The 46,185-nt window shown below is 54.1% G+C and carries 44 protein-coding genes, 2 tRNA genes and 1 pseudogene; 35 read left to right on the plus strand and 12 right to left on the minus strand.

Going from position 1 to position 46,185, the window contains the following annotated elements:
* The first annotated feature begins 9 nt into the window (after positions 1 to 9).
* Together HII27_RS23600 and HII27_RS23605 are read left to right on the plus strand one after the other, a co-directional pair.
* A tRNA-Gln gene (locus HII27_RS23600) sits at positions 10 to 84 on the plus strand.
* A gap of 37 nt (positions 85 to 121) precedes the next feature.
* A tRNA-Gln gene (locus HII27_RS23605) sits at positions 122 to 196 on the plus strand.
* Positions 197 to 304: 108 nt separating this feature from the next.
* On the opposite strand, the gene ubiF is transcribed toward HII27_RS23605, so the two are convergent.
* Positions 305 to 1,480, minus strand: a complete 1,176-nt coding sequence (gene ubiF / locus HII27_RS23610) for a 3-demethoxyubiquinol 3-hydroxylase (protein WP_185669849.1) — start codon at positions 1,478 to 1,480, stop codon at positions 305 to 307.
* Positions 1,481 to 1,629: 149 nt separating this feature from the next.
* On the opposite strand from ubiF, the gene miaB reads away from it, so the two are divergent.
* The 10 genes from miaB to rihA all read left to right on the plus strand — a co-directional run bounded on the left by miaB (position 1,630) and on the right by rihA (position 12,046).
* Positions 1,630 to 3,054 (plus strand): tRNA (N6-isopentenyl adenosine(37)-C2)-methylthiotransferase MiaB, encoded by a 1,425-nt coding sequence (miaB, locus tag HII27_RS23615; protein ID WP_185669816.1) that lies wholly within the window; start codon positions 1,630 to 1,632, stop codon positions 3,052 to 3,054.
* A gap of 153 nt (positions 3,055 to 3,207) precedes the next feature.
* Positions 3,208 to 4,254 carry a PhoH family protein gene (locus HII27_RS23620; protein WP_185669817.1) on the plus strand — a complete coding sequence of 349 codons (1,047 nt, stop codon included), beginning with the start codon at positions 3,208 to 3,210 and terminating at the stop codon, positions 4,252 to 4,254.
* Complete coding sequence (gene ybeY / locus HII27_RS23625) at positions 4,251 to 4,718, plus strand: rRNA maturation RNase YbeY (RefSeq protein ID WP_185669818.1); 468 nt, start codon at positions 4,251 to 4,253, stop codon at positions 4,716 to 4,718. The genes HII27_RS23620 and ybeY overlap by 4 nt, the downstream gene beginning before the upstream one ends.
* Before the next feature lie 120 nt (positions 4,719 to 4,838).
* Positions 4,839 to 5,717, plus strand: a complete 879-nt coding sequence (gene corC / locus HII27_RS23630; RefSeq protein WP_185669850.1) for a CNNM family magnesium/cobalt transport protein CorC — start codon at positions 4,839 to 4,841, stop codon at positions 5,715 to 5,717.
* Positions 5,718 to 5,722: 5 nt separating this feature from the next.
* Positions 5,723 to 7,261 carry an apolipoprotein N-acyltransferase gene (gene lnt, locus HII27_RS23635; RefSeq protein ID WP_185669819.1) on the plus strand — a complete coding sequence of 513 codons (1,539 nt, stop codon included), beginning with the start codon at positions 5,723 to 5,725 and terminating at the stop codon, positions 7,259 to 7,261.
* Between the two features lie 438 nt (positions 7,262 to 7,699).
* Complete coding sequence (locus HII27_RS23640) at positions 7,700 to 8,620, plus strand: amino acid ABC transporter substrate-binding protein (RefSeq protein WP_185669820.1); 921 nt, start codon at positions 7,700 to 7,702, stop codon at positions 8,618 to 8,620.
* 166 nt (positions 8,621 to 8,786) lie between these two features.
* On the plus strand, positions 8,787 to 9,527 hold the full coding sequence (locus tag HII27_RS23645) for an amino acid ABC transporter permease (RefSeq protein WP_035894314.1): 741 nt from the start codon (positions 8,787 to 8,789) through the stop codon (positions 9,525 to 9,527).
* A complete protein-coding gene (gltK, locus tag HII27_RS23650) occupies positions 9,527 to 10,201 on the plus strand; it encodes a glutamate/aspartate ABC transporter permease GltK (RefSeq protein WP_185669821.1) in 675 nt (224 codons plus the stop codon). The genes HII27_RS23645 and gltK overlap by 1 nt, the downstream gene beginning before the upstream one ends.
* Entirely contained in the window at positions 10,201 to 10,926 is a 726-nt protein-coding gene (gene gltL / locus HII27_RS23655; protein ID WP_185669822.1) for a glutamate/aspartate ABC transporter ATP-binding protein GltL, read from the plus strand. The genes gltK and gltL overlap by 1 nt, the downstream gene beginning before the upstream one ends.
* A gap of 184 nt (positions 10,927 to 11,110) precedes the next feature.
* Positions 11,111 to 12,046 carry a pyrimidine-specific ribonucleoside hydrolase RihA gene (gene rihA, locus HII27_RS23660; RefSeq protein ID WP_185669823.1) on the plus strand — a complete coding sequence of 312 codons (936 nt, stop codon included), beginning with the start codon at positions 11,111 to 11,113 and terminating at the stop codon, positions 12,044 to 12,046.
* An 81-nt stretch (positions 12,047 to 12,127) separates the two neighbouring features.
* Here the strand turns inward: rihA and HII27_RS23665 are convergent, their stop codons facing one another.
* Positions 12,128 to 12,610, minus strand: a complete 483-nt coding sequence (locus HII27_RS23665) for a zinc ribbon-containing protein (RefSeq protein ID WP_185669824.1) — start codon at positions 12,608 to 12,610, stop codon at positions 12,128 to 12,130.
* A gap of 225 nt (positions 12,611 to 12,835) precedes the next feature.
* Here HII27_RS23665 and leuS point away from each other — a divergent pair, with 225 nt between their 5' ends.
* The 15 genes from leuS to lipA all read left to right on the plus strand — a co-directional run bounded on the left by leuS (position 12,836) and on the right by lipA (position 28,415).
* The gene (gene leuS, locus HII27_RS23670) at positions 12,836 to 15,418 is read left to right on the plus strand and encodes a leucine--tRNA ligase (RefSeq protein WP_185669825.1); all 2,583 of its coding nucleotides are present in this window, start codon (positions 12,836 to 12,838) and stop codon (positions 15,416 to 15,418) included.
* 14 nt (positions 15,419 to 15,432) lie between these two features.
* Complete coding sequence (lptE, locus tag HII27_RS23675) at positions 15,433 to 16,005, plus strand: LPS assembly lipoprotein LptE (RefSeq protein ID WP_185669826.1); 573 nt, start codon at positions 15,433 to 15,435, stop codon at positions 16,003 to 16,005.
* Complete coding sequence (gene holA / locus HII27_RS23680) at positions 16,005 to 17,036, plus strand: DNA polymerase III subunit delta (protein WP_185669827.1); 1,032 nt, start codon at positions 16,005 to 16,007, stop codon at positions 17,034 to 17,036. The genes lptE and holA overlap by 1 nt, the downstream gene beginning before the upstream one ends.
* Positions 17,029 to 17,688 (plus strand): nicotinate-nucleotide adenylyltransferase, encoded by a 660-nt coding sequence (gene nadD / locus HII27_RS23685; RefSeq protein WP_185669828.1) that lies wholly within the window; start codon positions 17,029 to 17,031, stop codon positions 17,686 to 17,688. Before holA ends, nadD begins: the two co-directional genes overlap by 8 nt.
* A gap of 23 nt (positions 17,689 to 17,711) precedes the next feature.
* Positions 17,712 to 18,323 (plus strand): adenosylcobalamin/alpha-ribazole phosphatase, encoded by a 612-nt coding sequence (locus HII27_RS23690; protein WP_185669829.1) that lies wholly within the window; start codon positions 17,712 to 17,714, stop codon positions 18,321 to 18,323.
* A 260-nt stretch (positions 18,324 to 18,583) separates the two neighbouring features.
* Positions 18,584 to 18,901 (plus strand): ribosome silencing factor, encoded by a 318-nt coding sequence (gene rsfS, locus HII27_RS23695; RefSeq protein WP_185669830.1) that lies wholly within the window; start codon positions 18,584 to 18,586, stop codon positions 18,899 to 18,901.
* Between the two features lie 3 nt (positions 18,902 to 18,904).
* Positions 18,905 to 19,372 (plus strand): 23S rRNA (pseudouridine(1915)-N(3))-methyltransferase RlmH, encoded by a 468-nt coding sequence (rlmH, locus tag HII27_RS23700; protein WP_035894327.1) that lies wholly within the window; start codon positions 18,905 to 18,907, stop codon positions 19,370 to 19,372.
* Between the two features lie 26 nt (positions 19,373 to 19,398).
* Complete coding sequence (mrdA, locus tag HII27_RS23705; protein ID WP_185669831.1) at positions 19,399 to 21,300, plus strand: peptidoglycan DD-transpeptidase MrdA; 1,902 nt, start codon at positions 19,399 to 19,401, stop codon at positions 21,298 to 21,300.
* 2 nt (positions 21,301 to 21,302) lie between these two features.
* The gene (mrdB, locus tag HII27_RS23710) at positions 21,303 to 22,415 is read left to right on the plus strand and encodes a peptidoglycan glycosyltransferase MrdB (protein WP_185669832.1); all 1,113 of its coding nucleotides are present in this window, start codon (positions 21,303 to 21,305) and stop codon (positions 22,413 to 22,415) included.
* A gap of 10 nt (positions 22,416 to 22,425) precedes the next feature.
* Entirely contained in the window at positions 22,426 to 23,538 is a 1,113-nt protein-coding gene (gene rlpA, locus HII27_RS23715; protein WP_185669833.1) for an endolytic peptidoglycan transglycosylase RlpA, read from the plus strand.
* A 138-nt stretch (positions 23,539 to 23,676) separates the two neighbouring features.
* Positions 23,677 to 24,876: a D-alanyl-D-alanine carboxypeptidase DacA gene (gene dacA / locus HII27_RS23720; RefSeq protein WP_123650106.1), complete on the plus strand. Its 1,200-nt coding sequence runs from the start codon at positions 23,677 to 23,679 to the stop codon at positions 24,874 to 24,876.
* Between the two features lie 105 nt (positions 24,877 to 24,981).
* Positions 24,982 to 25,245: a DUF493 family protein YbeD gene (ybeD, locus tag HII27_RS23725; protein ID WP_035894333.1), complete on the plus strand. Its 264-nt coding sequence runs from the start codon at positions 24,982 to 24,984 to the stop codon at positions 25,243 to 25,245.
* 98 nt (positions 25,246 to 25,343) lie between these two features.
* A complete protein-coding gene (gene lipB / locus HII27_RS23730) occupies positions 25,344 to 25,985 on the plus strand; it encodes a lipoyl(octanoyl) transferase LipB (RefSeq protein WP_185669834.1) in 642 nt (213 codons plus the stop codon).
* 307 nt (positions 25,986 to 26,292) lie between these two features.
* A complete protein-coding gene (locus tag HII27_RS23735; RefSeq protein WP_317983867.1) occupies positions 26,293 to 27,249 on the plus strand; it encodes a YbeF family transcriptional regulator in 957 nt (318 codons plus the stop codon).
* Between the two features lie 200 nt (positions 27,250 to 27,449).
* Positions 27,450 to 28,415 carry a lipoyl synthase gene (lipA, locus tag HII27_RS23740; protein ID WP_185669836.1) on the plus strand — a complete coding sequence of 322 codons (966 nt, stop codon included), beginning with the start codon at positions 27,450 to 27,452 and terminating at the stop codon, positions 28,413 to 28,415.
* A gap of 212 nt (positions 28,416 to 28,627) precedes the next feature.
* On the opposite strand, the gene tatE is transcribed toward lipA, so the two are convergent.
* Positions 28,628 to 28,828 carry a twin-arginine translocase subunit TatE gene (tatE, locus tag HII27_RS23745; RefSeq protein WP_061283475.1) on the minus strand — a complete coding sequence of 67 codons (201 nt, stop codon included), beginning with the start codon at positions 28,826 to 28,828 and terminating at the stop codon, positions 28,628 to 28,630.
* Positions 28,829 to 28,954: 126 nt separating this feature from the next.
* Entirely contained in the window at positions 28,955 to 29,743 is a 789-nt protein-coding gene (locus tag HII27_RS23750) for a deaminated glutathione amidase (protein WP_185669837.1), read from the minus strand.
* A gap of 117 nt (positions 29,744 to 29,860) precedes the next feature.
* Here HII27_RS23750 and crcB point away from each other — a divergent pair, with 117 nt between their 5' ends.
* The gene (crcB, locus tag HII27_RS23755) at positions 29,861 to 30,238 is read left to right on the plus strand and encodes a fluoride efflux transporter CrcB (protein WP_185669838.1); all 378 of its coding nucleotides are present in this window, start codon (positions 29,861 to 29,863) and stop codon (positions 30,236 to 30,238) included.
* Positions 30,239 to 30,299: 61 nt separating this feature from the next.
* Here the strand turns inward: crcB and cspE are convergent, their stop codons facing one another.
* Entirely contained in the window at positions 30,300 to 30,509 is a 210-nt protein-coding gene (gene cspE, locus HII27_RS23760; RefSeq protein WP_000034825.1) for a transcription antiterminator/RNA stability regulator CspE, read from the minus strand.
* Between the two features lie 160 nt (positions 30,510 to 30,669).
* A complete protein-coding gene (gene pagP / locus HII27_RS23765) occupies positions 30,670 to 31,245 on the minus strand; it encodes a lipid IV(A) palmitoyltransferase PagP (RefSeq protein WP_370631741.1) in 576 nt (191 codons plus the stop codon).
* Between the two features lie 676 nt (positions 31,246 to 31,921).
* Between pagP and dcuC the strand changes: the two genes are divergently transcribed.
* Both dcuC and rna read left to right on the plus strand, forming a co-directional pair.
* Complete coding sequence (dcuC, locus tag HII27_RS23770) at positions 31,922 to 33,292, plus strand: anaerobic C4-dicarboxylate transporter DcuC (protein WP_185669839.1); 1,371 nt, start codon at positions 31,922 to 31,924, stop codon at positions 33,290 to 33,292.
* Positions 33,293 to 33,385: 93 nt separating this feature from the next.
* A complete protein-coding gene (rna, locus tag HII27_RS23775; protein WP_185669840.1) occupies positions 33,386 to 34,186 on the plus strand; it encodes a ribonuclease I in 801 nt (266 codons plus the stop codon).
* A gap of 39 nt (positions 34,187 to 34,225) precedes the next feature.
* Here rna and HII27_RS23780 read toward each other — a convergent pair whose 3' ends face one another.
* Positions 34,226 to 35,056: an alpha/beta fold hydrolase gene (locus HII27_RS23780; RefSeq protein ID WP_185669841.1), complete on the minus strand. Its 831-nt coding sequence runs from the start codon at positions 35,054 to 35,056 to the stop codon at positions 34,226 to 34,228.
* 234 nt (positions 35,057 to 35,290) lie between these two features.
* Between HII27_RS23780 and rnk the strand changes: the two genes are divergently transcribed.
* Together rnk and uspG are read left to right on the plus strand one after the other, a co-directional pair.
* Complete coding sequence (rnk, locus tag HII27_RS23785; protein WP_185669842.1) at positions 35,291 to 35,701, plus strand: nucleoside diphosphate kinase regulator; 411 nt, start codon at positions 35,291 to 35,293, stop codon at positions 35,699 to 35,701.
* Between the two features lie 183 nt (positions 35,702 to 35,884).
* Positions 35,885 to 36,313, plus strand: a complete 429-nt coding sequence (gene uspG / locus HII27_RS23790; protein ID WP_185669843.1) for a universal stress protein UspG — start codon at positions 35,885 to 35,887, stop codon at positions 36,311 to 36,313.
* Positions 36,314 to 36,418: 105 nt separating this feature from the next.
* Here uspG and ahpF read toward each other — a convergent pair whose 3' ends face one another.
* Both ahpF and ahpC read right to left on the minus strand, forming a co-directional pair.
* Positions 36,419 to 37,984: an alkyl hydroperoxide reductase subunit F gene (gene ahpF / locus HII27_RS23795; RefSeq protein ID WP_185669844.1), complete on the minus strand. Its 1,566-nt coding sequence runs from the start codon at positions 37,982 to 37,984 to the stop codon at positions 36,419 to 36,421.
* A 247-nt stretch (positions 37,985 to 38,231) separates the two neighbouring features.
* Positions 38,232 to 38,795 (minus strand): alkyl hydroperoxide reductase subunit C, encoded by a 564-nt coding sequence (gene ahpC / locus HII27_RS23800; protein WP_035895873.1) that lies wholly within the window; start codon positions 38,793 to 38,795, stop codon positions 38,232 to 38,234.
* 660 nt (positions 38,796 to 39,455) lie between these two features.
* Between ahpC and citR the strand changes: the two genes are divergently transcribed.
* The 3 genes and pseudogenes from citR to HII27_RS23815 all read left to right on the plus strand — a co-directional run bounded on the left by citR (position 39,456) and on the right by HII27_RS23815 (position 42,326).
* Positions 39,456 to 40,358: a DNA-binding transcriptional repressor CitR gene (gene citR, locus HII27_RS23805; protein ID WP_185669845.1), complete on the plus strand. Its 903-nt coding sequence runs from the start codon at positions 39,456 to 39,458 to the stop codon at positions 40,356 to 40,358.
* A 133-nt stretch (positions 40,359 to 40,491) separates the two neighbouring features.
* Positions 40,492 to 41,715 (plus strand): annotated as a pseudogene (locus HII27_RS23810) (phosphoadenosine phosphosulfate reductase).
* Positions 41,700 to 42,326: an IbrB-like domain-containing protein gene (locus tag HII27_RS23815; protein WP_185669846.1), complete on the plus strand. Its 627-nt coding sequence runs from the start codon at positions 41,700 to 41,702 to the stop codon at positions 42,324 to 42,326. The pseudogene HII27_RS23810 and the gene HII27_RS23815 overlap by 16 nt, the downstream one beginning before the upstream one ends.
* Here HII27_RS23815 and HII27_RS23820 read toward each other — a convergent pair whose 3' ends face one another.
* The 3 genes from HII27_RS23820 to cstA form a co-directional block, all read right to left on the minus strand.
* The gene (locus HII27_RS23820) at positions 42,327 to 43,487 is read right to left on the minus strand and encodes a pyridoxal phosphate-dependent aminotransferase (protein WP_185669847.1); all 1,161 of its coding nucleotides are present in this window, start codon (positions 43,485 to 43,487) and stop codon (positions 42,327 to 42,329) included.
* Positions 43,488 to 43,579: 92 nt separating this feature from the next.
* Positions 43,580 to 43,777 carry a YbdD/YjiX family protein gene (locus HII27_RS23825; protein WP_035895883.1) on the minus strand — a complete coding sequence of 66 codons (198 nt, stop codon included), beginning with the start codon at positions 43,775 to 43,777 and terminating at the stop codon, positions 43,580 to 43,582.
* Positions 43,778 to 43,855: 78 nt separating this feature from the next.
* Positions 43,856 to 45,961, minus strand: a complete 2,106-nt coding sequence (gene cstA, locus HII27_RS23830) for a pyruvate/proton symporter CstA (RefSeq protein WP_185669848.1) — start codon at positions 45,959 to 45,961, stop codon at positions 43,856 to 43,858.
* Positions 45,962 to 46,185 lie beyond the last annotated feature (224 nt).

Here is a 46,185-nt window from a genome sequence, read left to right on the forward strand (position 1 = left end):
AAAAATTGTTGGGGTATCGCCAAGCGGTAAGGCTCTGGTTTCTGATACCAGCATTCCGAGGTTCGAATCCTCGTACCCCAGCCATTTTCAAAAAGTCGTTCACTTTTGTGGACGCACCCGTTGGGGTATCGCCAAGCGGTAAGGCTCTGGTTTCTGATACCAGCATTCCGAGGTTCGAATCCTCGTACCCCAGCCATTTTCAAAAAGCTCGCTTCGGCGAGCTTTTTTTGTTTTTATCCCTTTATATCCCCGGGGTCACTGCGTTCGCCCGGGCTACTACTTCAATGTCGCCCGAGCGAGCAAACTATAATCCCAGCGCGTACTTCAGCGCCTGACGCTTCAACACGCCCGCGCGCTGCGCCGCCATCAGCCCCAGGTTGCGTAAAATCCGCAGCGGGCCGAGATCGTTGCTAAAACCGGCGTAGAACAGATCCATCCCACTTTGCATCAGCAAGTTATCCACTCGACGGCGCGCCTGGTAGCGCTCTAGCACCGGTAGGCTAGACCAGTCTTCGCCGATGCTACGCGCGTTTGCCAACACATCCAGCAGCGCATCGACGTCGCGATAGCCAAGGTTTACCCCCTGCCCCGCCAGCGGATGAATGGTGTGTGCGGCATCGCCTATCAGCACCAACCCCGGCTGCACATACTGCTGCGCGTGACGGCGAGTCAGTGGAAATGCCCCGGCGGCAACCGGCGTGATAGTTCCTAAACGTTCCGGAAAATGGCGCGTGATTTCCCGCTGTAGTTGCGGCATCGGCAGCGACTGTAGCTGACGGATCCGCGCCGGGGTGTCGTACCACACCAGCGAAGCCCACTTATCGAACAGCGGTAAGAAAGCGCGCGGCCCGGTTGGCGTAAACTGTTGCCAGGTGCTGTCACCCGGTTCATTGTCACACTGTACGGTAATCAGCATGCAGGACTGCGGATACTGCCAGCCGTTAGTGCCAATTCCCGCCTGCTGACGCACCTGCGAAAGCGCGCCATCAGCGCCCACCACCAGGCGAACCGAAACCTGACGGTCATCATCAAGCTGTAAAACGTGGCTATCTCCATCAGCCCGCATCGCATTGAGCGACGTACCGTGCAGCAACGTCACCTGCGGATGCGCTTCCAGCGCCTGCCAAAGCGCCAACTGCAGAACGTTGTTCTCGACCATATAGCCAAGGTTAGGCAGCTTCAGCTCGCTGGCATCAAAAACAACGTGTGCGGTTTGCCACTCCCAGGTCTCCAGTCGACGCCAGGGATGTGCCCGCATTGCCAGCACAGCGTCCCAGACGCCGAGGCCACGTAACAGCTGCACCGACGCGGCGCTGATGGCTGAAATCCGGACATCAGGCTGTGAGGCCGGGTCAAAGTCCGGCGGCGGACTCTTTTCCAGCACCGCCACGGAAAACCCTTGTTGCGCCAACCCTAATGCCAGCGCACCACCGACCATCCCGCCGCCAACCACCGCAACGTCTTTATGTAGAATTGTCATCATTTATTATCCTTAAAGCCGAATACCTTCAGTTTACCGGACTTTCGCCCTCTGAGGCCAATAACCGTCAAGCTGGTCACAACCGCACCAAAGCATTACAATACGCGCCCTGCAATGTGGGCTATTCATAATTGAGCAAGAGCAAGTCGATGACAAAAAAACTCCATATTAAAACCTGGGGCTGTCAGATGAACGAATACGATTCATCAAAGATGGCCGATCTGCTGGATGCCACTCATGGGTATCAACTGACTGAAAACGCAGCAGAAGCCGACGTCCTGCTGCTGAATACCTGCTCAATCCGTGAGAAAGCCCAGGAGAAAGTCTTCCACCTTTTAGGCCGCTGGAAATTACTTAAAGCAAAAAATCCTAAGCTGATTATTGGTGTTGGCGGCTGCGTCGCCTCACAGGAAGGCAAACTTATCCGCCAACGTGCACACTACGTGGATATCGTTTTTGGCCCGCAGACCCTGCACCGCCTGCCAGAAATGATCGATGCCGTGCGTAATAACCGCCGCCCGGTGGTTGACGTCAGCTTCCCGGAAATCGAGAAGTTTGACCGCCTGCCGGAGCCGCGCGCCGACGGCCCGACCGCGTTTGTCTCGATCATGGAAGGCTGCAATAAATACTGCACCTACTGCGTGGTGCCGTACACCCGTGGTGAAGAGGTCAGCCGTCCGTACGACGATATTCTGTTTGAGATTGCCCAATTGGCCGCTCAGGGCGTGCGCGAAGTCAACCTGCTGGGGCAGAACGTCAACGCCTGGCGCGGTGAGAACTTCGACGGTACTACCGGCAGCTTTGCCGAGCTGCTGCGTCTGGTGGCGGCAATTGACGGCATCGACCGTATCCGTTTCACCACCAGCCATCCGATCGAATTTACCGACGATATTATCGATGTCTACCGCGATACCCCGGAGCTGGTGAGCTTCCTGCATCTGCCGATTCAGAGCGGCGCTGACCGTGTGCTGAACATGATGGGGCGTACCCATACCGCGCTGGAGTACAAATCCACCATCCGTAAGCTGCGTGAAGCGCGCCCGGATATTCAGATTAGCTCCGACTTTATCGTCGGCTTCCCGGGCGAAACCGACCAGGACTTTGAGCAGACCATGAAGCTGATTGGCGACGTGAACTTTGACGTCAGCTTTAGCTTTATCTTCTCCGCGCGTCCGGGAACGCCAGCGGCCGATATGGTCGACGACGTGCCGGAAGAGGTGAAAAAACAGCGCCTCTACATTCTGCAGGAACGCATCAACCAACAGGCAATGGCCTGGAGCCGTCGTATGCTCGGCACCGTGCAGCGCATTCTGGTAGAAGGCACTTCCCGTAAGAGCATTATGGAGCTGACCGGACGCACCGAGAACAACCGCGTGGTCAACTTTGAAGGTACGCCGGATATGGTCGGTAAATTCGTCGATGTGGAGATCGTTGACGTCTACACTAACTCACTGCGCGGCAAGCTGGTGCGCACCGAGGACGAAATGGGCCTGCGTATCGTTGAATCACCGGAGTCGGTGATTGCGCGTACTCGCAAAGAGAGCGACGCTGGCGTTGGGATTTATCAGCCATAATCGCCCTGGCCCGTCTCCCCTGACGGGCCTTGTATTTCCTGCCGTCATCCCCATATTTACTGCAATGCTTGCGCCTTTTTACTGCGGCGTGAATAATTCCTTTATCAGCCGGTCACGTCTTACTACCGGCAACTCATGCATAAGAGGAACAGTTTGAACATAGACACTCGCGAAATTACCCTGGAGCCAGCCGACAATGCCCGTCTGCTGAGCCTGTGTGGCCCGTTTGATGACAATATCAAACAGCTGGAGCGACGACTGGGCATCGAGATCAACCGCCGCGATAACCATTTCAAACTGACGGGACGCGCTATCTGCGTGACCGCCGCTGCCGACATTCTACGCAGCCTGTACGTTGATACCGCGCCAATGCGCGGCCAGCTTCAGGATATTGAGCCGGAACAGATTCACCTGGCGATTAAAGAAGCGCGCGTGCTGGAACAGAGCGCGGAGAGCGTGCCGGATTACGGCAAAGCCATCAATATCAAAACCAAACGCGGGGTGATTAAACCGCGTACGCCGAACCAGGCGCAGTATATCGCCCATATTCTCGACCACGACATCACCTTCGGCGTAGGCCCTGCCGGTACCGGTAAAACCTACCTTGCCGTCGCCGCCGCCGTTGATGCGCTGGAGCGCCAGGAGATTCGCCGTATTCTGCTGACCCGCCCTGCGGTCGAAGCGGGCGAAAAACTCGGCTTCCTGCCGGGCGATTTAAGCCAGAAGGTTGACCCGTATCTGCGCCCGCTGTACGACGCGCTGTTCGAGATGCTGGGCTTCGAGAAAGTCGAAAAGCTGATGGAGCGTAACGTCATCGAAGTTGCGCCGCTGGCCTACATGCGCGGCCGTACGCTGAACGATGCCTTTATCATCCTTGATGAGAGCCAGAACACCACCATCGAACAGATGAAAATGTTCCTGACCCGTATCGGCTTCAACTCCAAGGCGGTGATTACCGGCGACGTCACCCAGATTGACCTGCCGCGCAGCACCAAATCTGGCCTGCGCCACGCTATTGAAGTGCTGGCTGAAGTCGATGAAATTAGCTTTAACTTCTTCCACAGCGAAGACGTGGTGCGCCACCCGGTGGTTGCCCGCATCGTTAACGCTTACGAGGCGTGGGAAGAAGCCGATCAAAAACGTAAAGCCGAGCAGGCCGCGGAACGTAAACGCGAAGCTCAGGCGCAGGAGCAGAAATGAGTCAGGTGATCCTCGATCTCCAGTTGGCCTGTGAAAACAACACCGGTCTGCCAGAAGAAAGTCAGTTTCAGGCATGGCTGGATGCCGTCATCCCACAGTTTCAGGAAGAATCAGAAGTTACGATTCGCCTGGTGGATGAGGCTGAAAGCCACGAACTGAACCTCACCTACCGCGGCAAGGATAAGCCAACCAACGTGCTGTCATTCCCGTTTGAAGCACCGCCGGGAATGGAAATGCCGCTGCTGGGCGATTTGATCATCTGCCGCCAGGTCGTTGAGCAGGAAGCCGTTGAGCAAGGCAAGCCGCTGGAAGCCCACTGGGCGCATATGGTGGTGCACGGTAGCCTGCATCTGCTGGGCTATGACCATATCGAAGATGAGGAAGCGGAAGAGATGGAAAGCCTCGAGACAGAGATAATGCTTGCTCTGGGCTATGAGGATCCGTACATTTCCGAGAAAGAATAAACGGTAGGGCTTCGGCCCTGCCTTTTTATACTTGAAGTAAGACGAGTACACATGCCGTCCGGCGCTGAATTTACGCGTGACGAGCGACAGTTAAATCAACATGAGAACCCAAACGACGCCATGAGCGACGACAATTCACACAGTAGTGACACAGTAAACAGCAAAAAGGGATTCTTCTCCCTCTTACTCAGCCAGCTTTTCCACGGTGAACCAAAAAACCGTGACGATCTCCTGGCGCTGATCCGTGATTCCGGGCAGAACGAGCTTATCGATGAAGATACGCGCGATATGCTTGAAGGGGTAATGGATATCGCAGACCAACGCGTCCGCGACATCATGATCCCGCGCTCCCAAATGATTACCCTGAAACGCAACCAGACCCTGGACGAATGTCTTGATGTGATCATCGAGTCCGCCCACTCGCGCTTCCCGGTGATCAGTGAGGATAAAGATCACATCGAAGGGATCCTGATGGCGAAAGATCTGCTGCCGTTTATGCGCAGCGACTCCGAAGCCTTCAGCATGGATAAAGTGTTACGCACCGCGGTTGTCGTGCCGGAAAGCAAACGGGTTGACCGTATGCTGAAGGAGTTCCGCTCCCAGCGCTACCATATGGCCATCGTTATCGATGAGTTTGGCGGCGTATCGGGTCTGGTGACGATTGAAGACATTCTCGAACTGATTGTCGGCGAAATTGAAGATGAGTATGACGAAGAGGACGATATCGACTTCCGTCAGCTCAGCCGCCACACCTGGACGGTACGCGCGCTGGCCTCTATTGAGGACTTCAACGACGCGTTCGGCACCCACTTCAGCGATGACGAAGTGGACACCATTGGCGGTCTGGTAATGCAGGCCTTTGGCCACCTGCCTGCCCGTGGGGAAACCATCGACATCGATGGTTACCAGTTTAAGGTCGCTATGGCGGACAGCCGTCGTATTATTCAGGTTCACGTTAAAATCCCGGACGATTCCCCACAACCGAAACTGGATGAATAACCTTCATGGCATTTGCCTCACTGCTTGAACGCCAGCGCATTCGTCTGCTGCTGGCGCTACTTTTCGGAGCCAGCGGTACGCTGGCTTTTTCTCCCTATGACTTCTGGCCAGCAGCGATTGTTTCGCTGATAGGGCTGCAGGTGCTGACGCTTAACCGTCGTCCCGTGCAGGCCGCCGCCATTGGTTATTTCTGGGGCTTTGGCCTGTTTGGTACCGGCATTAACTGGGTCTACGTCAGCATCGCGCAGTTTGGCGGTATGCCGGGCCCGGTCAACGTCTTCCTCGTCGTGCTGCTGGCCGCCTATCTCTCGCTCTATACCGGCTTGTTTGCCGGCATTCTGTCGCGCTTGTGGCCGAAAACCAACTGGGTTCGCGTCGCTATTGCCGCGCCGGTTGTCTGGCAAATCACCGAGTTCCTGCGCGGCTGGGTGCTGACCGGCTTCCCGTGGCTGCAGTTTGGCTACAGCCAGATTGACGGCCCGCTGAAAGGGCTGGCGCCGCTGATGGGCGTTGAGGCCATCAACTTCCTGCTGATGGCGGTAAGCGGGCTGTTAGTGCTGGCATTGGTGACCCGCAACTGGCGTCCTCTGGTCGTTGGCGTCATTCTCTTCGCCCTGCCGTTCCCACTGCGTTACATCCAGTGGTATACCCTGCAAACCGACAAAACCACTCAGGTTTCACTGGTGCAGGGCAATATTCCACAGGCCATGAAGTGGGATGAAGGCCAGTTGATTAATACGCTGAAAATCTACCTTGATGCCACCGAGCAGGTGATGGGCAAATCGCAGCTGATTATCTGGCCGGAGTCGGCGATTCCGGATCTGGAAATCAACCAGCAGCGCTTCCTGAGCATGATGGATGATTTACTGCGCGCCAAAGACAGCACGCTTATTACCGGTATTGTCGACCAGCGACTCAATAAGCAGAACCGCTACGACACTTACAACACCATCATCACGCTGGGTAAAGACAGCCCGTACAGCTACGAGTCGACCAACCGTTACAACAAAAATCACCTGGTGCCATTTGGTGAGTTTGTCCCGCTGGAGTCGATTCTGCGCCCGCTCGCGCCGTTCTTTGACCTGCCGATGTCGTCATTCAGCCGTGGGCCGTACGTCCAGCCGCAGCTGCAGGCGCATAACCTGAAGCTAACCGCTGCTATCTGCTACGAGATTATTCTCGGCCAGCAGGTGCGCGACAACTTCCGCCCGGACACCAACTTCCTGCTGACTATCTCTAACGATGCGTGGTTTGGTAAGTCTATCGGCCCGTGGCAGCACCTCCAGATGGCACGCATGCGCGCGCTGGAGCTGGCGCGTCCGCTGCTGCGTAGCACCAACAACGGCATTACCGCCGTGATTGGCCCACGCGGTGAAATTCAGGCGATGATCCCGCAGTTCACGCGTCAGGTACTGACCACCAAAGTGACGCCAACCACCGGGTTAACGCCGTATGCACGTACCGGCGACTGGACCGTGTGGCTGATTACCGCACTGTTTGGTTTTGGTGCGCTGGTGATGAGCCTGCGTCAGCGTCGCAAGTAAAACTCTGCACTACCGAATGTAGGCCGGATAAGGCGGTACGCCGCCATCCGGCAACCGTGCCGTATGGCGCCTGATGGCGCTGTGCTTATCAGGCCTACAGGTCCTTTTCCACTCGTAAACCTCCCTCACAAAGCCCATTCTGGCACGCCAATTGCTTAATATAATCAAGAGGCTGCACACCACCGACTGGCGCAACTAAGTTGCACCACAACAACACATCGGTAGCACCAAAATCGTGCAAACTGCGATTTTTGCCTCAAATCGGTGCGGCGCGCTTCGCAAAAATAAACAATAAGGCAGCAAAATCTTTACATTAAGCCAAACTAAATGCTAACAAACACACATAACGCTGCACGCTAAAGACGCAGCGAGAACAACACAACAATCACAATGGGTATCAATGCATCTTTGCCGATGCAGAGGATAAAGGAGTTGGATATGCAATTACGTAAACTGGCCGCCGCCATGCTGGTCATGGGTGTGACCGCTGGCCTGGCGCATGCAGAAGACGCACAGCCTGCCGCCGATGCCGCGCAGCAATCGACGCTGGATAAAATTGCTAAAAACGGCGTTATCGTCGTTGGCCACCGCGAATCATCTGTGCCGTTCTCCTACTACGACAACCAGCAGAAAGTGGTCGGTTACTCTCAGGACTACTCCAACGCCATCGTTGACGCTATCAAGAAAAAGCTCAACAACCCGAAACTGGACGTGAAGCTGATTCCAATCACTTCCCAGAACCGTATTCCACTGCTGCAAAACGGCACCTTCGACTTTGAGTGTGGCTCTACCACCAACAACGTCGAACGCCAGAAACAGGCTGCATTCTCCGACACCATCTTCGTGGTCGGTACGCGTCTGCTGGTGAAAAAAGGCGGCCCGATTAAAGACTTCCCGGATCTGAAAGACAAAGCGGTGGTTGTGACCTCCGGTACTACCTCTGAAATTCTGCTGCACAAGCTGAACGACGAGCAAAAAATGAATATGCGCATCATCAGCGCCAAAGACCACGGTGACTCCTTCCGTACCCTGGAAAGCGGTCGTGCGGTGGCGTTTATGATGGATGATGCCCTGCTGGCTGGTGAACGTGCGAAAGCCAAGAAACCAGACAATTGGGAGATCGTCGGCAAGCCGCAGTCTCAGGAAGCTTACGGCTGTATGCTGCGTAAAAACGACCCGGACTTCAAAAAGCTGATGGATGACACCATCGCTCAGGCACAGACTTCAGGCGAAGCGGCGAAATGGTTTGATAAGTGGTTCAAAAACCCAATTCCACCGAAAAACCTGAACATGAACTTTGAGCTGTCAGAAGAGATGAAAACGCTGTTCAAAACGCCAAACGACAAAGCACTTAACTAATTAAAAAAATGGGGCGGATAAATCTGCCCTCTCGATTGTAGTTCAGCACGGACAGACTATACGTCAGGTGGTCGTTCCCCACCTGGCCTGAATACCGCAAAACGCTGTTCCACAATCTTCGAGGGTAGCAGGTCGTACTGCTACCCTTTTTTTTCTGGAGTTCATTATGTCAATAGACTGGAACTGGGGTATCTTTTTACAACAGGCCCCATTCGGCAACACCACCTATCTCGGCTGGCTGTGGAGCGGCTTTCAGGTCACCGTCGCACTCTCGATTACCGCCTGGATTATCGCTTTCCTCGTCGGCTCGCTGTTCGGCATCCTGCGTACCGTTCCTAACCGCTTTTTATCCTCACTCGGCACCTGCTACGTCGAGCTGTTCCGTAACGTCCCGCTGATTGTGCAGTTCTTTACCTGGTACCTCGTGGTGCCGGAATTACTGCCGGAAAATCTCGGCATGTGGTTTAAGTCGGAGTTGGATCCGAACATCCAGTTCTTCCTCTCTTCGATGATCTGTCTGGGTCTGTTCACCGCCGCCCGCGTCTGCGAGCAGGTGCGCGCCGCCATTCAGTCGCTGCCGCGCGGGCAGAAGAACGCCGGTCTGGCGATGGGCCTGACGCTACCGCAAACCTACCGCTACGTGCTGCTGCCGAACGCCTATCGCGTAATTGTGCCGCCAATGACCTCCGAGATGATGAACCTGGTGAAGAACTCGGCCATCGCCTCCACGATTGGTCTGGTCGATATGGCCGCGCAGGCAGGCAAGTTGCTGGACTACTCCGCGCACGCCTGGGAATCCTTTACGGCGATCACCCTCGCCTACGTCTTCATTAACGCCGTGATTATGCTGGTAATGGCGCTGGTGGAACGCAAAATCCGCCTGCCAGGCAATCTGGGAGGTAAATAATGTACGATTTTGACTGGAGTTCGATTGTTCCGTCGATGCCTTACCTGCTGGCAGGTCTGGTTATCACCCTCAAAATTACCGTCACGGCGATTATCATCGGTATCGTCTGGGGTACGCTGCTGGCGGTGATGCGCCTGTCGGCGTTTAAACCTGTTGCCTGGTTTGCTAAAGCCTACGTCAATATTTTCCGCTCCGTGCCGCTGGTGATGGTGCTGCTGTGGTTCTACCTGATTGTGCCGGGCTTCCTGCAAAACGTGCTTGGGCTGTCACCAAAAAGCGATATCCGCCTGATCTCGGCGATGGTGGCGTTCTCGATGTTTGAAGCCGCCTACTACTCCGAGATTATCCGTGCAGGTATTCAGAGCATCTCGCGCGGGCAGTCCAGCGCCGCACTGGCGCTGGGGATGACCCACTGGCAATCAATGAAGCTCATCATTCTGCCGCAGGCTTTCCGCGCCATGGTGCCGCTGCTGCTAACCCAGGGGATTGTCCTGTTCCAGGATACCTCGCTGGTGTACGTCCTGAGCCTCGCGGACTTCTTCCGTACCGCTTCCACGATTGGTGAGCGTGACGGGACTCAGGTGGAAATGATTCTGTTTGCTGGTTTTGTCTATTTTGTGATTAGCCTTAGCGCCTCGCTGCTGGTCAGCTACTTGAAGAAAAGGACCGTATAATGATTACCCTGAAAAACGTCTCTAAATGGTATGGTCACTTTCAGGTGCTGACCGATTGCTCCACGGAAGTGAAAAAAGGCGAAGTGGTGGTGGTGTGCGGGCCGTCCGGCTCCGGCAAATCCACGCTGATTAAAACCGTTAACGGTCTTGAGCCAGTACAGCAGGGAGAAATCCTGGTCAACGGCACTAAGGTCAACGACAAAAAAACCGACCTCGCGAAGCTGCGTTCTCACGTCGGCATGGTGTTCCAGCACTTCGAGCTGTTCCCGCACCTGTCGATCATCGAGAACTTGACGCTGGCGCAGGTTAAGGTTCTGAAACGCGATAAAGCCGCGGCCCGCGAAAAAGGCTTAAAGCTGCTCGAGCGAGTAGGGCTTTCCGCGCACGCCAACAAGTTCCCGGCGCAGCTCTCCGGCGGCCAGCAGCAGCGTGTGGCAATCGCCCGTGCGCTCTGTATGGATCCGGTCGCAATGCTGTTTGATGAACCAACATCGGCGCTCGATCCTGAGATGATCAACGAAGTGCTGGACGTGATGGTCGAGCTGGCCCATGAAGGGATGACCATGATGGTGGTGACTCACGAAATGGGCTTTGCGCGCAAGGTGGCCAACAGAGTTATCTTTATGGACGAGGGCAAGATCGTTGAAGATGCCGACAAAGAGGCCTTCTTCGCTAACCCGAAATCTGACCGCGCGAAAGATTTCCTCGCCAAAATCCTGCACTAATCCCAACCTCATGTTGCCCGGCCGAGCGAAGCGACGCCGGGTCGGGCACTGAGCTATCCCGGCGTCGCTTCGCTCGGCCGGGCTACCCTTTTGCGCGTCTCATCACGCTTTCGCGTTTCTGCTCTCGTTCATTCCACATGCAGGATTTACCCTTGTCACAAAATAATGCTGACAAGGAACCGCTATGGCACTGCCAATTATTCTTGATTGCGACCCGGGTCATGATGACGCGATCGCTATTGTTCTCGCCCTCGCCTCACCTGAGCTGGAGGTGAAAGCTATCACCTCTTCCGCCGGTAACCAGACGCCGGACAAAACCCTGCGTAACGTCCTGCGCATGTTGACGCTGCTCCAGCGTCCGGATATTCCAGTCGCTCGCGGCGCGATAAAGCCGTTGATGCGTGAGCTGATTATTGCCGACAACGTTCACGGCGAGAGCGGGCTTGATGGCCCGGCGTTGCCGGAGCCGTCCTTTGCACCGCAGCCTTGCACCGCCGTTGAGCTGATGGCCAAAACCCTACGTGAAAGCCCGCAGCCGGTCACTATCGTATCAACAGGCCCGCAAACCAACGTCGCGCTGCTGCTCAACGGCCACCCGGAGCTGCACGCAAAAATCGCCCGCATCGTTATCATGGGCGGTGCGATGACGCTCGGCAACTGGACGCCTGCCGCCGAGTTCAACATCTTTGTTGATCCGGAAGCCGCGGAAATCGTCTTCCAGTCGGGAATTCCGGTCGTCATGGCTGGACTTGATGTGACGCATAAAGCGCAAATCCACGCTGCCGATACCGAACGTTTTCGCGCGATTGGCAACCCGATTTCAACCATTGTTGCCGAGCTACTCGACTTCTTTATGGAATACCACAAGGATGAAAAGTGGGGCTTTGTTGGCGCGCCGCTGCACGACCCGTGTACCATCGCCTGGCTGCTGAAGCCGGAGATCTTCACTACCGTTGAGCGCTGGGTTGGTGTTGAGACGCAGGGGAAATACACGCAGGGTATGACGGTGGTGGATTACTACTTCCTGACGGGGAATAAACCGAACGCGACGGTCATGGTGGACGTAGACCGAGAGGCATTTGTTGATCTGTTGGCTGAACGGTTAGCGTTTTACCATTGAGCCTGCCCCGGCGGCGCTGCGCTTGGCCGGGCTACAATCCTCATGTAGCCCGGGCGAACGGAGTGCCCCCGGGAATGCCCATTACGGCTCGAACGGCCGACGCTGGAACTGGTCATGCCCGCACTTCGGGCAGCGCGGCAGCACGTCCGGCGTATACACCGCCAGATGGTAGTGACACTTCTCACACACCAGGTTACCCAACCCCACCACTTCCCCACTGTGATACACCCCGTGATGGTTCAGGTCCTGGAACACTTCGCGCCATTCCAGCTGCGTTTTGTCGGTAATATCCACCAACTCCTGCCAGATACTTTCCTTAATCACCCGCAAAAACACGCTGTCGGAATCATCTTCCTGGCTTTCGCTGTAGCTCATCGCGAACTCTTCGAGGTCACGACGAACGGCGCGCAGCAGTTCATCTATTTCAGTACGCGTTAACTCGCTGGTTTGTGCGACCTTCGCCCGCGCCTGCGCGACCAGGGCATCGATATCGCGTTCACCATTGCGCAGACGTTCAGTTAGCGAGCCCACTAATTCACGGTAAATTTGAGCAACCTTGTTCATTGTTTCCTCTCCCAGCCAGTTAACCTCTTCTAATAATAGCCGTTATTTGATTTCTGCTTTGCCAGCTTCACCACAGAGTTGATAAATGACGCTCGGAGCTTTTCGCCGCCTTAACGTGCGAAAGGCTGTTTTGACGTGAACGTTTGGGCTATGCTATGCGGATCTGAAATACCACATCTATAGGCTACATTTGTAGCTGTATTGAAAACAGGATCACTGGCTGCCATGCAAGAGCAATACCGCCCGGAAGAGATAGAATCGAAAGTCCAGCTTCACTGGGATGAGAAGCGCACATTTGAAGTTACTGAAGACGAGAGCAAAGAGAAGTATTACTGCCTGTCGATGCTTCCCTATCCTTCTGGTCGACTACACATGGGCCACGTCCGTAACTACACCATCGGCGACGTTATTGCTCGCTATCAGCGCATGCTGGGCAAAAACGTTCTGCAGCCAATCGGCTGGGATGCGTTCGGCCTGCCGGCTGAAGGTGCTGCGGTAAAAAATAACACTGCGCCTGCGCCATGGACCTACGACAACATCGCGTACATGAAAAACCAGCTCAAAATGCTGGGCTTTGGCTATGACTGGAGCCGCGAACTGGCCACCTGCACCCCAGAATACTATCGCTGGGAGCAGAAGTTCTTCACCGAGCTGTATAAAAAAGGCCTGGTGTACAAGAAGACCTCTGCGGTGAACTGGTGTCCGAATGACCAGACCGTACTGGCGAACGAACAGGTTATCGACGGCTGCTGCTGGCGCTGCGATACCAAAGTTGAGCGTAAAGAGATCCCACAGTGGTTTATCAAAATCACCGCTTACGCTGACGAACTGCTGCGCGATCTGGATAACCTGGATCACTGGCCTGACACCGTGAAAACGATGCAGCGCAACTGGATCGGCCGTTCCGAAGGGGTTGAAATCTCCTTTGACGTTAACGACTACGCCAACAAGCTGACCGTTTACACCACCCGTCCAGATACCTTTATGGGCTGCACCTACCTGGCCGTTGCTGCGGGTCACCCGCTGGCACAGCAGGCTGCGGCGAACAACCCAGCCCTGGCAGCTTTCGTCGACGAATGCCGCAACACCAAAGTGGCTGAAGCCGATATGGCGACCATGGAGAAAAAAGGCGTCGACACCGGCTTTAAAGCCATTCACCCACTGACCGGTGAAGCGATCCCGGTATGGGCGGCAAACTTCGTCCTGATGGAGTACGGTACTGGCGCAGTGATGGCCGTTCCGGGCCACGATCAGCGCGACTATGAATTTGCGACTAAATACGGCCTGAACATCAAGCCGGTTATCCTTGCCGCAGACGGCAGCAAGCCGGATCTCTCCGAGCAGGCGCTGACCGAAAAAGGCACCCTGTTTAACTCCGGCGAGTTCGACGGCCTGAGCTTTGAAGACGGCTTCAACGCTATTGCTGACAAACTGACGGCGATGGGCGTGGGCGAGCGTAAAGTGAACTACCGTCTGCGCGACTGGGGCGTATCCCGTCAGCGCTACTGGGGTGCGCCAATCCCAATGGTGACGCTGGAAGATGGCACCGTGCTGCCAACCCCAGAAGATCAGCTGCCGGTTATCCTGCCGGAAGATGTGGTCATGGACGGCATCACCAGCCCGATCAAAGCCGACCCAGAGTGGGCAAAAACCACCGTTAACGGTATGCCTGCGCTGCGTGAAACCGACACCTTCGACACCTTCATGGAATCTTCATGGTACTACGCGCGTTACACCTGCCCGCAGTATCAGGAAGGCATGCTGGACTCTAAAGCGGCGAACTACTGGCTGCCGGTTGATATCTACATTGGCGGTATCGAACACGCCATCATGCACCTGCTCTACTTCCGCTTCTTCCACAAACTGATGCGTGATGCGGGCATGGTCAACTCTGACGAACCGGCTAAACAGCTGCTGTGTCAGGGCATGGTGCTGGCGGATGCCTTCTACTACGTGGGCGCAAACGGCGAACGTAACTGGGTTTCCCCAGTTGACGCTATCGTTGAGCGCGACGAGAAAGGCCGTATCGTGAAAGCGAAGGACGCGGCGGGTCATGAACTGGTGTATACCGGCATGAGCAAAATGTCCAAGTCCAAAAACAACGGCATCGACCCGCAGGTGATGGTTGAGCGCTACGGTGCGGATACCGTGCGTCTGTTCATGATGTTTGCTTCTCCAGCGGATATGACCCTGGAATGGCAAGAATCCGGCGTTGAAGGGGCGAACCGCTTCCTGAAACGCGTCTGGAAACTGGTCTACGAACACACCGCTCAGGGCCCGGTTGCGGCGCTGAACGTCGATGCGTTAACGGAAGATCAGCAGGCACTGCGCCGTGACGTTCATAAAACTATTGCTAAAGTTACCGATGATATCGGTCGTCGTCAGACCTTCAACACCGCCATCGCGGCGATCATGGAGCTGATGAACAAACTGGCGAAAGCACCGCAGGAAGGCGAGCAGGACAGAGCGCTGATCCAGGAATCGCTGTTGGCCGTCGTGCGTATGCTCAACCCGTTCACCCCACACGTTAGCTTCACGCTGTGGCAGGAGCTGGGCGGCGAAGGCGATATCGACAACGCGCCGTGGCCGGTGGCTGACGAGAAAGCGATGGTGGAAAACACCACGCTGGTCGTGGTTCAGGTCAACGGTAAAGTTCGCGGTAAAATCACCGTTGCGGTTGATGCGACTGAAGAGCAAGTTCGTGAGCGTGCAGGCCAGGAACACCTGGTTGCGAAATACCTTGAGGGCGTAACCGTGCGTAAAGTGATTTACGTACCGGGCAAGCTGCTTAACCTGGTCGTTGGCTAAGCGCGGGAGGAAGCGTGCGATACCTGACAACATTGTTGTTATCTTTGGCGGTGCTGGTCACCGCCGGATGCGGCTGGCATCTGCGTAGTACCACGCTGGTGCCGGACGAAATGAAAACACTGATTTTCCAGTCTAGCGATCCAAACGGCCCTCTGAGCCGCGCAGTTCGCGAACAGCTGAGAACGAGTGGCATTACCGTGCTTGATCAAAGCACGACGCGCCAGGACGTCCCGTCCCTGCGTCTGGGTTCATATAGCCTCCAGCAGGATACGGCTTCCGTGTTCCAGAATGGTCAAACGGCTGAATATCAGATGGTGATGACGGTTAACGCCACGGTACTTATCCCAGGTCAGGATATTTTCCCTATCTCGACCAAAGTGTACCGTTCGTTCTTCGACAACCCGCAGAAAGCGCTGGCGAAAGACAGCGAGCAGGGCATGATCGTACAAGAGATGTACCAGAAAGCGGCTGAACAGTTGATTCGTAAGCTGCCAAGCGTACACATTGCCGATGCCAAAGAGAGTGCGGAAAATCAGGCGACCCCGCCTGCCGCCAGCTCTCGTGTATCAACCACTCTGGGTAACTGATGATTCGGTTGTACCCAGAACAACTCCGCGCGCAGCTCTCTGAAGGGCTGCGCGCGGCGTATCTCCTGCTCGGTAATGACCCCCTTTTCCTCCAGGAAAGCCAGGACGCCATCCGGCATGCCGCCGTCAGCGAAGGCTTTATCGAGCACCATACCTTCACGCTTGACGCCAGCACCGACTGGAACGAGCTTTTTTCCCTCTGCCAGGCGATGAGCCTGTTCGCCAGCCGCCAGACGCTGCTGTTGCTGCTGCCTGAAAACGGCCCTAACGCCGCGCTCAACGAACAGCTCGCCACGCTGGTGAGCCTGCTGCATGACGATCTCCTGCTGATTATTCGCGGCAACAAGCTGACCAAAGCGCAGGAAAACGCCGCCTGGCTGACCGCTCTGGCGACCCGCGCCGTGCAGATTAGCTGTCAGACGCCGGAACCCGCGAATTTACCGCGCTGGCTGGCTAACCGCGCGAAGCAGAACAACCTGCAGCTTGATGAACCCGCGAGCCAACTGCTCTGCTACTGCTATGAAGGCAACCTGCTGGCGCTGTCACAGGCGCTGGAGCGACTGTCGCTGCTGTGGCCGGACGGCAAGCTGACGCTGCCTCGCGTTGAACAAGCCGTCAACGATGCCGCGCACTTTACCCCTTTCCACTGGGTCGATGCCCTGTTAGCTGGCAAGAGCAAACGCGCGCTGCATATCCTGCAGCAGCTACGTCTGGAAGGCAGCGAGCCGGTTATCCTGCTGCGCACCATACAGCGTGAACTGCTCATGCTGGTGACCTTAAAGCGTCAAAGCGCACACACTCCGCTGCGCGCATTGTTTGATAAGCATCGGGTCTGGCAAAACCGTCGCGGCATGGTGGGCGATGCGCTCAACCGCCTAAGCGCCGCACAGCTTCGTCAGGCCGTGACGCTGTTAAGTCACGCAGAGCTGACGCTGAAACAGGATTACGGTCAGTCGGTCTGGGCTGAACTGGAAAGTTTGTCGCTGCTGCTTTGTCATAAAGCACTGGCCGACGTTTTTATCGATGGATGATATGGCAAAACTACAGGCGCTTTTCGGCGGGACCTTCGATCCCATTCACTATGGTCACCTCAAACCAGTAGAGATTCTGGCTAACCAGATAGGCCTGTCTCGGGTCATCATTATGCCCAATAACGTGCCGCCGCACCGTCCGCAGCCGGAAGCCACTAGCGAACAGCGTAAGTTTATGGTCGAGCTGGCCATTGCCGATAAGCCGCTGTTTGTGCTCGACGAACGCGAACTGCGCCGTGACACGCCGTCCTGGACGGCGGATACGCTACAGGAGTGGCGACAGGAACAGGGTCCAGAGCAACCGCTCGCCTTTATCATCGGCCAGGATTCGCTGCTTACCTTCCCAAGCTGGGAGCGCTACGAGACGATTCTCGACAACGCTCACCTACTGGTCACGCGTCGGCCGGGCTATCCGTTGACCATGAAGCAGGAGGAGCACCAGCAGTGGCTGGATCGCCATCTCACCAGCAACATCGAAGATCTGCATCATCAGCCGGCAGGGAAAATTTACCTGGCAGAAACGCCGTGGTTTGATGTTTCCGCCACGCTGATTCGCGAACGCTTAGAGCGCGGTGAGTCCTGTGAAGAGATGATGCCGGAGGCCGTACTCTCTTACATCATCAACCAGGGACTGTATCACCACGGCGCTTAGCGTCATACACCAGGGGAGACGCGATGAAAATCTGGCTAGTACGTCACGGTGAAACCGAAGCCAACGTGGCAGGACTGTACAGCGGCCACGCGCCGACCCCGCTGACCGTTAAAGGCCAGCAGCAGGCTGAACGCCTTGGCGAAATGCTGCATCAGGTTCCCTTCGACCGCGTACTGTGCAGCGAGCTGGAGCGCACCCTGCACACGGCACGCCTGCTGCTGGGCGAGCGACGAATCCCTATCACCCCTCACCCGCTGTTGAACGAAATGTTTTTCGGCGACTGGGAGATGCGCCATCACCGCGATCTTCGGATTGAAGATAAAGAGAACTACGCCGCCTGGTGCGCCGACTGGCAGCACGCCGCCCCGACCAACGGCGAAGGTTTCCCCGATTTCTCCCGCCGCGTTTCAGCGTTTGCCGCCGAGCTTGCCCACTATGATGACCACAACCTGCTGATCGTCAGCCATCAAGGCGTGCTTAGCCTGCTGACCGCGCTGCTGCTCGGCATGCCGATGGCCGGAATGTGGCATTTCCGCATCGACCACGGCGCGTGGAGCGTCATTGATTATTCAGCGGAATTTGTCACCCTGCGGGTGCTCAATAGTCGCGCAATCTGGCTGCCGGAAGCGGAATAAAACGGATTTCTGCACCAGACCTCCGTCCACCCATTGACACACGTTGCAAGGCTGTTATCCTCCGCAGCCAGAATCATCCCCCTCCAACACTTGTGGACAGAAATTGTTTTACAAAAATGGCGATGCAATCAGCGCTAAGGGATGGGATGATAGCCCGCCAGAACGCCCGTTCGGTGATTTTTTGTCCCGATAATATTTTCAATTCGGGTATACTGTCTGGCTGTTTAATACCGTTTATCTTCACACCCCAGGGGGAACACTTGCAGGGTAAAGCACTCCAGGATTTTGTTGTCGACAAAATTGATGATTTGAAAGGTCAGGACATCATCACCATTGATGTTCAGGGTAAATCCAGCATCACTGATTGCATGGTTATCTGTACTGGCACCTCTAGCCGCCACGTTATGTCCATTGCCGATCATGTGGTCCAGGAATCCCGCGCTGCTGGCCTGCTGCCGCTGGGCGTTGAAGGCGAAAATGCCGGCGACTGGATTGTTGTTGATTTAGGCGATGTCATTGTCCATGTCATGCAGGAAGACAGCCGTCGCCTGTATGAACTGGAAAAGCTCTGGGGTTAAGTTGTGAAGCTGCAGTTGGTCGCCGTCGGCACCAAAATGCCTGACTGGGTACAAACCGGATTTACCGAATACCTTCGTCGTTTTCCGAAAGATATGCCGTTCGAACTGGTGGAAATTCCTGCCGGCAAGCGCGGTAAAAACGCCGACATCAAACGTATTCTGGATAAAGAGGGCGAGTTAATGCTCGCCGCCGCAGGAAAAAACCGTATCGTCACGCTGGATATTCCAGGCAAACCCTGGGATACGCCGCAGCTTGCACGTGAACTGGAACGCTGGAAAGGTGACGGGCGTGACGTTAGCCTGCTTATCGGCGGACCAGAAGGGCTTTCCCCGGCATGCAAAGCCGCAGCAGAACAAAGTTGGTCGCTCTCCACGCTGACGCTCCCGCACCCGCTTGTGCGCGTGCTGGTAGCCGAAAGCCTTTATCGGGCGTGGAGCATCACCACCAACCACCCTTACCACCGCGAGTAATGAGACCTAGGTAGATTAAGCAGCGAATGAAACTACAGAATTCTTTTCGCGACTATACGGCAGAGTCCGCGCTATTTGTGCGCCGGGCGGTGGTCGCTTTTTTGGGAATTTTGCTGCTTACCGGCGTGCTGATTGCCAACCTCTACAATTTGCAGATCGTTCGTTTTACCGACTACCAAACGCGTTCTAACGAAAACCGTATCAAGCTGGTGCCTATCGCGCCAAGCCGCGGCATTATTTACGATCGTAACGGTACGCCGCTGGCGCTTAACCGCACCATCTACCAATTGGAAATCATGCCGGAAAAAGTCGACAGCGTGCAGGAGACCATTGATGGCCTGCGCAGCGTTGTCGATCTTTCCGATGACGATATTGCCGCCTTTAAAAAAGAGCGCGCACGTTCGCACCGATTTACCTCTATTCCGCTGAAAACCAATCTCACCGAAGTGCAGGTGGCGCGCTTTGCCGTCAACCAGTACCGCTTCCCGGGCGTTGAGGTTAAAGGTTATAAGCGACGCTTCTATCCATATGGTTCTGCCCTAACCCACGTTATCGGCTACGTCTCTAAAATTAACGATAAAGACGTCGACCGCCTCGATAAAGATGGCAAGCTCGCCAACTATGCGGCAACCCATGATATCGGCAAGCTGGGCATTGAGCGCTATTACGAAGACATGCTGCACGGGCAGACCGGCTACGAAGAGGTTGAAGTCAACAACCGTGGCCGCGTTATCCGCCAGCTCAAAGAAGTCCCGCCGCAGGCCGGTCACGATATCTACCTGACGCTCGACCTCAAACTGCAGCAGTATATCGAGACGCTGCTGGCCGGCAGCCGTGCCGCCGTGGTGGTCACTGACCCGCGCAACGGCAGCATTCTGGCGCTGGTCTCAATGCCAAGCTACGACCCTAACCTGTTCGTTGATGGTATCTCCAGTAAAGACTACAGCGGCCTGTTAAACGATCCGAATACGCCGCTGGTCAACCGCGCTACCCAGGGGGTTTACCCTCCGGCCTCCACGGTGAAGCCGTATGTGGCGGTCTCCGCCATGAGCGCTGGCGTAATTAACCGCAACACCAGCCTGTTTGACCCAGGGTGGTGGCAGCTTCCAGGCTCAGAAAAACGCTATCGTGACTGGAAAAAATGGGGCCACGGCCACCTGAACGTTACCAAAGCGCTGGAAGAGTCTGCGGATACCTTCTTCTACCAGGTCGCCTATGATATGGGTATTGACCGTTTGTCAGAGTGGATGAGCAAGTTCGGCTACGGCGACTATACCGGCATCGACCTTGCGGAAGAGCGCTCCGGTAATATGCCAACCCGTGAATGGAAGCTTAAACGCTTTAAAAAACCATGGTATCAGGGCGATACCATTCCGGTGGGGATCGGCCAGGGTTACTGGACGGCAACCCCTATCCAGATGAGCAAAGCGCTGATGATCCTGATTAACGATGGCATCATCAAAACGCCTCACCTGCTGGCTAGCACCGTCGAAGAAGGCAAGAAAGTGCCGTGGATACAGCCGCAGGAGCCGCCGATAGGCGACATCCATTCCGGCTATTGGGAAATTGCCAAAGACGGGATGTTCGGCGTTGCCAACCGTGGCAATGGTACCGCGCACAAATATTTTGCCAGCGCACCGTATAAGATTGCTGCTAAATCAGGTACCGCGCAGGTCTTTGGCCTGAAGGCCAACGAAACGTATAACGCCCACCGTATTGCGGAGCGTCTGCGTGACCACAAATTAATGACCGCGTTTGCGCCGTATAACGACCCACAGGTGGCGGTCGCTATTATTTTAGAAAACGGTGGTGCAGGCCCGGCGGTCGGTACCATCATGCGTCAAATTCTTGATCACATCATGCTGGGCGATAACAACACCGATTTACCGGCTGAAAACCCAGCGGCCGCCGCGGCGGAGGACCAATAAACATGACGGATAATCCGAACAAAAAATCGTTCTGGGATAAGATCCACCTCGACCCAGCTATGCTGCTCATTCTGCTGGCGCTGCTGACCTACAGTGCGTTGGTTATCTGGAGCGCCAGCGGCCAGGACATGGGCATGATGGAACGTAAAATCGGCCAGATTGCAATGGGCCTCGTCATCATGATTGTGATGGCGCAGATCCCACCGCGCGTGTACGAAGGCTGGGCGCCGTGGCTCTATATCTTCTGCATTATACTGCTGGTCGCGGTAGATGCCTTCGGGGCGATATCCAAAGGGGCGCAGCGCTGGCTGGATCTCGGTATCGTCCGCTTCCAGCCGTCGGAGATTGCCAAAATTGCGGTGCCGCTGATGGTCGCGCGCTTTATCAACCGCGATGTTTGTCCGCCGACGCTGAAAAACACCGGCATTGCGCTGGTGCTGATCTTCCTGCCGACCCTGCTGGTTGCCGCTCAGCCTGACCTCGGTACCTCAATCCTGATCGCCCTGTCCGGCCTGTTCGTGCTGTTCCTCGCGGGTTTAAGCTGGCGCCTGATTCTGGTCGCCGTCCTGCTGGTCGCCGCCTTTATCCCGATTCTGTGGTTCTTCCTGATGCACGACTACCAGCGCCAGCGCGTCATGATGCTGATGGATCCGGAATCAGACCCACTCGGTGCGGGTTATCACATTATTCAGTCTAAAATCGCCATTGGTTCCGGTGGCCTGCGCGGCAAAGGCTGGCTGCACGGTACACAATCGCAGCTCGAATTCCTGCCGGAGCGCCACACCGACTTTATCTTCGCGGTTCTCTCCGAAGAACTGGGGCTTATTGGCATCCTTATCCTGCTGGCGCTCTACGTCCTGCTGATTATGCGCGGGCTGTGGATTGCCGCCCAGGCGCAGACGTCCTTCGGCCGCGTCATGGCCGGTGGTTTAATGCTGATTTTATTCGTTTATGTCTTCGTAAATATTGGTATGGTAAGTGGCATCTTGCCGGTGGTTGGCGTGCCGCTACCGCTGGTCAGCTACGGGGGCTCCGCCCTGATCGTACTGATGGCCGGGTTCGGTATCGTGATGTCGATACATACACACAGAAAAATGTTGTCAAAAAGCGTCTAAGGGGTGCTCAATGCGTAAGCAATGGCTTGGGATCTGCATAGCAGCAGGGCTGCTGGCGGCTTGTTCGAGCGATGATGGTCAACAACAAACCGTATCTGCCCCACAACCTGCGGTATGTAACGGCCCGTCGGTAGAAATCAGCGGGGCCGATCCGCACTTTGAACCCCTGAATGCGACCGCGAATCAGGACTACGAACGTGACGGCAAGAAATACAAAGTCGTTCAGGATCCGTCAAACTTCAGTCAGGCGGGCCTCGCTGCCATTTACGACGCTGAGCCGGGCAGCAATCTGACCGCCAGCGGCGAAGCGTTTGACCCGACGCAGCTGACGGCGGCGCACCCGACATTACCGATTCCAAGCTACGCGCGTATCACCAACCTGGCCAATGGCCGGATGATCGTCGTACGCATTAACGATCGCGGCCCTTATGGCAACGATCGTGTGATTTCGCTCTCCCGTGCGGCAGCAGATCGCCTGAACACCTCCAATAACACTAAGGTCCGTATCGACCCGATTATTGTGGCGCAGGATGGCTCACTTTCCGGTCCAGGCATGGCCTGTACCACCGTCGCCAAACAGACCTATGCGTTGCCAAGTCGTCCAGACCTGAGCGGCGGTATGGGCAGCGCCTCTTCCGCCCCGCAGGCGGCAGCGCCGCAGGGTGATATCCGCCCTATCAGCAACGATACGCTGACCCCAGCAAACAGCGGTGATGGTGCCCCGGTGAAAAGCGGCGGCTTCCTTGGCGCCCCTACGCCGTTAAACAGCGGCGTTCTCGAAGAACCAGAACCGACGCCAGCTCCAGCGGCAACACCATCGGCAGCCGCGCCAGTGACGGCGCCTGCAGCTGCGGTAGCAGCACCGGCCGCCGCGGCCACCGCCGCCCCTGCCGCCACCGGCGATTTCGTCGTGCAGGTTGGCGCCGTAAGCGATCAGGCGCGCGCGCAGCAGTATCAACAGCGCTTAAGCCAGCAGTTTTCCGTACCGGGCCGTGTCACACAAAACGGTGCGGTCTGGCGTATTCAGCTAGGCCCGTTCAGCAGCAAAGGCGAAGCCAGCACCATACAGCAACGTTTGCAGAGCGAAGCACAGCTGCAATCGTTTATTACTCGCGCCAACTAGAACGCTCAGAGGTATCCGATTCTTCGTATATGTAAAAGTCATTAACAAAGTCATATGCGATGTCGGATGCCTGTCTGCAGGGCATTTGCTATAGTAAGGCACTTTTTTAACTCCATCACGGATGTCGTTGTTTTGACCATGAAGACCTCTTTTTTCGCTCGCTTACTCATTCCGGCGCTCTCCGTCGCAGCACTCTCTTCCGCTGCCCACGCCGATGACCTGAACATCAAAACCATGATTCCAGGCGTTCCGCAGATTGACGCGGAGTCCTACATTCTTATTGATTACAACTCCGGTAAAGTTCTGGCTGAGCAGAATGCTGACAGCCGTCGCGACCCGGCGAGTCTGACTAAAATGATGACCAGCTACGTCATCGGCCAGGCGATGAAAGCGGGTAAATTTAAAGAGTCCGATCTGGTCACCATCGGCAACGATGCCTGGGCCACCGGCAACCCGGTATTCAAAGGCTCTTCCCTGATGTTCCTGAAACCTGGCATGCAGGTTCCAGTATCCCAGCTTATCCGCGGGATTAACCTGCAGTCCGGTAACGATGCCTGTGTTGCGATGGCCGACTACGTCGCTGGTAGCCAGGACGCTTTTGTTGGGCTGATGAACAGCTATGTTACGGCGCTGGGTCTGCAGAACACTCACTTCCAGACCGTTCACGGCCTGGATGCAGATGGTCAGTACAGCTCCGCGCGTGATATGGCGATGATTGGCCAGGCGCTGATCCGCGACGTGCCGAACGAATACACCATCTACAAAGAAAAAGAGTTCACCTTTAACGGCATCCGTCAATTGAACCGTAACGGTCTGCTGTGGGACAACAGCCTGAACGTCGACGGCATCAAAACCGGTCACACCGATAAAGCAGGCTACAACCTGGTCGCTTCCGCAACCGAAGGTCAGATGCGCCTGGTTTCTGCCGTCATGGGCGGTCGTACCTATAAAGGTCGTGAAACCGAAAGTAAAAAGCTGCTGACCTGGGGCTTCCGTTTCTTCGAAACCGTGAACCCAATTAAAGCCGGTAAAGAGTTCGCCTCTGAGCCAGCCTGGTTTGGTGATACCGACCGTGCCTCCCTGGGCGTGGACAAAGACGTATACCTGACCATTCCACGTGGTCGTATGAAAGATCTGAAGGCGAGCTACGTGCTGACCACCAGTGAACTGCACGCGCCGCTGCAGAAAAACCAGGTTGTCGGTACCATCAACTTCCAGTTGGATGGCAAAACCATCGATCAGCGTCCTCTGGTGGTGCTGCAGGAAATTCCTGAAGGCAACTTCTTCGGTAAGATCATTGATTACATTAAATTAATGTTCCACCACTGGTTTGGTTAAAAATCACCCACTTGAAAGTGTGATTTCCATCCCCATATACTATGCATAGTAAAAACAACTCCCGCACCTTTGCGGGAGTTGTTCTTTTTCAACACTGGAGCTGACATGAAAACCAAACTGAACGAACTGCTTGAATTCCCTACACCATTTACTTACAAAGTAATGGGTCTGGCGAAACCTGAGCTGGTTGACCTGGTGGTTGAAGTGGTACAGCGCCATGCGCCAGGTGACTACTCTCCGCAGATAAAACCGAGCAGCAAAGGCAATTACCACTCGGTGTCCATTACCATCAATGCAACCCACATTGAGCAGGTAGAAACGCTGTACGAAGAGTTGGGCAATATCGAAATCGTCCGTATGGTGCTGTAATCGCATCACCGTTACCCGGCACTGCCGGGTAACGCCTCTCCCCTCCTCCCGTGATATACTCTGCGTCCATCATTTCCCCTCTCTGCGGAGACGCTGTTTTGGACTTAAATACCCTCCTGATCCGTCAACTTGGCTTGCAACCTTACGAACCGGTTTCCCAGGCAATGCATGATTTTACCAATAGCCGCGATGAATCCACGCTGGATGAAATCTGGCTGGTAGAACATCAGCCCGTCTTCACCCAGGGCCAGGCAGGAAAAGCCGAACATGTGCTGGTGCCAGGCGATATTCCGGTCATTCAGAGCGACCGCGGCGGCCAGGTGACCTATCACGGTCCCGGTCAGCAGGTAATGTACGTCCTGTTAAACCTCAAGCGCCGTAAGCTTGGCGTGCGTGAGCTCGTCACGCTGTTAGAGCAGACGGTGGTCAATACGTTGGCGGAGGTCGGGATCGAAGCGCACCCTCGCGCCGATGCGCCAGGGGTATACGTAGGGGAGAAAAAGATCTGTTCGTTGGGGCTACGTATCCGTAAAGGCTGTTCATTCCACGGCCTGGCGCTGAATATCGCGATGGATCTGTCACCTTTCCTGAGAATTAACCCTTGTGGTTATGCGGGAATGGAAATGGCCCAGGTATCACAGTGGGTGAACGACGCAACGCCGGAAAATATATCACCTCGGCTGGTCTCCCACTTTTTAGCTTTGCTAAACAATCCACCACATGAATATATTCACGATTAATATATGATACATCCTGACCCAATAATCCGTTGGGTCATTCACTATCTTTTCATCTCCCTCTTTACAATAACGGCAAGTTTCTCTATTTTTTCTGCTTAATTTCGCCATAAAGTGCATCACAACGCTCACTTTTGCGCAATGACACGCATAACGACATAGCTACCAGCAATGTATTAGCAACATTAATGCATTGAGTACTAACGTAAAAATCACGTTTTTACCTTGCGATTCTGCGTTTCTCAGAATAATAATAATATTATTATTCTCAACTATCATTCATGGAATGAATGAATACGGAGTAAGCAGTGTGGATTATAACGATAAGCCCGAAAATAAAACTAACCTCAACGTTGAAAATGAGACACCACAAATCTTCCGCACGCTGCGTAATATTGACCTCAATTTATTGACCATATTTGAAGCGGTCTACGTGCATAAAGGTATCGTCAACGCCGCGAAAATACTGAATCTCACCCCTTCAGCGATAAGCCAATCCATTCAAAAACTTAGACTGCTCTTCCCCGATCCTCTCTTTATTCGCAAAGGCCAGGGCGTCACTCCAACGGCGTACGCTACCCATCTTCATGAATATATCAGTCAGGGGCTGGAGTCGATTCTCGGCGCGTTGGATCTGAACGGCAGCTATGACAAACAGCGAGTGATTACTATCGGCACCGCCGCCTCGGTGGGCGCTATCGTGATGCCGGTAATCTATCAGGTTGTGAAGAAGACCTACCCCCAGGTGCTGTTGAGAAACGTGGCCGTTACCGATGCCAACGCGCAGCTCAGCCAGTTCCAGACCGATTTAATTATCGATAATCATGAACACAACAACCCACGCACGCTGGGCCGTCATGCGCTGTTCAGCGACAAGTTGGTGCTGGTATGTCGCAACGACCACCCGGCGCTGGAGGAATCTCCCTCTCTGGACACGCTAATGCAGTATGAACACACGCTGCTGACGATGGACGGCGCGGGGCAAAACGACCAGTACCGGCGGATACGCGACATGCTGCCCGATCGTCAGGTGAGCGTGAGCAGTTACAATTTATTCACCATCGCGTCACTGATCGCCTCAAGCAACCTGATTGGTATTATGCCGCTGCGCTTTTACCATATCTTCAGACAGTGCTGGCCGCTGCAAACGCTGGACTTTATGCCGCTCCAGCAGGAACGCGTCGACTTTTCATTGCATTACAATAAGCTCAGCCTGCGTGACCCGGTAATGCAAAACATTATCAACGTTATCCATCAGGCGTTCTGAACCTCGTACTCCTCATCTTCGCTAGCCGGCAAAAAAGCATTATTCAACAACTATTTTACAATTTGCCGGCACAGTAGGCTGCTTTGTACCCCATTTAAATGGTATACTGCCTGCCATAAATTCAAAAATAGTTGATAAATACAACATTCCCTTGAATTGAAACGCTTTCCCTCGATACTCGGAACTGGAACACGTACGCTATGAGTAAACCCATTGTGATGGAACGCGGTGTTAAGTACCGCGATGCCGATAAAATGGCCCTTATCCCGGTTAAAAACGTGGCAACAGAGCGCGAAGCGCTGCTGCGAAAACCGGAATGGATGAAAATTAAACTTCCGGCAGACTCCTCCCGTATCCAGGGTATCAAAGCGGCCATGCGTAAAAATGGCCTGCACTCCGTCTGTGAAGAAGCCTCCTGTCCAAACCTGGCAGAGTGCTTTAACCACGGCACCGCGACCTTTATGATCCTGGGCGCGATTTGTACCCGTCGCTGCCCGTTCTGCGACGTTGCCCACGGTCGCCCGGTCGCCCCGGATGCGAACGAACCACAAAAACTGGCCCAGACCATTGCGGACATGGGGCTGCGTTATGTGGTTATCACCTCCGTTGACCGTGATGACCTGCGTGACGGCGGCGCTCAGCACTTTGCTGACTGCATCTCCGCCATTCGCGAAAAGAATCCGACCATTAAGATTGAAACGCTGGTACCGGACTTCCGTGGCCGTATGGATCGCGCGTTAGAGATCCTGACCGCAACCCCACCAGATGTTTTCAACCACAACCTGGAGAACGTGCCGCGTATCTACCGCCACGTGCGCCCTGGGGCTGACTATAACTGGTCACTGAAACTGCTGGAGCGCTTTAAAGAAGCGCACCCTGAAATCCCTACTAAATCAGGTTTGATGGTGGGTCTGGGCGAAACTAACGCCGAGATCGTTGAAGTTATGCGTGACCTGCGTCGCCACGGCGTTACTATGCTGACGCTCGGCCAGTACCTGCAGCCAAGCCGTCACCACCTGCCGGTGCAGCGTTACGTCAGCCCGGATGAGTTCGAAGAGATGAAAGCCGAAGCGCTGGCGATGGGCTTCACCCACGCGGCCTGTGGCCCATTCGTGCGTTCATCCTATCACGCCGACCTTCAGGCCAAAGGCCTGGAAGTGAAATAAGCGCTCTGAGACCCACGATAAAAAGCCGCTCTCTATTGGAAGCGGCTTTTTTAATGGCTCAGTGAGAAATATATTGTTGCAATCAGACAATATCAGAAATGTTATTTCCATAAAAAAGGGCTACAACGTGCTTACGCTGTAGCCCCTTCCACAGGCGGCTAAACCTGCGCATGGCGCGCTACATCAGCACACCATGTGAAACGCTGCCCTGCTTACTCTTTATGAGAGAGTTTTTCTGCCGGGGTTTCTTCTGCGCTTTTCTGCGCCGTAGTTTCATCATCATTCATGGCTTTCTTGAAGCCTTTGATGGCTGAACCCAGATCCCCACCCAGAGTCCGTAATTTTTTGGTACCAAACACCAGAACAATCAGTGCTGCCACTACCAGCAGTTTGGTAATACTAATCTCACCCATAGATACCTTCTTCTCAAAAACAGGCTGCAGAATGCGCCACATCACTGTCATTTATTAACGGTCATCCGGCGCGTGCACACAATAGCAATCTGTAACAAGGTGAATCAAGCGTTGTTTAAAAAAACGTCACGTTAATTGCGGTAGCGCAAAGCGTCTATTTGCCAGCACAGGAAGCTGTTGGCGAACGTTCAGAAGATGCTCGTGCTGAATATCAGAAATAATCAGCTGCGATTCTGCCGTAGCCCCTGCCAGCGTTACGCCCAGCGGATCGATAATTCTGCTTTGGCCAATATTTCGCGTACCGCACTCCCCGCTCGCCACCAGGTAGCAGGTAGTATCTAACGCGCGCGCCGCAAGCAGCGTCGCCCAGTGATGCTCTTTCAGCGGCCCGCGCACCCAGGCCGCTGGAAGCGCCAGAATCTCAGCCCCCTGGAGCGCCAGCGTCATCGCCAGTTCCGGAAAACGCAGATCGTAGCAGGTCATCAGGCCAACCTTAAAACCTTCAACCTCAATCAGCGGCGGCAACGCCTCACCGGCATCCACCCGCTTTGACTCCTGAATGGAGAAGGCGTCATAGAGGTGGAGCTTGTGATAGTGGGCAATAACTTCGCCACCACGTAGCGCCACCAGCGTGTTTCGCGCACGGCCTTCCCCTGACGGCGTGTGGATAGTCAGCACTGTGGTCAACGCATCGCTACGGCTTTGCGCCAGCAGTACCTGCATAAAGCCACCATCCAGCGTCTGAGCCGACCTGACGGACATATCCGGGTCGCTATCACTACGCGCCAGCAGCGCCTCTGGCAACACCAGCAAAGACGCTCCAGCCTCGGCCGCCGAGCGCATCAGCGTGACGCAGCGTTGCGCATTAACCTGCCACTCCGGCGTGACGACAAACTGCCCTGCTGCTACCCGCATCCGCACACCTCTGCTTTTACTAATATATCAATATGATGAATACTGATGAGTATATAGCCAGATTCACCCGTTCAACGCTACACTGGCAGCATTAATTGAAAATGGCAGGAAACTCGCATGATGCAACTGTTGTTGGCCGTTTTTATCGGCGGAGGTACCGGCAGCGTCGCTCGCTGGCTGCTGAGCCTGAGATTTAATCCTATGCACCATGCGATTCCGCTGGGCACGCTGACGGCTAACCTGGTCGGGGCGTTTATCATCGGCGCAGGGCTGGCATGGTTTAACCGTCTGCCGCAGATTGATCCGGTCTGGAAACTGCTTATCACCACTGGCTTTTGCGGCGGGCTGACGACCTTCTCCACCTTCTCGGCTGAAGTCGTCTTTCTGCTACAGGAAGGGAAATTGAGCTGGGCGCTGCTGAACGTTGCGGTGAACCTGCTGGGCTCATTCGCCATGACCGCCGCCGCATTCTGGTTGTTTAGCGCCAGTCGCTAGAAAAAGGATAAAAAAAACCCGCATTTAAGCGGGTTTTGAATTCTGAACTGCTATTTTTCGCTTAGAGAGCGATGACGTTAGCAGCAGAAGGGCCTTTGGCACCGTTAGTGATTTCGAACTCTACGCGCTGACCTTCAGCCAGAGTTTTAAAACCATTGGTCTGGATTGCAGAGAAGTGTACGAATACGTCTTTGCTGCCATCTTCCGGAGTAATGAAACCGAATCCTTTGGACTCATTAAACCACTTAACGTTACCTTTAATCTTAGACATCAAAATTACCTTTATATGAAAAAACGACACTAATCTGTGTCAGTTAACAGTACAACAATTGTCGTCGGTTTTGTCCAGCCTAACTTCGTTAAAAAGTGATAAATGTCTCTAACTTTTATTTGCGGGTTGACTTTAGCGCCGGCTGTGCTCCAGGCCGGTTTCAGAAGTCAAAACGAAGCCAGGCGAAGTAGACGTTGCCGTTGTTATAGGTGCCAGGAATGTAGGTCATCTGGAACGTCGCCGGGCCGTAACCGATAGAGGCCATCGGCAATGCCACCGGCAGCGGGATGTAGTTCCAGTTATCGCGTGCGGTCACCCCAATCGTGTAACCCAACCCAACGTGGAATTTATCGTCCGTCAGCGGTCGCCAGGTGGCTTCCCAGCCGTAGCCGCCAATTGGTTCCCATTTGTTAAAGGAGTCTTTAAACGCCATCAAATAGATGCCGTGCCAGTTGCCTTTATCATCCCAACGCGAAACGCCAAAACCGGCACCCCAGGGACGCTCATTGTATTTGTCCGTTTTCTCTTTATCGTAGGCAAAACGCGCGTGCCACGTAATCACAGGCACATACAGATCGTAATTCTGCGGTTCATCCCAGGTTTGCACGATGTTATTGCTCACCGTGTTATAGCCATCCTTAATCGTCTCCGTAAAAGACGCATACGCAGGCAGAGCGCTGCTTGACAGCCCTACCATCACAACCAGCAGTGCGAAAAATCTATTTAGTTTTAACACGATAGTCTTGCCAAAAAATGATTAATTAAGAATATTCTATCAAGCGTATGCTCAATGATATCGTAACCGCAGCGGCGGCTTAGCTTTTTTCTTCACCTGAATTACAAATTAGAATATTCCTAAACAAACCGTCAAGCCAACCGCACAACCTAAGCTAAATTATAATGCACGATTACCGTCAACGATTCGCATTATCGTCCATGAGCAGAAAACCATAAATTTAAAGTGCCTTCTGATTATATTAAACCAACTACTTGCCCATATTATTTTCGTAATATGAGAATAATTACTTAACCATTAAATAACGATTTAATTAGCACATATTTTATGCAACTTTATCTTTCCCTATTTTATTTCACACGTTACCCTGCGGAAGAGCAACATCAACACCGTACTTCCCCACCGCGACTGGTGTCGCGAGCCTTTCACCTTTGTGCCCGGCAAGGCAACATTTCATTTCCTCTGACTGTATAGTATTCCACCAGCGCGCTATACTCATTGGGGTGACAATGTTCAGCTTTGTGAGTACACCGAGTAAATGACAACTTCGCCATCTTTAATTAATCTTTTTATTGATTTTCATCAGCTAAATTTGTCGTTTTTTTCGGCACATTTCATCCCTTACTTTTGATGCAGCACTGCGTCAATTTTTACAACTGGGCGATAGGTGTTAATAATGTTAACGTTCTTTGAACTCCTGATTGGTGTTGTGGTTATTGTGGGCGTAGCCCGCTACATCATCAAAGGTTATTCCGCAACAGGAGTCCTTTTCGTCGGTGGCTTACTGCTACTGATTGCCAGCGCATTGATGGGTCACAAGATTTTACCTAGCAGCGCAACCAGCACGGGTTACTCTGCCACCGATATTGTTGAATACATCAAGATCTTATTAATGAGCCGTGGTGGCGACCTCGGCATGATGATTATGATGCTCTGTGGTTTTGCCGCTTATATGACGCATATCGGCGCGAATGATATGGTCGTTAAGCTGACGTCTAAACCGCTGAAGTTTATCAACTCACCTTATTTACTGATGATCGCGGCCTATTTCGTTGCCTGCCTGATGTCACTGGCCGTCTCTTCGGCAACCGGCCTTGGCGTGCTGCTGATGGGTACCCTGTTCCCGGTGATGGTGAACGTCGGCATCAGCCGCGGTGCGGCGGCGGCTATCTGCGCCTCCCCGGCGGCCATTATTCTCTCCCCAACGTCCGGTGACGTCGTGCTGGCAGCAAAAGCCGCAGAAATGCCGCTGATTGATTTTGCCTTTAAAACCACGCTGCCTATTTCCATCGTGGCGATTGTCGCCATGGCGATTGCCCACTTCTTCTGGCAGCGCTACCTGGATAAAAAAGAACATATCTCTCACGAAATGCTGGATGTGAATGAAATCTCCACCAGCGCGCCTCGCTTCTACGCCATTCTGCCGTTCACCCCAATTTTCGGCGTACTGATCTTTGACGGTAAATGGGGCCCGGAACTGCACATCATCGCCATTCTGGTTATCTGCATGCTGCTGGCAGCGGTGCTGGAGTTCTTCCGCGGCTTCAATACCCAGAACGTCTTTGCTGGCCTGGAAGTGGCCTACCGCGGGATGGCCGATGCGTTCGCTGGTGTGGTAATGCTGCTGGTTGCCGCAGGCGTTTTCGCCCAGGGTCTGAGCACCATCGGCTTTATTAACAGCTTGATTTCCATTGCCACTTCGTTCGGCTCGGCCAGCATTATTCTCATGCTGGTGCTGGTGATCCTGACCATGCTGGCAGCGATGACCACTGGCTCTGGTAACGCACCGTTCTATGCCTTCGTGGAGATGATCCCGAAACTGGCGCACTCCTCCGGCATCAACCCGGCATACCTGTCGATTCCGATGCTGCAGGCGTCCAACCTCGGTCGTACCATCTCTCCGGTTTCCGGCGTGGTGGTGGCGGTTGCCGGTATGGCGAAGATCTCTCCGTTTGAAGTGGTTAAACGTACCTCGGTACCGGTCATCATTGGCCTTATCGTGGTGATTATCGCCACCGAGGTCCTGGTGCCCGGCGTCGCCGGATAATCATTAACGGATAAATAAAATAAGGCGCCTGAGGGCGCCTTATTTTATTATGTAATAACGTCACTAAATGATTAAAAACGTGGAGTCAGGAAAATGTTAAGGAAGAATATTGTGTCAGGATGCGCGCTGCTGCTCTGCGCTGGCAGCCTTCAAGCGGCCCCACTGGCACCCACACAATATGGCGACTTCGACCGTTACGTCCTGGCACTCTCCTGGCAAAACGGGTTCTGCCAGAGCCAGCATGATAGAAACCGCAAAGAACCGATACAATGTCTGCGGACAACCGAGGCCGCCAATAAGGCCGATTATCTAACGGTACACGGCCTATGGCCTGGGCTACCGGCCTCCATTGCCTCACGCGGCGTGGATAACAACCGCTGGATGCGTTTCGGCTGCGCCACGCGTCCAATCCCCAATATGCCGGAAGCAAAAGCCAGCCGGAAATGCGCCGCCGATGAGACCGGTTTGTCGCTGGAAGTCGCCAATAAGCTCAATCAGGTGATGCCGGGCAGCGGTGGAAAAACCTGCCTTGAGCGCTATGAGTACGCCAAGCACGGCGTCTGCTTTGGTTTCGACCCCGATGCCTATTTCGGTACCATGGTACGCATGAATAGTGAAGTGAAGCAGAGCGCAATAGGTCAGTTCCTTGCTGCTAACTACGGCAAAACCGTTACCCGCGCGAGCTTTGACGATGCGGTTGCCCGTGCTTTTGGCAAAGAGAACGTGAAAGCAGTCAAGCTGACCTGCGACGGTAACCCGGCCTATCTGACCGAAATGCAGATTGCCATTAAATCCGCCAGCATCAACAACCCACTCAGCGCAGATTCACTGCTTCCGCAGCCGCATCCCGGCAACTGCGGCAAACAGTTCATCCTGGATAAAAACGGCTACTAACGGTTTGATTACGCCCCCGGTTTTCGGGGGCGATTCACACTACTGCTCGATAAACGATAACAGATCGTCGTTGATCTGATGCTTATGCGTGGTACAGATCCCATGCGATCCGCCGCGATACACCTTCAGCTCCGCGTCAGGCAAAATTTCCGCCGCCACTTTCCCGCAGGTCTCAAACGGCACAATCTGATCGTCATCACCGTGAATCACCAGCGTTGGGATCGTCATTCTGCGCAGGTCCTCACGCAGGTCGGTTTCTGAGAACGCCTTGATGCAGTCGTACAGCGCCTTAATCGAACCCTGTAATCCTTGTTCGACAAAACCTTCGCGCACCGCTTTCGACTCCTTCGCTCCTGGACGGTTATAGCCGTAAAACGCTGCCGTTAGCTCATAGAAAAACGCGCCGCGATCGTTAATCACCCCGTCACGAATACCGTCGAAAACCTCCAGCGGCACGCCGTTCGGGTTAAAGTCCGTTTTCACCATAATGGGCGTTACCGCACCAATCAGCACCGCTTTGGCCACTCGATGCGTGCCGTGACGGCCAATATAGCGCGCCACCTCGCCGCCGCCGGTTGAGTGCCCAACGTGCACCGCATCCTTCAGGTTCAGATGGGCGGTCAACTCCGCCAGGTCATCCGCATACTGGTCCATATTGTGCCCGTCCCAGGGCTGCGCCGAGCGCCCATGGCCTCGTCTATCGTGGGCGATAACCCGATACCCCTTTGAGCCCAGAAACAGCATCTGATCCTCAAACGCATCAGACGTCAGCGGCCAGCCGTGGCTAAATACAATAGGCTGTCCGCTTCCCCAATCTTTAAACCAGAGATAGCTACCATCTTTCAGGGTCAGTTTATCGAAACCACTCATACGATCTCCTGTACTGGAAGGACGCTGCCGAATGCAGCCTAAAAAGAATAATCCAGATTTATAGGTTGCGATGTATTTCGCACAAAATTCACACAACACCGATCGTTGCCATTCTCGAATGTGCGCTGTATCACTTCAAACCTGACCTCAGGATCAGTATGATGGGGTGAGATGAACCCTTGCCGCTGGCGGTGAGGGTTTTCTTTTGGATAATCGATAGACATGGAGTAAATAATGACCAGACCTGCCATCATTATTAATGAGTTCGATGCCGAGCGTATCGACCGCCTGCTTGAGCAACCTGCTTACGCAAATTCCCCGGTGGCGAACGCGCTAAACGACGAACTGGATCGTGCCCAGATGTGTGCCCCAGAGGACATGCCGCACGATGTAGTGAGTATGAATAGCCAGGTCAGATTCCGCGATCTCACCACCGGCGAAGAGCGCGTCCGCACGCTGGTCTTCCCGGCCCAGATGACCGACAGCAGCAGCCAGCTTTCCGTGATGGCGCCGGTTGGCGCGGCACTGCTTGGCCTGCGCGCAGGCAGCGCCATTCACTGGGAACTGCCAGGCGGTACTTCTACCCATCTCGAAGTGCTCGAGCTGCTTTACCAGCCGGAAGCGGCAGGCGAATTTCATCGCTAATCTCCCGCGCTAACCTATTAAGAGGATGTTCTGCATCCTCTTTCTGTTTTGTCCCTTCGGCTACTTTCTGCCTCACGAAACTTTACAACTCCCCTCGCCTCGATAAACTATTTTGCGAACTAAATGACATATTTAGAACTCATTATGTGTTCTGATAGTTCCACAAAGACAAGGAGGAGCCATATGTACAAAACAATCATTATGCCAGTTGATGTTTTTGAGATGGAATTGAGTGACAAAGCCGTGCGTCACGCGGAATTTTTAGCCCAGCAGGATGGCATTATCCATCTGCTTCATGTGCTGCCGGCATCGGCCAGCTACACCATGAGCCGCTTTGCCGCCGACCTGCGCCGCTTTGAAGAGCATCTGCAGCAGGAAGCCGAAAGCCGTCTGACCACCATGGTGAGTCATTTCAGCATCGACCCTTCGCGTATTAAGCTTCACGTTCGCCTCGGCAGCGTCCGCGATGCCGTAAATGAACTGGCGGAAGAGCTGAACGCCGATATGGTGGTGATCGGTTCACGTAACCCATCTATCAGCACGCACCTGCTTGGCTCCAACGCTTCCAGCGTTATCCGCCACGCGCATATCCCGGTATTAGTCGTACGATAAAAAACCGTAGCTCGGCCAGGCGAAGCGAAGCGCCGCCGGGAAATAGCCGTCACAAAAAAAGGCCACCTTTCGGTGGCCTTTGACATTGCAGGCATTGTCTTCTTTTTATGCAGTTTTGGTACGAATCAGGTAGTCAAATGAACTCAGTGACGCCTTCGCACCTTCGCCAGCGGCGATGATAATCTGTTTGTACGGCACGGTGGTGCAGTCGCCCGCGGCGAATACGCCCTTCACGTTAGTCTCGCATTTCGCATCAATGATAATTTCACCCATGCGGTTACGCTCAATCGCGCCTTCCAGCCAGTTGGTATTTGGCAGCAGGCCAATCTGGACGAAAATCCCCGCCAGCGCTACGTGATGCTCGTCACCGCTCACGCGGTCACGATACTGCAGGCCGGTGACTTTGCTGCCGTCACCTTTCACTTCTGTCGTTTGTGCATTCAGAATAATGTCGACGTTTTTCAGGCTGCGCACTTTATCCTGCAGCACCTGGTCGGCCTTCATTTCTGGCGCAAACTCAAGCAGGGTCACGTGTTCAACCACGCCCGCCAGATCGATAGCCGCTTCAACGCCGGAGTTACCGCCGCCGATGACCGCTACGCGTTTGCCTTTAAACAGCGGGCCGTCACAGTGTGGGCAGTAGGTGACACCTTTGGTACGGTACTGATCTTCACCCGGTACGTTCATGTTACGCCATTTCGCCCCGGTAGCGATGATAATGCTGCGTGCTTTCAGCACCGCGCCGGACGCGGTTTCAATCTGATGCAGGCCGCCTTCAACCGAGGCAGGAATCAGCTTAGACGCGCTCTGGGAATCAATCACGTCGACGTCATAGTCGCTCACGTGCGCCTTCAACGCACCTGCCAGTTTCTGGCCTTCGGTTTTTGGCACGGAGATGTAGTTTTCGATATCAACGGTATCCAGCACCTGGCCGCCGAAACGTTCGCCCATCAGGCCGGTACGAATACCTTTACGCGCAGAGTAAACCGCCGCCGCTGCACCGGACGGGCCGGAACCGACGATCAGCACATCGTAAGCATCACGTTTATTCAGCTCTTCCGCCGCACGTTTTTCTGCGCCGGTATCCACTTTCGCCACGATTTCAGTCAGCGTCATACGCCCCTGACCAAACTCCTGACCGTTCATATAGACCGCCGGAACGCCCATCACGTTACGGTCGGTAATTTCATTCTGGAACGTACCGCCGTCAATTGCCGTGTGCTTGATGCGCGGGTTCAGTACCGACATCAGGTTCAGCGCCTGCACCACGTCCGGGCAGTTGTGGCAAGAGAGCGAGTAGTAGGTTTCAAATTCAAAGTCGCCGTCGATATCGCGGATCTGCTCCAGCAGAGACTGCGCTTCTTTCGACGGGTGACCACCGGTCCACAGCAGCGCCAGCACCAGCGAGGTAAACTCGTGGCCCAGCGGGGAACCCGCAAAGCGTGGGCCCTGGTCGGAACCTGGGTTAGTAATCAGGAACGATGGCTTACGTACCGCGAGCGTGTTGTCTTCTTTAAAGGTGACTTTGTCTGACAGTTCAGCGATTTCAGCCAACAGTTCCTTGATCTCTGCCGATTTAGCGCTGTCATCCAGCGTGGCAATCAGCTCAACAGGTTTGGTCAGCTTCTCAAGATAGGCCTTGAGCTGGGTTTTCATGTTGGTGTCGAGCATTTTTATCTCCTGGGCTTAAAACATCATCATGCAAGCGGCCTTTGTCAGGCAGCCTGAATGCGCTTGCATCATGGACGCTATTGAAAAAAACGGGCACTCACGCACCCGTTATAATGGGGGTAATTTCCTCAGTATTTCGCGTCACGGCAAGGCGGCTAGCGGGTGAGTCCCCGGAAGCTTACATAAGTAAGTGACCGGGGTGAACACGCGACGCCAACGCCGCAGTGGGGCGAAAGACGACGGAAATTTAGATCTTGCCGACCAGGTCCAAAGATGGAGCCAGAGTGGCTTCGCCTTCTTTCCATTTAGCCGGGCACACTTCGCCTGGGTGAGAAGCAACATACTGAGCTGCTTTGATTTTACGCAGCAGGTCAGAAGCGTCACGGCCGATACCTTCAGCGGTAACTTCGATTGCCTGGATGATACCCTGTGGGTCAACAACGAAGGTTGCACGGTCAGCCAGACCTTCATCTTCACGCATGTTGTCGAAGTTACGGGTCAGGGCGCCAGTCGGGTCGCCGATCATCGCGTATTTGATTTTCGCGATGGTGTCAGAGCTGCTGTGCCATGCTTTGTGGGTGAAGTGGGTGTCGGTGGAAACAGAGTAAACGTCCACGCCCAGTTTCTGCAGCTCTTCGTAATGGTCAGCTACGTCACCCAGTTCGGTCGGGCATACGAAGGTGAAGTCAGCCGGGTAGAAGAAGAAGACGCTCCAGCGACCTTCGGTATCTTTCTCGGTAACTTCTACGAATTCACCGTTTTTGAACGCCTGGTTTTTGAAAGGTTTGATTTTGGTATTAATTAAAGACATCGAGTACTTCCTCCGTGTTTTCGTTGAGGTCTAAGTTAACGACTTTTTCCTGATTCGACCAATGCGTTTACATTATCAAATCAATAAGCGTTATCTAACAACCGGAACAAGACAGCTTTGTGAACCTATGACGAGGACGGGCACAAATCGCTCATCCCCAGACGTAAAAAGGCCGCATCAGCGGCCCCGTTACCTGAATCCCCAGCAGGTGAATTCAGCGCCAGCCAGGCTGGCTTATTGTTGCGCTCTACATACCTTAACAAAGGTGGTAACAGCACCTGGATTACATCACCCTGCTCCGCAAAGGGCAATCAACCTGGCGTCGGTCTTATCTATGGCTGTAATAGCCTACGCCGTTTAATGTGTATTACCCACTGATTTTACGAACATTTTCCTTACTATCTAATAGTTTTACTCCTTATTTACAGGCTTGGGTAAAATTTATCAGGCGAAACATCCATAAAACTCATCACATGAATATTATTCAATATATATATACATCTATTATTCTACGTAATAAGTGGATCATTAGTCGCGCCTGTTATATATTCAGGTGCAGTTAAATTTCAATGTAGTTTTTCGAACACATGGATAGTTTCGGAAGAGCATGACTCATGTTTCGTCATGTATGCATTTGTAAAAACAATAAAGGAATATCTCATGGCAAATCTTTACAACCTAAAGCGTTTTGACCTTAATTTACTCATTATTTTTGAATGTATATACCAGAACTTGAGTATTAGTAAGGCAGCGCAAACGTTATTTATTACGCCTTCAGCCGTTAGCCAGTCGTTGCAGCGACTCCGCGTCCAGTTAAACGACCCGCTTTTTGTGCGCGCTGGTAAAGGTATAACGCCAACGACCGTAGCCGATAACCTGCACTTACATCTTGAAGATAATCTTAACGGTCTTGAACAGACTATTAACATTATGGGTAAAGCTGACCTCAGAAGACGTTTTGTGGTATATGGCCCGCAGCTTCACGCCCAGCCTAAGCTCAATCAATTTATGAACATTCTTCTTGAAGATAGAAATCTTGAGGTGGTTTATCACGATACAGCGACAGAAACCGAAGACATTGAAGAAATAATGAATTATCGCAAGGCTGACGTGGTATTTACCCTGCAACAGCATAGTAATCGTTCATTGGTTTGTGTACCGTTTAGCGAAGCCCAACTCATCCTGGCCTGCAGTCAGAACCATCCACGATTGGGCGACAGCGCAACATCAGAGCAACTTTCACAAGAACGATTCACTCTATATCAGGCACGTGAACATCAGATTAAAGAATTTCAGAAGGCCAATGATTCCGCACAATTAACAGAGAGAGACATTGCGTTCACCTCATCGTCATTAATGGCTATTTTTAACACTCTTAACCACAGTGATTTAGTCGGTATTGTGCCGAAATTTGCATTCGAGCTTTTAAAAGATGTGCTAACACTAAAAGAAATCTCAACAAAAATAATATTACCTTCATTCCCAATATACATGATTTACAGCCGTTCATCGATGAGTCTTCCCTTCTTTTCTAAGATTATAGAAAAAACAAAGAACCTCTAATACATTCACAAAATAAATACATCACCATCATAAATAAAAATACTGCATGTATTATCTTATTTATTACTTCTCATAACAGCGTACTATAATCAGCACCTTATTAGACATCATCGCCATAAAGGATTGCTGATTTATGTCAATCATCAAACTCCCCTTGCCTCTCTCCGTTCTGGAGGCAAGTCGGGAACGGATAAGCTGGACGTTGAATAACCTCCCCCGCGTTTGTATCTCTTTTTCCGGCGGGAAAGATTCTACGGTCATGCTGCATTTAGCCGCCGAACAGGCGCGCCAATCTGGCAAAAAATTCAGCGTGCTGTTTATTGATTGGGAAGCTCAGTTCTCCTATACCATCAATCATTGTCAAAAATTACGCACGCTGTATTGCGACGTGATTGACACTTTTTATTGGGTTGCCTTGCCGCTCACCACCCAAAATTCACTCACCCAATTCAACCCTGAGTGGCAGTGCTGGGAGCCGGGGGCAGAATGGGTCAGGCAGCCGCCTGAAGATGCCATTACCGACCCCGATTTTTTTCCCTTTTATGAGCCAGGCATGAGCTTCGAACTGTTCGTACAAAAGTTTGCCGATTGGTTTTCCCAGCAGCGTCCCGCCGCCGTGATGGTCGGTATTCGCGCCGACGAGTCCTACAACCGCTTTCTGACTATTGCCTCGCAGCGAAAGCGCCGCTTTGCCGATGATAAACCCTGGACGACCGTTGCACCGGGCAATCATGCCTAGTACGTCTATCCGATCTATGACTGGAAAACGGCGGATATCTGGACCTGGTTTGCCAAAAGCAAGCTGCCCTATAACCCGCTCTACGACCTGATGCATCAGGCGGGCGTGCCGCTGCGCTATATGCGTATCTGCGAACCCTTTGGCCCGGAGCAGCGGCAAGGGCTGTGGCTTTATCACGTCCTGGAGCCTGAACGCTGGGCCGCAATGTGCCAGCGGGTCAGCGGCGTCCACAGCGGCGGGATCTATGCCGGGCAGGATAACCAGTTCTACGGCCATCGGAAAATCGAAAAGCCGCAGCATCATAGCTGGCGCAGTTACGCCCATTTTCTGCTGTATAGCATGCCGGAAGCCACCGCCGACCACTATCGCAATAAGATCGCCGTCTATCTTCACTGGTATCAAAAGCAGGGATGGGAAGATATCCCAGACAGCCAGGAGAAAGACCTCGGCTCTAAAGACGTTCCGTCGTGGCGACGAATCTGCAAAGTCTTATTAAACAATGATTATTGGTGCCGGATGCTCTCTTTCAGCCCAACAAAAGCTAGCCACTACCAACGCTACCGCAAGCGCATGGCACAGAAGCGTCAACAATGGGGGTTACTATGCAACAAAAACTGATTACGCAGCTGCAAGGCTATCTACAGACCTTATCGGACGAAGAGAAGATTGATGCGATTAATCAGTTTCGGCAGGCTTTGCACGAGGAGAGCCCGTTTCGCGACCAGCCGATTGACTGCGTGCTGTGGGTGAAAGAGGAGCGGGTTTCACCGAATGACTACAACCCCAACAATATGGCGCCGCCGGAAAAACGCCTGCTCACCAAATCGCTGGAAGCCGACGGTTTTACTCAACCGATTGTGGTGATTGAGAAAAACAGCAACGCCTATGAGATTGTCGATGGTTTCCACCGCCATCTGCTGTCGCAGTCAAAAGCCGCGCTGAAAAAACGCCTACAGGGCTATTTGCCGATTACCCAGCTAGAAAATAGCGACCATTCGCAGCCGTCACGGATGGCGGCCACCGTTCGTCATAACCGCGCACGCGGTCGCCACCAGATAGGCGCAATGTCCGATATCGTGCGCGAACTGAGCCAGCTCGGATGGAATGATGAGAAAATCGGTCAGGAGCTGGGCATGGACGCCGATGAAATTCTGCGTCTTAAACAAATTAACGGCCTGTGCGAACTATTCGGCAATCGCCAGTACTCACAGGCCTGGACGGTCAAATAGCTACAGGCGACACAGACGCTCGGCGGCGGCCAGCAGCGTCGTTTCCTGCTTGGCAAAGCACAGGCGAATCAGCTTATGCGGGAACGACGCCGCGCAGAAGACCGACAGCGGGATCGCCGCCACGCCAATTTCAGTGGTCAGCCATTGGCAAAAGCTCACATCATCAAGTTCGGAAATAGCGCTGTAGTCCGCCAGCAGGAAGTAGGTACCTTCGCAGGGCAGCAGCTTCAGTCGGCTCTGGCTTAGCGCATCGATGAACAGGTCACGGCGCGCCCGATAAAAATCGGGCAGTTGGCGGTAGTGCTCAGGTTCGGCCCGCAGCATATCCGCCAGCGCCAGCTGTGCCGGGGTATTGACGGCAAAGGTCAGATATTGGTGCACCTTACGCAGCTCGGCGCTTATCGGCGCGGGCGCGACGCAGTACCCCACCTTCCAGCCGGTCATATGATAGGTCTTGCCAAACGATGAAACCGCCACCGCCCGCTCGCGAAGCTGCGGGTGCGCCAGCACGCTGGCGTGTCCGGCTTCGCTAAAGCAGATATGTTCATACACTTCATCGCTGAGTACGTAGATTTCTCGCTCAGCAATGGCCTGCCATAGCGCCTCAAAATCGGCCGCCTGCCATACGGTGGCTGAGGGGTTATGCGGAGTATTGAGAATAACCAGCCGGGTTTTATCGCTCAACGTGTCGGCAAATGCCTGCCAGTCGACGCGAAAGTGCGGCGGCTGCAGCGCGATACGCTTCACGATGCCACCGGAAAGCTCAACCGCCGGCGCATAGCTGTCATAGCTTGGGTCGAAGCAGATAACCTCATCGCCGTCGCGCACCAGCGCGGTAATCGCCGCGTAAAGCGCTTCTGTCGCTCCGGCGGTGACCGTAATCTCATTATTCACGTCCGGCGAGTGGCCATACAGCGCCTGCGTTTTCTCGGCAATCGCTTCACGCAGCGCCAGCGCGCCGGTCATCGGCGCGTATTGGTTTGCGCCCGCGGCGACATGGTGCGCCAGCCGTGCCTGAAGGTAAGTGGGGCCGTCAAAATCGGGGAAGCCCTGTGAAAGGTTGATCGCCTGGTGCTGCTGCGCCAGCGCGCTCATCTGGGTGAAAATGGTGGTGCCGAGGTTGGGTAGCTTGCTTTGTGGGATGAGTTGCTTATTCGTCATTCTTCGTCTGCCGCTCGTGATGCCAAAGTTAACATCAATATAACACGGCGAACGTGTTTGGCAATCAAGACGTTTAGATGTCTAAATAAACGTTAGCAACATTTCGCGCCGCCCTTCCCGCCGTAGCGCGCGTCCTGACGATCGCGGAAAAATTCTTCGTAGGTCATCGGCGTCTGGTCCGGGTGCGTGATGCGCATGTGTTCAACATAATTGTCGTAGTCCGGCACGCCAATCATCATTTTAGCGGCCTGGCCGAGGTATTTTCCGGCTTTCGAAAGCGTATCAAACATCGTTTTTATCCTTTGGGTAAGCCCGGCGTCGCTGCGCTCGGCCGGGCTACAACTTCATTAAACCACGCGCAAATGAAATTAGTGCGCGCGTTTCGCCTGCGCCACCAGATTCTCCGCATCCGCCGGCATCGGCTCATACGGGGTCTCTTTCGCCGTCGGTTTATCCTCTTTCAATGCCGCCAGTGCGGTTTTGAGTGAGAACAATGCCAGCACGACCACCACCACCATAAAGAAGATGGTCAGCCCGGCATCAAGACGGTTGTTGAACACCAGCTGCGCCAGCTGCGATTCGGTGTACTGCGGCGGAATGTTGCCGCTGTCGATCATCGCCTGGAACTTGTTGGCAATCGCCAGGAAGCCTACGCGGGTGTCTTCGCTGAACGACTTCTGCCAGCCCGCTACCAGCGTACACACCAGCAACCACGAGGTTGGTACCAGCGCAACCCACGCGTAGCGCTGACGTTTCATCTTGAACAGTACCACCGCACAGAGCATCAGCGCCATACCCGCCAGCATCTGGTTCGCGATACCGAACAGCGGCCACAGGGTGTTAATGCCGCCCAGCGGGTCAACCACCCCTTGATGCAGGAAGTAACCCCAGGCCAGCACGCACAGTGCCGTTGCCAGCAGGTTAGCGGGCAGAGAATCCGTACGTTTAAGCCCTGGATTGATAACGCCCAGCAGGTCTTGCAGCATAAAGCGCGCCGCACGGGTACCCGCATCCACCGCCGTCAGAATAAACAGCGCTTCAAACAGAATGGCAAAGTGATACCAGAACGACACATCCATCAGGCCGCCCAGCGCCCCGTGAAGGATATAGGCCATCCCCACCGCCAGCGTCGGCGCACCGCCCGCACGAGAAATGATCGACTGCTCACCGACTTCGTTGGCAATCTGATGCAGCAGGTCCGGCGTCACCGCAAAGCCCCAACTACTGACGACCTGCGCCGCAGAAGCCACCACGTCGACGGTCCCGGCTGGTGCCAGCATCGCCATCGGGCTGTTCATCGCAAAGTAAACGCCAGGATCGATAATACAGGCAGAAACCAGCGCCATGATGGCGACGAAGGATTCCATCAGCATACCGCCGTAGCCGATAAAGCAGGCCTGATTTTCGTTCGCCAGCATCTTCGGCGTGGTGCCGGAGGCAATCAGCGCGTGGAAACCAGAAACCGCGCCGCAGGCGATGGTGATAAACAGGAACGGGAACAGGTCGCCAGTCCACACCGGGCCGGTACCATCAACAAATTTGGTCAGCGCTGGCATGGTCAGCGTTGGACGCATAATCAGAATACCAATCGCCAGCCCAACGATAGTGCCGATTTTCAGGAAGGTAGAAAGGTAGTCGCGCGGTGCCAGCAGCAGCCATACCGGCAGCACAGAAGCCACAAAGCCGTAGCCCACCAGCATCCAGGTCAGCTGTACGCCGGTATAATCAAACCACGGTGCCCAGGTTTCGCTTGCCGCCACCCAGCCGCCGGAAATAATCGCAAACACCAGCAGCACCAGACCAATAACCGACACTTCGCCAATGCGTCCCGGACGCAGATAGCGAATATAAATCCCCATAAACAGCGCCAGCGGAATGGTAAAGGCCACGGTATAGGTTCCCCACGGGCTGTGGGTCAGCGCTTTTACCACGATCATCGCCAGCACCGCCAGAATGATCACCATGATCATAAAGGTCGCCACCAACGCAATGACGCCAGCGACCGGCCCCATCTCCTCTTTCACCAGCTCACCCAGCGAACGACCATCGCGACGGGTGGAAACGAACAGCACCATAAAGTCCTGGACCGCACCGGCCAGCACCACCCCGGCTAACAGCCAGAGCATGCCTGGCAGGTAACCCATTTGCGCCGCCAGCACCGGCCCTACCAGCGGGCCCGCCCCGGCAATCGCCGCAAAGTGGTGACCAAACAGTACTTTTTTGTCCGTTGGTACATAGTCTAGACCGTCGTTATGACGCACGGCAGGCGTCATGCGCGTCGGGTCAACCTGCAGCACCTTTTTGGCAATATAGAGGCCGTAAAAACGGTAGGCGATGAGATAAACGCAGACCGCCGCCACGACGATCCACAATGCGTTTATCTGTTCACCACGATTGAGGGCGATGTAGCCCAGGGCAAACGCTCCGACAATGGAGAGTAACGCCCATATAAGGTATTTCCCTGAATTGTTCATAGTTATTGTCCGTATCAGTAGCAGAGGATGTTACATTTTGTGTCCATAGCAAGCACACTTGATTTAACAACCTTGAAACGAATATGAACAGGAACAACACCCGACATTTACATCACATTGTTAACGGGATCACTTAAGTCAGAAAAACGGATGAGAGATGGCGGAGGAAATTGAGAGATTCCCGGCGGCGCTTCGCTTGGCCGGGCTACGCCTCGAATTGTAGC

The organism is Kluyvera sichuanensis, from assembly GCF_014218705.1.
In the GTDB taxonomy this organism is placed as follows: Bacteria; Pseudomonadota; Gammaproteobacteria; order Enterobacterales; family Enterobacteriaceae; genus Kluyvera; species Kluyvera sichuanensis.

Excerpts from the sequence above, each read along its gene's own strand:
- ubiF (WP_185669849.1), bottom strand. The coding sequence starts at position 1,480 with ATGACAATTCTACATAAAGACGTTGCGGTGGTTGGCGGCGGGATGGTC.
- miaB (WP_185669816.1), top strand. The coding sequence starts at position 1,630 with ATGACAAAAAAACTCCATATTAAAACCTGGGGCTGTCAGATGAACGAA.
- ybeY (WP_185669818.1), top strand. The coding sequence starts at position 4,251 with ATGAGTCAGGTGATCCTCGATCTCCAGTTGGCCTGTGAAAACAACACC.
- corC (WP_185669850.1), top strand. The coding sequence starts at position 4,839 with ATGAGCGACGACAATTCACACAGTAGTGACACAGTAAACAGCAAAAAG.
- lnt (WP_185669819.1), top strand. The coding sequence starts at position 5,723 with ATGGCATTTGCCTCACTGCTTGAACGCCAGCGCATTCGTCTGCTGCTG.
- HII27_RS23640 (WP_185669820.1), top strand. The coding sequence starts at position 7,700 with ATGCAATTACGTAAACTGGCCGCCGCCATGCTGGTCATGGGTGTGACC.
- HII27_RS23645 (WP_035894314.1), top strand. The coding sequence starts at position 8,787 with ATGTCAATAGACTGGAACTGGGGTATCTTTTTACAACAGGCCCCATTC.
- gltK (WP_185669821.1), top strand. The coding sequence starts at position 9,527 with ATGTACGATTTTGACTGGAGTTCGATTGTTCCGTCGATGCCTTACCTG.
- gltL (WP_185669822.1), top strand. The coding sequence starts at position 10,201 with ATGATTACCCTGAAAAACGTCTCTAAATGGTATGGTCACTTTCAGGTG.
- rihA (WP_185669823.1), top strand. The coding sequence starts at position 11,111 with ATGGCACTGCCAATTATTCTTGATTGCGACCCGGGTCATGATGACGCG.
- HII27_RS23665 (WP_185669824.1), bottom strand. The coding sequence starts at position 12,610 with ATGAACAAGGTTGCTCAAATTTACCGTGAATTAGTGGGCTCGCTAACT.
- leuS (WP_185669825.1), top strand. The coding sequence starts at position 12,836 with ATGCAAGAGCAATACCGCCCGGAAGAGATAGAATCGAAAGTCCAGCTT.
- holA (WP_185669827.1), top strand. The coding sequence starts at position 16,005 with ATGATTCGGTTGTACCCAGAACAACTCCGCGCGCAGCTCTCTGAAGGG.
- nadD (WP_185669828.1), top strand. The coding sequence starts at position 17,029 with ATGGATGATATGGCAAAACTACAGGCGCTTTTCGGCGGGACCTTCGAT.
- HII27_RS23690 (WP_185669829.1), top strand. The coding sequence starts at position 17,712 with ATGAAAATCTGGCTAGTACGTCACGGTGAAACCGAAGCCAACGTGGCA.
- mrdA (WP_185669831.1), top strand. The coding sequence starts at position 19,399 with ATGAAACTACAGAATTCTTTTCGCGACTATACGGCAGAGTCCGCGCTA.
- mrdB (WP_185669832.1), top strand. The coding sequence starts at position 21,303 with ATGACGGATAATCCGAACAAAAAATCGTTCTGGGATAAGATCCACCTC.
- rlpA (WP_185669833.1), top strand. The coding sequence starts at position 22,426 with ATGCGTAAGCAATGGCTTGGGATCTGCATAGCAGCAGGGCTGCTGGCG.
- dacA (WP_123650106.1), top strand. The coding sequence starts at position 23,677 with ATGAAGACCTCTTTTTTCGCTCGCTTACTCATTCCGGCGCTCTCCGTC.
- ybeD (WP_035894333.1), top strand. The coding sequence starts at position 24,982 with ATGAAAACCAAACTGAACGAACTGCTTGAATTCCCTACACCATTTACT.
- lipA (WP_185669836.1), top strand. The coding sequence starts at position 27,450 with ATGAGTAAACCCATTGTGATGGAACGCGGTGTTAAGTACCGCGATGCC.
- tatE (WP_061283475.1), bottom strand. The coding sequence starts at position 28,828 with ATGGGTGAGATTAGTATTACCAAACTGCTGGTAGTGGCAGCACTGATT.
- HII27_RS23750 (WP_185669837.1), bottom strand. The coding sequence starts at position 29,743 with ATGCGGGTAGCAGCAGGGCAGTTTGTCGTCACGCCGGAGTGGCAGGTT.
- crcB (WP_185669838.1), top strand. The coding sequence starts at position 29,861 with ATGATGCAACTGTTGTTGGCCGTTTTTATCGGCGGAGGTACCGGCAGC.
- cspE (WP_000034825.1), bottom strand. The coding sequence starts at position 30,509 with ATGTCTAAGATTAAAGGTAACGTTAAGTGGTTTAATGAGTCCAAAGGA.
- dcuC (WP_185669839.1), top strand. The coding sequence starts at position 31,922 with ATGTTAACGTTCTTTGAACTCCTGATTGGTGTTGTGGTTATTGTGGGC.
- rna (WP_185669840.1), top strand. The coding sequence starts at position 33,386 with ATGTTAAGGAAGAATATTGTGTCAGGATGCGCGCTGCTGCTCTGCGCT.
- HII27_RS23780 (WP_185669841.1), bottom strand. The coding sequence starts at position 35,056 with ATGAGTGGTTTCGATAAACTGACCCTGAAAGATGGTAGCTATCTCTGG.
- rnk (WP_185669842.1), top strand. The coding sequence starts at position 35,291 with ATGACCAGACCTGCCATCATTATTAATGAGTTCGATGCCGAGCGTATC.
- uspG (WP_185669843.1), top strand. The coding sequence starts at position 35,885 with ATGTACAAAACAATCATTATGCCAGTTGATGTTTTTGAGATGGAATTG.
- ahpF (WP_185669844.1), bottom strand. The coding sequence starts at position 37,984 with ATGCTCGACACCAACATGAAAACCCAGCTCAAGGCCTATCTTGAGAAG.
- ahpC (WP_035895873.1), bottom strand. The coding sequence starts at position 38,795 with ATGTCTTTAATTAATACCAAAATCAAACCTTTCAAAAACCAGGCGTTC.
- citR (WP_185669845.1), top strand. The coding sequence starts at position 39,456 with ATGGCAAATCTTTACAACCTAAAGCGTTTTGACCTTAATTTACTCATT.
- HII27_RS23815 (WP_185669846.1), top strand. The coding sequence starts at position 41,700 with ATGCAACAAAAACTGATTACGCAGCTGCAAGGCTATCTACAGACCTTA.
- HII27_RS23820 (WP_185669847.1), bottom strand. The coding sequence starts at position 43,487 with ATGACGAATAAGCAACTCATCCCACAAAGCAAGCTACCCAACCTCGGC.
- HII27_RS23825 (WP_035895883.1), bottom strand. The coding sequence starts at position 43,777 with ATGTTTGATACGCTTTCGAAAGCCGGAAAATACCTCGGCCAGGCCGCT.
- cstA (WP_185669848.1), bottom strand. The coding sequence starts at position 45,961 with ATGAACAATTCAGGGAAATACCTTATATGGGCGTTACTCTCCATTGTC.